This window comes from Streptomyces sp. NPDC059906, assembly GCF_042730645.1.
Lineage (GTDB): Bacteria > Actinomycetota > Actinomycetes > Streptomycetales > Streptomycetaceae > Streptomyces > Streptomyces rubrogriseus.
On record NZ_JBHWKU010000005.1, the window covers coordinates 280,924 to 335,793 of the forward strand.

Annotated in this window: 57 protein-coding genes (2 of these 57 cut by a window edge); 46 read left to right on the forward strand and 11 right to left on the reverse strand. The window is 71.5% G+C overall.

The window, feature by feature from the left end:
• The 7 genes from ACFV9J_RS11050 to ACFV9J_RS11080 form a co-directional block, all read left to right on the forward strand.
• Positions 1–240, forward strand: the 3' portion of a protein-coding gene (locus tag ACFV9J_RS11050) for an alpha/beta hydrolase (RefSeq protein WP_385352729.1). The gene continues 741 nt to the left of window position 1, outside the view; the window shows 240 of its 981 coding nt (coding positions 742–981); its start codon lies off the left edge, out of view; the stop codon is at positions 238–240.
• A 158-nt stretch (positions 241–398) separates the two neighbouring features.
• The gene (locus ACFV9J_RS11055) at positions 399–1,388 is read left to right on the forward strand and encodes an alpha/beta hydrolase (RefSeq protein WP_385352731.1); all 990 of its coding nucleotides are present in this window, start codon (positions 399–401) and stop codon (positions 1,386–1,388) included.
• Positions 1,381–2,607, forward strand: coding sequence for an acyltransferase (locus ACFV9J_RS11060; RefSeq protein ID WP_385352733.1), 1,227 nt, complete (start codon positions 1,381–1,383; stop codon positions 2,605–2,607). Before ACFV9J_RS11055 ends, ACFV9J_RS11060 begins: the two co-directional genes overlap by 8 nt.
• The gene (locus ACFV9J_RS11065; protein ID WP_385352735.1) at positions 2,600–3,979 is read left to right on the forward strand and encodes a sensor histidine kinase; all 1,380 of its coding nucleotides are present in this window, start codon (positions 2,600–2,602) and stop codon (positions 3,977–3,979) included. Before ACFV9J_RS11060 ends, ACFV9J_RS11065 begins: the two co-directional genes overlap by 8 nt.
• A complete protein-coding gene (locus ACFV9J_RS11070) occupies positions 3,976–4,662 on the forward strand; it encodes a response regulator transcription factor (RefSeq protein ID WP_031085127.1) in 687 nt (228 codons plus the stop codon). The genes ACFV9J_RS11065 and ACFV9J_RS11070 overlap by 4 nt, the downstream gene beginning before the upstream one ends.
• Before the next feature lie 96 nt (positions 4,663–4,758).
• Positions 4,759–6,108, forward strand: coding sequence for a sensor histidine kinase (locus tag ACFV9J_RS11075; protein WP_385352738.1), 1,350 nt, complete (start codon positions 4,759–4,761; stop codon positions 6,106–6,108).
• Positions 6,105–6,770, forward strand: a complete 666-nt coding sequence (locus ACFV9J_RS11080) for a response regulator (protein WP_385352740.1) — start codon at positions 6,105–6,107, stop codon at positions 6,768–6,770. Before ACFV9J_RS11075 ends, ACFV9J_RS11080 begins: the two co-directional genes overlap by 4 nt.
• On the opposite strand, the gene ACFV9J_RS11085 is transcribed toward ACFV9J_RS11080, so the two are convergent.
• Positions 6,740–7,177, reverse strand: a complete 438-nt coding sequence (locus ACFV9J_RS11085; RefSeq protein WP_385352742.1) for an ATP-binding protein — start codon at positions 7,175–7,177, stop codon at positions 6,740–6,742. The genes ACFV9J_RS11080 and ACFV9J_RS11085 overlap by 31 nt on opposite strands.
• Before the next feature lie 241 nt (positions 7,178–7,418).
• Here ACFV9J_RS11085 and ACFV9J_RS11090 point away from each other — a divergent pair, with 241 nt between their 5' ends.
• From ACFV9J_RS11090 to ACFV9J_RS11100, 3 genes are read left to right on the forward strand one after another with little or no spacing between them, the layout of a single operon-like run.
• Positions 7,419–8,270, forward strand: a complete 852-nt coding sequence (locus ACFV9J_RS11090; protein ID WP_385352744.1) for a helix-turn-helix domain-containing protein — start codon at positions 7,419–7,421, stop codon at positions 8,268–8,270.
• Complete coding sequence (locus ACFV9J_RS11095) at positions 8,270–8,452, forward strand: DUF397 domain-containing protein (RefSeq protein WP_385352746.1); 183 nt, start codon at positions 8,270–8,272, stop codon at positions 8,450–8,452. Before ACFV9J_RS11090 ends, ACFV9J_RS11095 begins: the two co-directional genes overlap by 1 nt.
• Before the next feature lie 40 nt (positions 8,453–8,492).
• The gene (locus ACFV9J_RS11100; RefSeq protein WP_385352748.1) at positions 8,493–9,713 is read left to right on the forward strand and encodes a cytochrome P450; all 1,221 of its coding nucleotides are present in this window, start codon (positions 8,493–8,495) and stop codon (positions 9,711–9,713) included.
• On the opposite strand, the gene ACFV9J_RS11105 is transcribed toward ACFV9J_RS11100, so the two are convergent.
• The 4 genes from ACFV9J_RS11105 to ACFV9J_RS11120 all read right to left on the reverse strand — a co-directional run bounded on the left by ACFV9J_RS11105 (position 9,696) and on the right by ACFV9J_RS11120 (position 13,147).
• Positions 9,696–9,908: a hypothetical protein gene (locus tag ACFV9J_RS11105; protein WP_385352750.1), complete on the reverse strand. Its 213-nt coding sequence runs from the start codon at positions 9,906–9,908 to the stop codon at positions 9,696–9,698. The genes ACFV9J_RS11100 and ACFV9J_RS11105 overlap by 18 nt on opposite strands.
• Before the next feature lie 110 nt (positions 9,909–10,018).
• Positions 10,019–10,483 carry a cupin domain-containing protein gene (locus tag ACFV9J_RS11110; RefSeq protein ID WP_385352752.1) on the reverse strand — a complete coding sequence of 155 codons (465 nt, stop codon included), beginning with the start codon at positions 10,481–10,483 and terminating at the stop codon, positions 10,019–10,021.
• Positions 10,484–10,619: 136 nt separating this feature from the next.
• On the reverse strand, positions 10,620–12,233 hold the full coding sequence (locus tag ACFV9J_RS11115) for an ABC transporter permease (protein ID WP_385352754.1): 1,614 nt from the start codon (positions 12,231–12,233) through the stop codon (positions 10,620–10,622).
• Complete coding sequence (locus tag ACFV9J_RS11120; protein WP_385352756.1) at positions 12,230–13,147, reverse strand: ATP-binding cassette domain-containing protein; 918 nt, start codon at positions 13,145–13,147, stop codon at positions 12,230–12,232. The genes ACFV9J_RS11115 and ACFV9J_RS11120 overlap by 4 nt, the downstream gene beginning before the upstream one ends.
• Positions 13,148–13,221: 74 nt before the next feature.
• Between ACFV9J_RS11120 and ACFV9J_RS11125 the strand changes: the two genes are divergently transcribed.
• Both ACFV9J_RS11125 and ACFV9J_RS11130 read left to right on the forward strand, forming a co-directional pair.
• Positions 13,222–13,728 carry a GbsR/MarR family transcriptional regulator gene (locus tag ACFV9J_RS11125; RefSeq protein ID WP_385352758.1) on the forward strand — a complete coding sequence of 169 codons (507 nt, stop codon included), beginning with the start codon at positions 13,222–13,224 and terminating at the stop codon, positions 13,726–13,728.
• A gap of 85 nt (positions 13,729–13,813) precedes the next feature.
• Positions 13,814–14,404, forward strand: a complete 591-nt coding sequence (locus tag ACFV9J_RS11130) for a Uma2 family endonuclease (protein ID WP_385352760.1) — start codon at positions 13,814–13,816, stop codon at positions 14,402–14,404.
• 18 nt (positions 14,405–14,422) lie between these two features.
• On the opposite strand, the gene ACFV9J_RS11135 is transcribed toward ACFV9J_RS11130, so the two are convergent.
• Complete coding sequence (locus tag ACFV9J_RS11135; protein ID WP_385352762.1) at positions 14,423–15,328, reverse strand: diacylglycerol kinase family protein; 906 nt, start codon at positions 15,326–15,328, stop codon at positions 14,423–14,425.
• 185 nt (positions 15,329–15,513) lie between these two features.
• Between ACFV9J_RS11135 and ACFV9J_RS11140 the strand changes: the two genes are divergently transcribed.
• The 5 genes from ACFV9J_RS11140 to ACFV9J_RS11160 all read left to right on the forward strand — a co-directional run bounded on the left by ACFV9J_RS11140 (position 15,514) and on the right by ACFV9J_RS11160 (position 19,065).
• Positions 15,514–16,797, forward strand: coding sequence for an adenylosuccinate synthase (locus ACFV9J_RS11140; protein ID WP_385352764.1), 1,284 nt, complete (start codon positions 15,514–15,516; stop codon positions 16,795–16,797).
• Between the two features lie 170 nt (positions 16,798–16,967).
• Entirely contained in the window at positions 16,968–17,459 is a 492-nt protein-coding gene (locus ACFV9J_RS11145) for a DUF3515 family protein (RefSeq protein WP_385352766.1), read from the forward strand.
• 76 nt (positions 17,460–17,535) lie between these two features.
• Complete coding sequence (locus ACFV9J_RS11150; protein WP_385352768.1) at positions 17,536–17,736, forward strand: hypothetical protein; 201 nt, start codon at positions 17,536–17,538, stop codon at positions 17,734–17,736.
• Between the two features lie 115 nt (positions 17,737–17,851).
• The gene (locus ACFV9J_RS11155) at positions 17,852–18,736 is read left to right on the forward strand and encodes a sigma-70 family RNA polymerase sigma factor (protein WP_385352770.1); all 885 of its coding nucleotides are present in this window, start codon (positions 17,852–17,854) and stop codon (positions 18,734–18,736) included.
• Between the two features lie 38 nt (positions 18,737–18,774).
• The gene (locus ACFV9J_RS11160; protein ID WP_385352772.1) at positions 18,775–19,065 is read left to right on the forward strand and encodes a hypothetical protein; all 291 of its coding nucleotides are present in this window, start codon (positions 18,775–18,777) and stop codon (positions 19,063–19,065) included.
• 15 nt (positions 19,066–19,080) lie between these two features.
• Here ACFV9J_RS11160 and ACFV9J_RS11165 read toward each other — a convergent pair whose 3' ends face one another.
• The 3 genes from ACFV9J_RS11165 to ACFV9J_RS11175 form a co-directional block, all read right to left on the reverse strand.
• On the reverse strand, positions 19,081–19,731 hold the full coding sequence (locus ACFV9J_RS11165; RefSeq protein WP_385352774.1) for a hypothetical protein: 651 nt from the start codon (positions 19,729–19,731) through the stop codon (positions 19,081–19,083).
• 116 nt (positions 19,732–19,847) lie between these two features.
• Complete coding sequence (locus ACFV9J_RS11170; RefSeq protein ID WP_385352776.1) at positions 19,848–20,549, reverse strand: GntR family transcriptional regulator; 702 nt, start codon at positions 20,547–20,549, stop codon at positions 19,848–19,850.
• 144 nt (positions 20,550–20,693) lie between these two features.
• Entirely contained in the window at positions 20,694–22,049 is a 1,356-nt protein-coding gene (locus ACFV9J_RS11175) for an aspartate aminotransferase family protein (RefSeq protein WP_385352778.1), read from the reverse strand.
• 231 nt (positions 22,050–22,280) lie between these two features.
• Between ACFV9J_RS11175 and ACFV9J_RS11180 the strand changes: the two genes are divergently transcribed.
• Entirely contained in the window at positions 22,281–24,842 is a 2,562-nt protein-coding gene (locus tag ACFV9J_RS11180) for a serine/threonine-protein kinase (protein ID WP_385352780.1), read from the forward strand.
• A 169-nt stretch (positions 24,843–25,011) separates the two neighbouring features.
• Here the strand turns inward: ACFV9J_RS11180 and ACFV9J_RS11185 are convergent, their stop codons facing one another.
• The gene (locus ACFV9J_RS11185; protein WP_030867879.1) at positions 25,012–25,776 is read right to left on the reverse strand and encodes an SLATT domain-containing protein; all 765 of its coding nucleotides are present in this window, start codon (positions 25,774–25,776) and stop codon (positions 25,012–25,014) included.
• 281 nt (positions 25,777–26,057) lie between these two features.
• Between ACFV9J_RS11185 and ACFV9J_RS11190 the strand changes: the two genes are divergently transcribed.
• From ACFV9J_RS11190 to metF, 15 genes are all read left to right on the forward strand, one after another.
• Positions 26,058–26,405 carry a YbaB/EbfC family nucleoid-associated protein gene (locus tag ACFV9J_RS11190; protein WP_356867232.1) on the forward strand — a complete coding sequence of 116 codons (348 nt, stop codon included), beginning with the start codon at positions 26,058–26,060 and terminating at the stop codon, positions 26,403–26,405.
• Between the two features lie 98 nt (positions 26,406–26,503).
• On the forward strand, positions 26,504–27,103 hold the full coding sequence (recR, locus tag ACFV9J_RS11195) for a recombination mediator RecR (protein WP_121709891.1): 600 nt from the start codon (positions 26,504–26,506) through the stop codon (positions 27,101–27,103).
• Positions 27,096–27,755 (forward strand): DUF5063 domain-containing protein, encoded by a 660-nt coding sequence (locus ACFV9J_RS11200; protein WP_385352783.1) that lies wholly within the window; start codon positions 27,096–27,098, stop codon positions 27,753–27,755. The genes recR and ACFV9J_RS11200 overlap by 8 nt, the downstream gene beginning before the upstream one ends.
• Positions 27,756–28,544: 789 nt before the next feature.
• Entirely contained in the window at positions 28,545–29,324 is a 780-nt protein-coding gene (locus ACFV9J_RS11205) for an alpha/beta fold hydrolase (protein ID WP_385352785.1), read from the forward strand.
• Positions 29,325–29,415: 91 nt separating this feature from the next.
• Complete coding sequence (locus ACFV9J_RS11210; protein ID WP_385352787.1) at positions 29,416–30,114, forward strand: type 1 glutamine amidotransferase domain-containing protein; 699 nt, start codon at positions 29,416–29,418, stop codon at positions 30,112–30,114.
• A 96-nt stretch (positions 30,115–30,210) separates the two neighbouring features.
• Positions 30,211–30,903, forward strand: coding sequence for a phosphoribosylanthranilate isomerase (locus tag ACFV9J_RS11215; protein ID WP_385352789.1), 693 nt, complete (start codon positions 30,211–30,213; stop codon positions 30,901–30,903).
• Between the two features lie 5 nt (positions 30,904–30,908).
• Positions 30,909–31,583, forward strand: a complete 675-nt coding sequence (upp, locus tag ACFV9J_RS11220; protein WP_385352791.1) for a uracil phosphoribosyltransferase — start codon at positions 30,909–30,911, stop codon at positions 31,581–31,583.
• Positions 31,584–31,684: 101 nt separating this feature from the next.
• A complete protein-coding gene (locus ACFV9J_RS11225) occupies positions 31,685–32,365 on the forward strand; it encodes an NAD(P)H-dependent oxidoreductase (protein WP_385352793.1) in 681 nt (226 codons plus the stop codon).
• A gap of 62 nt (positions 32,366–32,427) precedes the next feature.
• Complete coding sequence (locus ACFV9J_RS11230) at positions 32,428–36,489, forward strand: amino acid adenylation domain-containing protein (RefSeq protein ID WP_385352914.1); 4,062 nt, start codon at positions 32,428–32,430, stop codon at positions 36,487–36,489.
• Between the two features lie 10 nt (positions 36,490–36,499).
• Positions 36,500–37,447 carry a pseudouridine-5'-phosphate glycosidase gene (locus ACFV9J_RS11235; RefSeq protein WP_385352795.1) on the forward strand — a complete coding sequence of 316 codons (948 nt, stop codon included), beginning with the start codon at positions 36,500–36,502 and terminating at the stop codon, positions 37,445–37,447.
• Positions 37,447–38,409, forward strand: a complete 963-nt coding sequence (locus ACFV9J_RS11240) for a ribose-phosphate diphosphokinase (RefSeq protein ID WP_385352797.1) — start codon at positions 37,447–37,449, stop codon at positions 38,407–38,409. The genes ACFV9J_RS11235 and ACFV9J_RS11240 overlap by 1 nt, the downstream gene beginning before the upstream one ends.
• 44 nt (positions 38,410–38,453) lie before the next feature.
• Entirely contained in the window at positions 38,454–39,176 is a 723-nt protein-coding gene (locus ACFV9J_RS11245; RefSeq protein WP_385352799.1) for a HemK2/MTQ2 family protein methyltransferase, read from the forward strand.
• A gap of 122 nt (positions 39,177–39,298) precedes the next feature.
• Positions 39,299–40,510 carry a methionine adenosyltransferase gene (gene metK / locus ACFV9J_RS11250; protein ID WP_385352801.1) on the forward strand — a complete coding sequence of 404 codons (1,212 nt, stop codon included), beginning with the start codon at positions 39,299–39,301 and terminating at the stop codon, positions 40,508–40,510.
• 48 nt (positions 40,511–40,558) lie between these two features.
• A complete protein-coding gene (locus tag ACFV9J_RS11255) occupies positions 40,559–41,542 on the forward strand; it encodes a carbohydrate kinase family protein (protein WP_385352803.1) in 984 nt (327 codons plus the stop codon).
• Positions 41,539–42,468 (forward strand): methylenetetrahydrofolate reductase [NAD(P)H], encoded by a 930-nt coding sequence (gene metF, locus ACFV9J_RS11260; protein ID WP_385352805.1) that lies wholly within the window; start codon positions 41,539–41,541, stop codon positions 42,466–42,468. The genes ACFV9J_RS11255 and metF overlap by 4 nt, the downstream gene beginning before the upstream one ends.
• 32 nt (positions 42,469–42,500) lie before the next feature.
• Here metF and ACFV9J_RS11265 read toward each other — a convergent pair whose 3' ends face one another.
• Positions 42,501–43,388 carry a LysR family transcriptional regulator gene (locus ACFV9J_RS11265; RefSeq protein ID WP_385352916.1) on the reverse strand — a complete coding sequence of 296 codons (888 nt, stop codon included), beginning with the start codon at positions 43,386–43,388 and terminating at the stop codon, positions 42,501–42,503.
• Between the two features lie 227 nt (positions 43,389–43,615).
• On the opposite strand from ACFV9J_RS11265, the gene ACFV9J_RS11270 reads away from it, so the two are divergent.
• The 13 genes from ACFV9J_RS11270 to ACFV9J_RS11330 all read left to right on the forward strand — a co-directional run.
• Positions 43,616–44,260 (forward strand): disulfide bond formation protein DsbA, encoded by a 645-nt coding sequence (locus ACFV9J_RS11270; protein ID WP_385352807.1) that lies wholly within the window; start codon positions 43,616–43,618, stop codon positions 44,258–44,260.
• A 66-nt stretch (positions 44,261–44,326) separates the two neighbouring features.
• Positions 44,327–45,283: an EamA family transporter gene (locus ACFV9J_RS11275; RefSeq protein ID WP_385352809.1), complete on the forward strand. Its 957-nt coding sequence runs from the start codon at positions 44,327–44,329 to the stop codon at positions 45,281–45,283.
• A gap of 119 nt (positions 45,284–45,402) precedes the next feature.
• A complete protein-coding gene (locus tag ACFV9J_RS11280) occupies positions 45,403–46,635 on the forward strand; it encodes an MFS transporter (protein ID WP_385352811.1) in 1,233 nt (410 codons plus the stop codon).
• Positions 46,636–46,802: 167 nt separating this feature from the next.
• The gene (locus ACFV9J_RS11285; RefSeq protein ID WP_385352813.1) at positions 46,803–47,888 is read left to right on the forward strand and encodes an XdhC family protein; all 1,086 of its coding nucleotides are present in this window, start codon (positions 46,803–46,805) and stop codon (positions 47,886–47,888) included.
• Positions 47,889–47,983: 95 nt separating this feature from the next.
• On the forward strand, positions 47,984–48,445 hold the full coding sequence (locus ACFV9J_RS11290) for a GNAT family N-acetyltransferase (protein WP_385352815.1): 462 nt from the start codon (positions 47,984–47,986) through the stop codon (positions 48,443–48,445).
• Positions 48,446–48,566: 121 nt separating this feature from the next.
• Positions 48,567–49,382, forward strand: coding sequence for an SDR family oxidoreductase (locus tag ACFV9J_RS11295; RefSeq protein WP_385352817.1), 816 nt, complete (start codon positions 48,567–48,569; stop codon positions 49,380–49,382).
• Positions 49,383–49,408: 26 nt separating this feature from the next.
• The gene (locus tag ACFV9J_RS11300; RefSeq protein ID WP_385352819.1) at positions 49,409–50,305 is read left to right on the forward strand and encodes a helix-turn-helix transcriptional regulator; all 897 of its coding nucleotides are present in this window, start codon (positions 49,409–49,411) and stop codon (positions 50,303–50,305) included.
• 262 nt (positions 50,306–50,567) lie between these two features.
• Positions 50,568–51,638, forward strand: a complete 1,071-nt coding sequence (locus ACFV9J_RS11305) for a hypothetical protein (RefSeq protein ID WP_385352821.1) — start codon at positions 50,568–50,570, stop codon at positions 51,636–51,638.
• Between the two features lie 189 nt (positions 51,639–51,827).
• Complete coding sequence (locus tag ACFV9J_RS11310; RefSeq protein WP_385352823.1) at positions 51,828–51,959, forward strand: hypothetical protein; 132 nt, start codon at positions 51,828–51,830, stop codon at positions 51,957–51,959.
• Positions 51,946–52,548: an NADPH-dependent FMN reductase gene (locus ACFV9J_RS11315; RefSeq protein ID WP_385352825.1), complete on the forward strand. Its 603-nt coding sequence runs from the start codon at positions 51,946–51,948 to the stop codon at positions 52,546–52,548. The genes ACFV9J_RS11310 and ACFV9J_RS11315 overlap by 14 nt, the downstream gene beginning before the upstream one ends.
• A complete protein-coding gene (locus ACFV9J_RS11320) occupies positions 52,545–53,312 on the forward strand; it encodes an insulinase family protein (RefSeq protein WP_385352827.1) in 768 nt (255 codons plus the stop codon). Before ACFV9J_RS11315 ends, ACFV9J_RS11320 begins: the two co-directional genes overlap by 4 nt.
• Positions 53,213–53,806, forward strand: coding sequence for a hypothetical protein (locus tag ACFV9J_RS11325; RefSeq protein WP_385352918.1), 594 nt, complete (start codon positions 53,213–53,215; stop codon positions 53,804–53,806). The genes ACFV9J_RS11320 and ACFV9J_RS11325 overlap by 100 nt, the downstream gene beginning before the upstream one ends.
• Positions 53,803–54,870 carry the 5' portion of an MFS transporter gene (locus ACFV9J_RS11330; protein ID WP_385352829.1) on the forward strand. The gene runs 234 nt beyond the window's last position, so the window shows 1,068 of its 1,302 coding nt (coding positions 1–1,068); its start codon is at positions 53,803–53,805; its stop codon lies off the right edge, out of view. Before ACFV9J_RS11325 ends, ACFV9J_RS11330 begins: the two co-directional genes overlap by 4 nt.

Here is a 54,870-nt window from a genome sequence, read left to right on the forward strand (position 1 = left end):
CGTCCGTACGCGGACCCCGCCCTGCTACTGCCCACGGGGATCGCGACGACCCTCGTGCAGGGCCGCGCCGACGTGGACGTCCCGCAGGCGGTCGCCGAGGCGTACGCGGACGCGGCGGCGAAGGCCGGGGAGGTGGTCGGGGTGACGCTGCTGGAGGACGTCGGCCACTACCCGCTGATCGACCCGGCGGCGGACGCGTGTGCGGTGGTGGCGGAGGAGATCGCCCAGTTGGCCTGGTGAGCGGAGCGGAGCGGAGCGGACGGCCGGTGCCGTCGTACCCGTAGTACCTGAGAGCTACCCCGCAGGTGAGTTCCCTGGCGGGACGCGGGTTACCCGGCCCGATCCATAACTTCCCTTGCAGACGCGCCCGGTGGGCGGGCGTGCTGGAGGGGGCGGCCATGGGGCCCGGGACGACGGTACGTTGGCGGCGGCGGGTGGGCGGATGGCGCCGCGCCGGTTGTGCCGCCCTCATCGCGGGTGCCGTGGCGCTTCCCCTCTCCGGGGCCGCGCGGCCCGAGATCCCCGCCCCGCCGCCCGCCGCGCTCGCGGCCCCGACGGCCGCCACGCTGGACAAGGCGTACGCCGCCAACCGGGCCAACGCGGCCGAGGCCTCCCGGATGGCCGCCGACCACGGCGACCGCCACCGCGCGGCGGCGGACCGCGCGATGGCCGACCGGTCCCGCCACCTCCTCGCCTTCGACGGCCGGGGCGCCGGGCTGGTCACCGAGGTCTTCGGCGACCTGGCGCAGGCCGACCGCGTCGCCGTCCTGGTCCCCGGCTCCGACACCGGCCTCGACACCTACGGCCGCTTCCGCGCCGCCGCCCTGGCCCTGCACCGGCAGCTCGTCGCCGAGGCTCCCGCGGGGACCCGCACCGCCGTCGTGGCCTGGCTGGGCTACGAGACGCCGGGCACCGTCAGCACCACCGTCGCCACGACCGGCCGCGCCGACCGGGCCGCCCCCGAGCTGCGCGACCTGGTCGGCGACCTGCGCCGGATCACCGGCCCCGGCACCCGCCTCGCCCTCCTCTGCCACTCCTACGGCTCGGTGGTCTGCGCCCGCGCCGCCGACGGCCTGGACGTGGCCGACATCGCCCTGGTCGGCAGCCCCGGCACCGGCGCCGGCACCGCCGCCGGTCTGCACTCCGACGCCCGGATATGGGCGGGACGGGGCGCCGACGACTGGGTGGAGCACGTTCCGCACGTCAGCGCCGACCTCTTCGGCACCACCGTCGGCTTCGGCACGGACCCGGTCTCCCCGGCCTTCGGCGCCCGGGTCTTCGACGCCGGGGACGGCGGCCACAGCGACTACTTCGACCCCGGCTCCCGCTCCCTGACGAACCTGGCCCGGATCGCCCTGGGCGAGACCACGGAGGTGACCCATGCCTGACCTCACCCCGACCCCGACCGTCATACCGTCGTTCGCGCGCGGCGCCCTGCGCGATGCCGCCGCCCGTATCGACGCGGCCACGCCCGAGGACCGGGACCGGGCCGTGGACGCCCTGCGCGCCCTCGCCATCCTCGGCGTGGTCCTGGGGCACTGGCTGGTGACGGCCCTGGTCGCCGACGGCAGCAGCCTGCACGCGGCCAGCCCGCTGGGGGAGATGCCCTGGCTGGCCCCGGTCTCCTGGGCCTTCCAGACCCTCGCCGTGTTCTTCCTGGTCGGCGGTCATGTCGCCACGCGTGGATACGCGTCGGCCCGTGCCCGAGGCGAGAGCTACGGCCGCTGGCTGATCGCCCGCCTGTCCCGGCTCTTCCGGCCGGTCCTGGCGGTTCTCGCCCTGTGGACGGTGACGGCGGCGCTGCTCCTGCTCACGGGCGCGGACTTCGCGACCGTGCACACGCTGGTGAAGCTGGCGCTGTCCCCGATGTGGTTCCTGCTGGTCTTCGCCGCGCTGACCGCGGCGACGCCGCTGCTGACCCGGCTGCATCCGCTGTGGCCGCTGGTCGTCGTCCTCCACATCGACCTGCTGCGCTTCGGTCTCGGCGCCCCGTCCTGGCTCGGCTGGATCAACCTCGCGGCCGGCTGGCTGGTCCCGTACACCCTGGGCGCCGCCTGGTCCCGCGGTGAACTGGACCACCGCCGACCGGGCTGGATCCTGCTGACCGGCGGCACGGCTGCGACCGCGGCGCTCGTCGCCTGGGCGGGCTACCCGGCGTCGATGGTCGGGGTCCCCGGCGCGTCCGTGTCGAACCTCAACCCGCCGACCCTGGCCGCCGTCACCTTCGGCCTGGCCCAGTGCGGGCTCGCCCTGCTGCTGCGCGAGCGGCTGCGCCGTGCGCTGCGGCGTCCCGTGGCCTGGGCCGCGGTCGCGCTGGTCAACCTGTCCGCGATGACGATCTTCCTCTGGCACCAGACGGCCCTGATGGCGACCACGGCCACCGGTCTCCTCGCGGGCCGTCTGCCCGGCCTGCACACGCGTCCCGACGGCCTGGACTGGGTCGCCGCCCGGCTCGCCTGGCTCCCGGTGTTCGCGCTGGTCCTGGCCGGCTGCTGGGCCACCTTCCGCTCCTGCGAGCAGCACGGCCGGGGACGGCGCCGTACCCGGGTCGTGCGCGCGCACCGCCCGCGGCGCCGGGCGACCACGACGGATGCACGTCATGTCTAGGGTGGACCCTGTGACGCGATGGGGGAAACGGCAACGGGCCTGGTCCCGGACCCGGGCCGAGCGTGTACTGAGGGTGCTGCACGACGACCTGTGGACCTGGCGGGCCGATCCGCTGCCGCCGTCGGTGTGGCTGCGCTGGGTCCCGCACGGGGTCGTCCTCCTGGCCGCATTCGGTGTGCTGGTCGGGGACGCCGCCCAGCTCGGGGACAACGGCGGGATCGAACCGGGGTTCGCCTTCCTCATCGCCGTCGCCCAGGCCGGCGCGATGGCGCTCGCGCTGTGGCGACCGGCCGCGGCGTGGTGGCTGTCGATGGCGGGCATGCTGGTCGGGGCCTTCGCCGTGCGGGCCGAGATGGTCCCGGGCGGCTACGAGTTCACCTGGCCGTGGACGGCCGCGGGGCTCATCGGGCACCTGTTCGTGATGCTGCTGCTCGCCCTGCGGGTGCGTACGCGCGTGTCCCTGGAGGCGCTGGCCCTGACCGCGCTCACCACCTACCTGGTGCAGGGCGTGATGGGCGCCTCGAACTACCTGCCGACCGGTCAGCTCGCCGTCATCCTGTTCACGGTCGTCGTCGTCCTCGGCACCGCCCTGCGAGGCCGCCGTGAAGCACGCAACCAGCTGGCCGAGCAGACCACGCTCACCGCCGAGGAGCGGGCCCGGCGCACCCTGCTGGAGGAGCGCGGCCGCATCGCCCGCGAGCTGCACGACGTGGTCGCCCACCACATGTCGGTGATCTCCATCCAGGCCCAGGTAGCGCCCCTCCTCGTCGAGAACCCGCCGGACGAGCTGAAGGAGAACCTCGCCGGCATCCGGCAGAACGCCCTGGAGGCGCTCACCGAGCTGCGCCGGGTGCTGGGCGTGCTGCGTGCCGAGCACCCGGACGCGCCGGTGGCCCCCGAGGCGGGCGACGGTGCCGCGCCGCACGCCCCGCAGCCCACCCTCGACCGGCTCGACGCGCTGGTGGAGAACATCCGGGCGGCCGGTCTGGCCGTCACCACGGACAGCAGCGGGACACGCAGACCACTGCCGCCCGGGGTGGAGCTGTCGGCGTACCGGATCGTGCAGGAGGCGCTCAGCAACGTGCTGCGGCATGCGCCGGGTGCGAGCGCCGAGGTCCACCTCGTCCACCTCCCCATCGGGCTGCGTGTGGTGGTCTCCAACACCCGGCCGTTGCGCACCCCGGCGCCGTCGCAGGGTGCCGGGCACGGGCTGCTCGGCATGCGGGAGCGGGTGGCGATGCTCGACGGCACGCTGACGGCGCAGGCGCTGCCGGACGGCGGCTACCAGGTGGCGGCGTTCCTGCCGGTCGATGCCCCCGACCTGCCCACGGATCTCATCCCTGACCCTTCCACCGAGGACGACTCCCCATGACGACCAGCAGCAACGGCCGCGTGATCCGCGTGCTGATCGCCGACGACCAGCAGATGGTCCGGCAGGGTTTCACCGTGCTGCTCAACACCCAGCCCGACATCGAGGTGATCGGGCAGGCGGTGGACGGCCTGGACGCGGTGGCCAAGGTCGCCGAGCTGGCCCCGGAGGTCGTCCTGATGGACATCCGGATGCCCGAGTTGGGCGGGATCGAGGCCACCCGGCGCATCACCGGGGCGACCCCGGAGATCAGAGTGCTGGTGCTGACCACCTTCGACCTCGACGAGTACGTGTACGAGGCACTGCGGGCGGGCGCCTCCGGGTTCCTGCTGAAGGACGCCTCCGCCGACCAGCTCGCCGAGGCGGTCCGGGTGGTGGCCGCCGGTGACGCCCTGCTCGCGCCGGGGATCACGCGGCGGCTGATCGCCGAGTTCTCCCGGCTGGACGACCGCCCGCGCGCCCCGCTGAAGGCCCGCGTCGGCGAGCTGACCGAGCGGGAGACGGAGGTGCTCGCCCTCATCGCGCAGGGCCTGTCGAACGCGGAGATCGCCCAGCGTCTGGTGGTCGCCGAGCAGACGGTGAAGACCCATGTGGGCAGGATCCTGGTGAAGCTGGGCCTCCGGGACCGCACGCAGGCGGCGGTGTTCGCGTACGAGTCGGGGCTGGTCCGCCCTGCGGGATACTGAGCCCCGTCGTTGCCTCCGTAGTACCTGAGACGGATGCCGCAGGACCCCTCTCACTGGTGACGACGTCGTACCTCGGCTGCGCCTACCGTTGCCAACGTGACCGAGACGACCCAGATGCGGACCGCGCCTCCCGGAGGCGGAAGCGGATCGCGCAGCCCCGAGTACCGGCTGGCGATGAATGTCCTGAGCGGGCTGCGCGAGGACCTGTTCCACGACGCCTTCGCCTACCGACCGCTGCCGCGCATGGGCACGGACGGCCCGGTGGCCCGCCGCCTGCCGGCCCGGCTGAAGCCCCATGCCGCCCGCATCCCGCACGCGGTGGTGGTGGCCCTCGCACTCCTGTGCCTCTACGCCGGGACGGTCGAAGGTGTGCCCGACGGTCCGCTCAGCCTGCTGAGCGGGCTGGTGTGCGCGGTTCCGGTGCTGACCACACTGGTCCGGCCCGTCGGTGCCTTCTGGATGTCCATGGCGGCCACCCCCGTGGTCGCCCTGCTCGGCAGCAGCTACGCGAACTGGCCGTGGCTGCCCGGCGCGTTCCTGTGCCACACCGTGGTCCTGCTGATCGTGGCGATACGCACCCGGCCCCGGACTGCCGCGTGGATGTGGGCCCTGACCGCGGCGTACGGATTCGTCAACGACTCCTTCTGGGGTGCCGGCCACTTCGGGAGCAATGCCACCCCGCTGCTGGTCCTCAACGCCTTCGGTCTGCTCCTGATATCGGTCTGGCACATCCGGCGCGACGCCCGGCAGCAGGTGACCGCCCAGCAGACGGTCATGGCGCACGAACGCTCCCGCCGCACCCTGCTCGAAGAGCGCACGACCATCGCCCGCGAGCTGCACGACGTGGTAGCGCACCACATGTCGGTGGTCGCCATCCAGGCGGAGGCCGCGCCCTACCGCGTGGAGAATCCGCCGGAGGAGCTGGAGCGCGCCTTCGCCACCATCCGGGAGAACGCGGTGGCCGCCCTCACCGAGCTGCGCCGCGTCCTCGGAGTCGTCCGCGCCGAGGACTACGAGGCCCCGGACGCCCCGCAGCCGACGCTCGCCGACCTGGACGCCCTGCTCGCCAACGTGCGCGAGGCGGGTCTGGCCGTGGACAAGGCGGTGACCGGAGCGGTGCGCGAGCTGCCGCCCGGTGTGGAGCTGTCGGCGTACCGGATCGTGCAGGAGGCGCTGAGCAACAGCCTGCGCCATGCGCCCGGCGCGACGGCCCGCGTCGAGGTCTCCTACGTCCTGGGAGGCCTGGGCCTGCGCGTGGTCAACACCGCCATCCCGCCGAACACCCTGGTCAAGGCGTCGCCCGGCGCCGGGCACGGCATCACGGGCATGCGCGAACGCGTCTCGATGCTGAACGGCGAGATGACGGCGGACCCGACGGGCGACGGAGGGTACGAGGTGACGGTGTTCCTGCCGGTCGCCGCCGCCCAGACCGAAGGTGAAGCATGACGATCCGCGTACTGATCGCCGACGACCAGATGATGGTGCGCGAGGGCTTCTCGGTCCTGCTGAACGCGATGCCGGACATCGAGGTCGCCGGAGAGGCGGTCAACGGCCGGGAGGCGGTGGCGAAGGTCCGCGAGCTGGCCCCGGACGTCGTCCTGATGGACATCCGCATGCCCGAGCTGAACGGTATCGAGGCGACGCGGGAGATCGTGGCGTCGGACACCACGTCGAAGGTGCTGGTCCTGACCACCTTCGACCTCGACGAGTACGTGTACCAGGCGTTGCGTGCGGGCGCGTCCGGCTTCCTCCTCAAGGACGCCTCGGCCCGCCAGCTCGCGGACGGCGTCCGGGTGGTCGCCGCCGGTGAGGCCCTCCTCGCCCCCTCGGTCACCAAGCGCCTGATCACCGAGTTCTCCAAGCTCTCCGACGCCCCGCGCCTGATGCCCTCGGCCCAGGCGGCCTACGGCGACCTGACCGAGCGCGAGACGGAGGTTCTGGTCCTGATCGCGCAGGGCCTGTCCAACTCGGAGATCGCCGAACGCCTCGTCGTCGCCGAGTCGACGATCAAAACCCACGTCAGCCGCATCCTGGTGAAGCTGGGCCTGCGCGACCGCACCCAGGCCGCCGTCTTCGCCTACGAGGCCCGCCTGGTCACCCCGGGCTGACCGGCACCGACCTCGCACCACACATATTTGCCCCGGTTCCCGAACCGGGACAGCGGCTGCCAGCCCCACAGGTCGGAGCAGGCTCTGACGAGGCCAAGCCCCCGGCCGCTCTCGTCCTCGGTCACATCCGCCAACCGGGCGGGAGCATCGGGCGGTTCGGGATCGGTGTCCCACGCCCCGATCCGCAGCGTCCCCGGCGGCGACCAGCGCACCCGCAGTGCGGCGGGGCCCTTGGTGTGCAGCACGGCGTTGCCGATCAGCTCCGCCGCGAGCAGCTCCGCGACATCGACGAGGCGGATCAGCCCGTGCATGGTGAGGATCAGGCGCAGGGTGCGCCGACTGACGGTGACTGCGCGCGGGTCGTTGGGGATGTACAGGGAGTACTCCCAGGGCTCGTCTTCGGGCATGCGGCAACTCCGTTCAGGTGAGGGGAGGGTGAGGTGAGAGAGGGCGCGGCCTCCGGGCGGTGTCCATGCCGCAACCGTCATGGCAGGACGGTGCGGTGCGCTTCCGGTGCCCCGGGGTTCCGCAGCGTGTGCGTCGCGTCACCGACGGTATTTCCTATACTTAGGAAAATGCAACCCGTTGAAGTATTCTGGCGCTCGAAAGAGGTAGGCCCGCAGGGAAGTTGGAGCGAGGAGGCGCCGGTTGCCGCCGAAGAGACATCTCACGGCGCGAAGGGCGAGGTTGGGCGCCGAGCTGAGAAAGTTGCGCGAAGCGACAGGCCTTACGGCTAAGGAAGCCGCACAGCTGTTGGAAGCTGACGCTGTTCAGATGAGCCAGATCGAGTCCGGCACCGTAGGGGTGAGCGCCAAGCGCCTGCGCCGCCTCGCCGCCAACTACGCCTGCACGGACTCGGCATTGATCGAGTCACTCGTCGCGGTGGCAACCGACCGTACCCGCGGCTGGTGGGAGGAGTACCGAGGCGTGCTTCCTTCAGTGTTCCTGGATGGCGCCGAAGCCGAGCACCACGCGGCGTTCTTGCGCGAGGTTGTGATCCACTACGTTCCAGGACTGCTGCAGACCGCCGACTATGCCCGCTCGGTGTTCACGTACACGCGCCCCGAGCTGACCGAGGACGATGTGGCGCTGCGCGTGCGGCACCGGATGGAGCGTCGGGCCGTCATCGAGCGGGAAACTCCGACTCCGTACGAGACGATCGTGCATGAGTTCGCCCTGCGTGTGATGGTGGCCGACCGTCGGGCATCGCTCACTCAACTGAGCTTCATTCTCGACAAGATCGAGGCAGGGCAGGCCGCGGTGCGCGTCATCCCGATCGAGCGCGAAGGCTTCGCCGGTGCCGGAGCCTCCATGCTGTACTTGGGGGGTCCGGTGCCTCAGTTGGACACAGCGCTTCGGGACGCTCCCACGGGCGCCGCGTACATCGATGCGCAGCCTCAGCTGGAACAGCTTCGGACGCTGCTCCGGAGAGTGCAGGCGGCGTCGTTGGACGCCGCCGCGTCGCGCGACTTCATTCACCGTCTGACGAAGGAGCTGTAATGCACTGGCGAAAGTCCAGCCACTCCGGCGGCGGCGACGGCGACGCCTGCGTCGAGATTGCCGAACTCCCCGCGGGGGTCGCCATCCGCGACTCCAAGGCCCCCGCCCGCGCCGCCCTCTCCGTCCCCGTCCCCGTCTTCGCCGCCTTCGTCGAGGGCATCAAGCGGCACTCCCGGGGATGAGGGCTTCCGCTCGGGGCTCCTCTTTTCCTATGGTCCCTCCATGACGGCTGAGTCCGACCTCGCGTTCGACCCCTGGAACCCGGCGTTCGTCGCCGACCCCTACCTCGCCTTCGCCGAGCTGCGGGCCCAGGGGCGCGTGCTCTACTACGAGCCCAGCGACCAGTGGCTGGTCCCGCACCACGCGGACGTGGCGGCGCTGCTGCGCGACCGCCGGCTCGGCCGGACGTACCAGCACCGTTTCAGCCACGAGGACTTCGGCCGCACCCCGCCCCCGCCGGAGCAGGAGCCCTTCCACACCCTCAACGACCACGGCATGCTCGACCTGGAGCCGCCGGACCACACCCGTATCCGGCGCCTGGTGTCGAAGGCGTTCACGCCGCGCACCGTGGAGCGGCTGAAGCCGTACGTGAACGGGCTGGCGGACGACCTGGTGGCCCGGCTGGTCGCGGCGGGCGGCGGCGATCTGCTCACCGACGTGGCCGAGCCGCTGCCGGTCGCCGTGATCGCCGAGATGCTGGGCATCCCGGAGTCCGACCGCGCCCCGCTGCGCCCCTGGTCGGCGGAGATCTGCGGGATGTACGAGCTGAACCCGTCCGAGGAGACGGCGGCGAAGGCGGTCCGGGCGTCCCTCGACTTCTCGGAGTACCTGCGCACACTCATCGCGGCCCGCCGCAAGGACCCCGGCGACGACCTGATCTCCGGTCTGATCGCGGCGCACGACGAGGACGACGACCGCCTCACCGAGCAGGAGATGATCTCGACCTGCGTCCTGCTCCTGAACGCCGGTCACGAGGCCACGGTGAACGCCACGACCAACGGCTGGCTGGCCCTCTTCCGCCACCCCGACCAGCTGGCGGCCCTGCGCGCCGACCACTCCCTCGTCCCGTCCGCCGTGGAGGAGCTGATGCGCTACGACACCCCGCTCCAGCTCTTCGAACGCTGGGTCCTGGACGAGATCGAGGTCGACGGGACGACGCTGCCACGCGGCGCCGAGGTGGCGATGCTGTTCGGCTCGGCCAACCACGACCCGGCGGTCTTCACCGACCCGGAACGCCTCGACCTCACCCGCCGCGACAACCCCCACATCTCCTTCAGCGCCGGCATCCACTACTGCATCGGCGCCCCGCTGGCCCGCATCGAACTGGCGGCGTCCATGACGTCCCTGCTGGAGCGGGCCCCGGGCCTGCGCCTGGCGGCGGAACCGGAACGCAGGCCGAACTTCGTGATGCGCGGCCTGACGGAGCTACGCGTGGAACTGTGACGACTGAGGGCGCCGACGCCGCCTCAGCAGCCAGGCCCCGAGCCCCCACACCACGGCGGGCACGACGGCCCCGGCGAGGAAGACGAACGGCAGCTCGGTGAGGACGGCGCCGAAGTCCTGCCCGTTGTTCTCGAACTCGTTGCCCAGGTGCCGCTGGGTCCGCGAGGTCTGCCACCACACGACCACCGCACCCACGGCCCCGACGAACGAGACCGCACAGCCACCACCCGTCACCGCATCCCGACTCATACCTGCCCTGACGCTCACAGCCGGACGATCGGTTTCACCGCGGGGCACGGCACGCCCTACGCGTGGGGCGGGTCGTCCAGGAGGGCCACCCCGTAGCGGGCGAGTCCGTCCACGTGGTCCAGGTCGTGCCGCGCCCCGGCGGGCCCGACCGAGCGGAAGTAGCCCTCGATCGCCCCCGGGTTGTTGATGACCAGCACCTCCGCCGTGGTGGTGAGCGGCTGGAACGTGTGCGGGACCGACCGGGGGCCGAAGACGTAGGAGCCGGGCCCGGCGTCGTGAACCTCGCACGCGTCGAGTGAGGCCGAACCGACCCAGAAGCGGACGCGCCCGGACAGCACCACCCAGCTCTCGTCCTCGCGGCTGTGCACGTGCAGGGGCGGTGCGTCCGCGCGGCGCATGGTCAGCCGCGCGACGCTGACGACTCCGTGGGTCTCGGTGTGCGAGACGACCTGTTCCTGGACGCTGTCGTAGTAGTGGTAGTGGGTGCCTTCGCCGGGGTTGCGTACGAGCGCGACGCTCATGTGGGTGCTCCCCTTCCGTTGTGGTTTAGCGTTCAACTATTTCCGTAGGGTCGCCTCCACGCAAGGGGCCGCCGTGATCCGCCGCGATCTGTCCGGATTCCGCCGCCCGGGCCGCCCCCCCCTGGCGGACGTCATGTCACGTCAGGTCCCGCCGCCGCAGCCCGACCAGCCCCGCCCCCACCAGCACCCCGGCGATCAGCACCAGCACCACCACCGGCGACCAGCTCATCTCCCCGCCCGGCAGCTTCGGCAGGTGGCCGAATGGGGACACGTCCAGGACGGTCTGCGGCACGTCCAGCGCCGGTCCGACCCACCCGAGCAGCAGCACCGCGCCCGCGACGGCCCACGCGGCCACGGCCGCCCGGGGCAGCAGACCGTGCAGCAGCACCGCCGCCCCGCCGATCACCCACACCGCCGGCAGCTGCACCAGGCAGGCGCCCAGGATCGCCCCGAAGTCCTGCCCGTACCCGGCGGCGAAGCCGAGCCCGGCGAGCAGCATGATGAGCGCCGCGCCGCCGAAGGCGATCACCAGGTGGCCCGCGGCCCACCGCAGCCGGCCCACCGCACCCGCCAGCACCGGTTCCGCGCGCCCGGACGTCTCCTCGCCGCTGAGCCGCAGCACCGACGCCACGACGTAGAGCGCGGCGATCAGCCCGAGCATGCCGACCATCGCCGACACGAACGCGTCGGTCAGCCCGGCCTGTCCGCCCATCCGCTCGATGATCTCGCGGGCCTGTTCGTTGTCCCCGACCAGATCGGCCGCGCCCTCCGTCATCCCGCCGTAGACGACCCCGGCGGCGAAGAAGCCGATGCTCCAGCCGAGGACGCCGCCCCGCTGCAGGCGCCAGGCCAGCGCACCGGCCGTACGCAGGCGCCCGGCGGCCGGTCCCGGCCGGGTCGGCAGGAAGCTCATGCCGAGGTCCCGGCGCCCGGCGAGAGCGTAGGCCACGGCCCCCTGCGCCGCCGTCGCGCCCGCGATCAGCAGCAGCACCCACCACCGTTCACCGGCGAAGGCCCGCAGGTTCTCCAGCCAGCCGAGCGGCGACACCCAGGTGAGGACGGAGGAACCGTCGTCCGTCGCCGAGTCGCCCGCCGCCCGCAGGACGAAGGCCCCGCCCAGCACCGCCGCCGTCAGGCCTCGGGCCAGCCGGGCGCTCTCGGTGAGCTGGGCGACGATCGCCGCCATGGTCGCGAAGAGCATCCCGACGCCCGCGACCCCGAGGCCGAGGGCCGCCGCACCGGCCGCACCCTGCCCGGCCAGTCCGACGGCGATCAGCAGGGCCAGTACGGCGTTGGCGACCGCCGCCGCCAGCAGTGCCGCCGTGAGCGGGGCCCGGCGGCCGACCATTCCGGAGGCGACGACCTCCTGCCGTCCGCTCTCCTCCTCGTCCCGGGTGTGCCGTACGACGATCAGCAGGCTCATCACGGCGGCGAGCGCACCGGCGTACAGGCCGACGCGCCAGGCGGTGAGCGCGCCGAGGCTGTCGTCGAAGACCGGGCCGACCAGGGCGCGCAGCGAGGCGTTGGTCTCCATCTGCCGCATCAGGTCGGCGCGTTCGGCGGCGGTGCCGTACAGGCCCTTGATGGTGCCCGGCATGGACAGCACCATGAGCGCGTTCACCGCGACCCAGACGGGGATCAGTACGCGGTCGCGGCGCAGGGCGAAGCGCAGCAGCGTGCCGGTGCCGGTCAGGTGGCGCGAGCCTCCGGTCCGGGCGGCGAGAATTGTGGCGTCGGCGGCAGCGGTCATCGCCCCGTCACCTCCGCGCCGGACTCCGCGTCCTCGGCCTGGTAGTGCCGCAGGAACAGCTCCTCCAGCGTCGGCGGCGTCGACGTCAGCGACCGCACGCCCGTCTCGCTCAGCGACCTGAGGACGGCGTCCAGCCTGTCGGTGTCGACCTGGAGCCGGACCCGGTGGCCCCGGACGTCGAGGTCGTGCACGCCGGGCAGGCGGGTGAGGCCGTTCGGGGCGCCCGCGAGTTCGGCGGTGACGCTGGTCCGGGTCAGGTGGCGCAGGTCGGCGAGCGAGCCGCTCTCGACGGTCCGGCCCTTGCGGATGATGCTGACCCGGTCGCACAGCTCCTCGACCTCGCTGAGGATGTGGGAGGAGAGCAGCACCGTCCGGCCGCGCTCGCGCTCCTCCTCCACGCAGCGCTGGAAGACCTCCTCCATCAGCGGGTCGAGTCCGGAGGTGGGTTCGTCGAGGATCAGCAGGTCCACGTCCGAGGCGAAGGCGGCCACCAGCGCCACCTTCTGGCGGTTGCCCTTGGAGTACGTGCGGCCCTTCTTGCTCGGGTCGAGTTCGAACCGCTCGACCAGCTCCGCGCGCCGCCGGGTGTCGAGTCCGCCGCGCAGCCTGCCGTAGAGGTCGATGACCTCGCCGCCGGAGAGGTTGCGCCACAGCGTCACGTCACCGGGGACGTACGCGATCCGCCGGTGCGCCTGAACCGCGTCCGCCCACGGGTCGCGGCCGAGCACCTGCGCGGCGCCCGAGTCGGCGCGCAGCAGGCCGAGCAGGACCCGGATGGTGGTGGACTTGCCGGCTCCGTTGGGCCCGAGGAATCCGTGGACCTCGCCGGTCTCGACCTCCAGGTCGAGGCCGTCCAGAGCATGCGTGCGTCCGAACGACTTGTGGAGTCCGGAGACGCTGATTGCCTTCGTCATGGTTCGGAAAGTACGCTACTTTCAGAAACTTGTGAAGTTAAGAAACCGTCAAGACGGTGAGGGATGATCGTGGGATGAGGCAACCAGCGGATCAGGCGGAAGCGGGGCGTGACCCCGAGGCGGTGTCGAAGTTCGTGGAGGGCTTCGCGGCCCAGCTCGTCGAGGCCGGGATGCAGCGCATGCCCGCCCGGGTCTTCGCCGCGCTGCTGGCCTCCGACTCGGGCACGCTGACCTCGGCGGAGCTGGGCGAGAGCCTCCGGGTCAGCCCGGCCGCCGTCTCCGGCGCCGTGCGCTACCTCTCCCAGCAGCACATGGTCGCGCGCGAGCGCGAACCCGGCTCGCGCCGGGAGCGCTACCGGGTGCACAGCAACCAGTGGTACGAGGCGCTCACCAACCGCGAGGCCGTCCTCAAACGCTGGGAGAGCGCGCTGAGCGAGGGCGTCGCCAGCCTCGGCGCCGACACCCCGGCGGGCCGCCGCATGGCAGAGACCCTCGCCTTCTTCGAGTTCGTCGACCGGGAGATCGTGGCGATGATGGAACGCTGGCGGGTGCACCGGGAGGAGCGGTTCGGGCAGGACTGACGGTGATCGGAAAAGCGGGTCACATGAGCGTAGGCACTCGACTACACTGAGTTGCCACTGGTCCGCATCTAGGGGAGGGCGCATCATGACTGTCATGGCGGAGCGACCGACGACGAGCGGCACCGAGTCCCAGACCTTCGAGGAGTTGCTGGAATGCCTCGATGGGCTGGTCGTACCCGACGGCCTCAAGGCCGAGATCATCAAGGGGAACATCGTCGTGTCGCCGTGGTCCAAGGGGTACTACACCCTCGTGATGCGCCTGGTGTGCAAGCAGTTGGAGCCGCATCTGCCAGATGGGCAGGTGATCGACCGCGCACCGAATCTCTTCGTGTTCCCGGGTGCTGAAAGGGCGTTCGGGCCGGACATCTACGCGGCGGACGCGACAGCACTGGCGACCGTCAGCAACCACCTGGACGGTGAAGCCCTCTCCTTCGTCGCGGAGCTGACCTCCTCCTCCACTAGGGACGACGACCTGACCGACAAGGTCGAGACGTACGCGAAGGAAGGCGTCCCCGTCTACCTGCTCCTCGACATGCAGGAGGAACAGGCCACGGTCCTGTGGACGCCGTCCGCCAAGGGATACGAGTCGCGCATCACCCGGCCCTTCGGTGAGAAGCTCCCGATCCCCGCCCCGTTCGACTGCCTGCTGGACACCGCCGGTTTCAAGGCGCCCTGAGTGGCCCTGCCCCCGGCCCTACCCCGCGGGCAGCGTCAGCCCCCACGCCCCCTCCCGCGCCACCCACGTCCGCGTCCCCACCGGCCCGCACACCACCGCGTCCGCCCGGTACCGGAAGTGCGCCCCCGACACGGTGACCGTCCGTCCGCTCGCCGTCAGCGGCGACGCCTGCGCGCCCATCGACAGGGGCCGCACCTCCACCACGGCCACCCCCGCCGCGCCCGGCGTCACCCACACCCCCTCGACCGGCTGGTCCAGGTCCACCAGCGTCACCCCGTCGACCTCCACCCGCAGCCGGGCCGGACCGGGCGTGCCCGGCGCCACGGCGGTCCGGGCCGTACGCGAGGAGGTCAGGGTCCGTACGAGGGACTGGCAGGTCCGCAGCCAGGGACGGGCCGGTGCCGCCCCCTCGGGACCGGAGCCCGCGTCCGCCCGCACCGGTACCGGCACGGGAGCGGGCGGAATCCCCACCGTCCCCAGCACCACCCCGTCGCTGTCGTCGACCAGCAGGTCCAGGCGCCGCTCCGCGCCGTCGAGCACGGCCCGCGCCGCCGCCACCGCCCCGGTCGGCAGGCCCAGGGACCGGGCGAGGCCGAGCGCCGGCCCCACCGGGACCACGGACAGCGCGCAGCCCGCCAGCTCCCGCCGCCGGTGCAGCAGGGCCACGGCCCGCAGCAGCGCGCTGTCGTCGCCGATCACCACCGGACGCCGCGAACCGCGCCGCCCGAGCGCCCGCGCGAACTCCTCCGGGTCGCCCGGCAGACACACCTTCGTGTGCGCCGCGCCCGCGCTGAGCACGTCTTTCGCGATCCGGACGGACTCCCCGTCCAGCCGCCGGGCGACCGGATCGACGACCACCAGAAGCTGATCGGACCTCGCGGAAGAGTTCGCGGAAGAGCTCGCGGAAGTCGCCACCTCGGCCATGCCTCGCTTCCTCGGGTAGCATCTTTGTGCAAGAGCCCCTTGCGCTGTTGCGCCAGGGGCTTCGTCTATTCCGGGGCACCCGGTCCGACGGTTGGCGGCCAACGACGGTCGCGGTGTACGTGGCGGAAACCCGTCGCATACGCCCTCGACCATGGACATGCCCCGCCCGGAAGGGGTGTACGCGCGTGCCCGCACTTGTGCTGCTCGGTGCTCAGTGGGGTGACGAAGGCAAGGGAAAGGCGACGGACCTGCTCGGTGGCTCCGTCGACTATGTGGTGCGCTACCAGGGCGGCAACAACGCCGGCCACACGGTAGTCGTGGGCGACCAGAAGTACGCCCTTCACCTGCTCCCTTCCGGGATTCTCTCCCCCGGCTGCACGCCGGTCATCGGAAACGGCGTCGTCGTCGACCCGTCGGTCCTGTTCTCCGAGCTGAGCGGGCTGAACGAGCGCGGCGTCGACACGTCCAAGCTCCTGATCAGCGGCAACGCTCACATCATCACGCCGTACAACGTCACCGTCGACAAGGTGACGGAACGCTTCCTCGGCAAGCGCAAGATCGGCACCACCGGCCGCGGCATCGGCCCGACCTACGCCGACAAGATCAACCGTGTCGGCATCCGGGTCCAGGACCTCTACGACGAGTCGATCCTCACCCAGAAGGTCGAGGCGGCGCTCGACGTCAAGAACCAGATGCTCACCAAGCTCTACAACCGCCGCGCCATCGCCACCGGCCAGGTCGTCGAGGAGCTGCTCGGCTACGCGGACAAGCTCGCCCCGTACGTCGCCGACACCGTCCTGGTCCTCAACCAGGCCCTCGACGACGACAAGGTGGTCCTCTTCGAGGGCGGCCAGGGCACGCTCCTGGACATCGACCACGGCACGTACCCCTTCGTCACCTCGTCGAACCCGACCGCGGGCGGCGCCTGCACCGGCGCCGGCGTGGGCCCGACGAAGATCAGCCGGGTCATCGGCATCCTCAAGGCGTACACCACCCGCGTCGGCGCCGGTCCCTTCCCGACCGAGCTGTTCGACGAGGACGGCGAGGCCCTGCGCCGCATCGGCGGCGAGCGCGGCGTCACCACCGGCCGCGACCGGCGCTGCGGCTGGTTCGACGCGGTGATCGCCCGCTACGCCACCCGCGTCAACGGCCTCACCGACTTCTTCCTCACCAAGCTCGACGTCCTCACCGGCTGGGAGCGGATCCCGGTCTGCGTGGCCTACGAGATCGACGGCAAGCGCGTCGAGGAGCTGCCGTACTCGCAGTCCGACTTCCACCACGCGAAGCCGGTCTACGAGACGCTGCCCGGCTGGAGCGAGGACATCACCAAGGCGAAGTCCTTCTCCGACCTGCCGAAGAACGCCCAGGCGTACGTCAAGGCGCTGGAGGAGATGTCCGGCGCCCCGATCTCCGCGATCGGCGTCGGCCCGGGCCGGGACGAGACGATCGAGATCAACTCGTTCCTGTAGGCACGGCGCACGCACCACGGCGGCCGGGACCCCCGACGGGGCCCCGGCCGCCGGCGTCGGGACGGCGGATACGCTGGCCGAACCAGCAGGGGCCGGGACAACACGGTCACCACGGTCACCACGGACAGCACAGACAGCACGGTCACACGGACAGCACGGAGCGAGCGGACATGCGGAAGCCCACCACCCGGACGTGGATCTGGCTGACCGCGGCGGTCGTCGTCGTGACCGGCGGGGCCTTCTACGTCGACGGCCACCGGGTCTCCGCCGCGCCGCACGCCGACGACCCCAAGTGCGACAAGGTGCTCTCCCGCCTCCCGGACGACATACCCGGCGCCTCGCGCGACTGGGCCCTCGGGGACGGGGTCGCGTCCTGGGGCGGCCAGAAGGCGGTGTTCCGCTGCGGCGCCGAGGAGCTGCAGCCCAACATCAACCTCTGCGTCACCGCGGACGGCGTCGACTGGGTCCTGGACGAGGCACGGCTCAAGCGCGACGGCGTGAGCGTCCTGCGGACGTACGGCCGCTCACCGGCCGTCGAGTTCACGTACTCCGGTCCGCGCGAGGAGGTGGGCGGCATCCTCGCCGCGCTGGACCCCGCCGTGCAGTGGATCCCGCAGGAGCGCAAGTGCATCGGCCTCGACGACGCCGCCACCGTCCTGTAGCCGTTCGTTCCCCGCGGCCCTTCGTTCGGCCCCCTTCGCCGGGCGTCGGCGTGCTCCGTGGTGTCGGATCGGAGACATGACCGACCGCTACAGCGCCGCTTCCTGCCGGGGCCCGTACGGCGGCGAGAACGGCCCCGAGGACTGCGGGGACCCGGCCCGCTTCGAGGTCGCCCGGCACCTGCGGGCGCCGCTGCGGGTGTGCCCCGTCCACCTCGGACCGTCCCTGCTGCTGGCCACCGGGGTGCTGTGGCCGCCGGGCATCGTCCTGGTGCGCTGAGACATGGTGTGCCGAGACATGGTGCGGTGAGACCGCCGCGGGCGCGGGCACGCCGGGGTGGTTCACTGGGGCGACGCGCCCCCGAAGGCGCCCGCAGGCGGAAGGAACCCGTACGGTGCCCGCACGATCCGACGACATGGCCCGGCAGTTCGAGCTGGACCGGCCCCGGCTGCGGGCGGTCGCGTACCGGATCCTCGGCTCGCTCGGTGAGGCGGACGACGCGCTCCAGGAGGCGTGGCTGCGGGCCGACCGGGCGGACACCTCCGAGGTGGGCAATCCCTCGGGCTGGCTCACCACGGTCGTGGCCCGGGTCTGCCTCAACCTGCTCCGTGCCCGCGACACCCGGCGCGAGGAGCCGCTGGACGACGGGGCCCGCAGGCAACCGGCCGCCACCGGCACCGCCGCGGACCCGGCCGAGGAGGTGCAGCTCGCCGACGAGGTCGGTATCGCGCTGCTGATCGTCCTGGACACCCTCGGTCCCGCCGAGCGGCTCGCGTTCGTCCTGCACGACATGTTCGACGTGCCCTTCGACGACATCGCCGCGATGCTCGACAAGACCCCCGCCGCCACCCGCCAGCTGGCCAGCCGCGCCCGCCGCCGGGTCCGGGGCGTCCCGGCGCCCGAAGCCGACCTGCCGCGCAGGCGCCGCGCCGTCGACGCCTACCTGGCGGCCACCCGCGGCGGCGACTTCGACGCGCTGGTGGCCCTGCTGCACCCGGACGTCGTCCTGAGTGCGGACGCGGCGGTCGTCCCGACCCCCGAACCCGTCACCGTCAGCGGCATGGAGCAGGTGGCCAGGGGCGCGATGGCCTCGATGGCCCGGGCCAGGGCCGCCGCCGTCGTCCTGGTCGACGGCCGGGTGGGCATGGCGATGGCCGAGAACGGCAGGCTGCGCGTCGTGCTCCGCTTCGACTTCGCCGCCGACGGCCGCATCACCGGCATCGACGTGATCGCGGAACCCGCTCGCCTGAACGAACTGGACATCACGGGCATAGGCTGAATTCATACACGTCGCGTCGGCAGAAGAAGGTGAGTGCGATGCGCGTGCTGCTCAAGGCGACGCTGGACACCGAGAAGTCGAACGAGGTGATCCGCAGCGGCAGGATGGAGGCCCTGATCAAGGAGACCGTCGACCGCATCGGGCCGGAGGCCGCCTACTTCGGCACCCTCGACGGGCGGCGGACCGCCCTGCTGGTCTTCGACATGCAGGACAGCTCGCAGATGCCGCCGCTCGGAGAACCGTTCCTCATGGAGCTGAACGCCGAGGTCGACCTCTGCCCGATCATGAACGGCGACGATCTGGCGAAGGGCCTCTCCCAGCTGGGCTGACGGCCCTTCGGCGGATCAGCTGAAGACGATCATCGACCCCTGTGCCAGGCTCCGTGTCGCCGCCGCGTGCAGGCCCAGCCACACATGGCGCTCCCGGGCGAACGGGCTGGCGTCGTGCGGCGCGGGCACCGCCGGCTCCTCCAGCTCCGTCGGGGCGAGCGGCGGCTGCGGCGCGGCCGGGGGGTTGGCCGGGTCGATGCCGAGGGCCGGGGCGACGGCCTCCAGCTCCCGCAGCAGGGTGTGCGAGGAGCCCAAGGGGCCGCCACCCGCCAGGAGTTCGTCACTGGAGAGCGGGTGCGGGAAGTCGACCGGCACGTAGGCGCCCGCGTGGTCGTAGTGCCAGACCAGGTGGGACTGCTGGGCCGTCGACTCGAACATCTCCAGCAACTGCTCGTAGTCGCCCCCGAGTTCGTCCACCGGGGTCACCGGGAGGCCGCACACCTGGAGGAGGTACGCGCGGCGCAGGAAGTGCAGCGCGTCGTAGTCGAAGCCGGCCACCGGCGCGACCTCGCCGGAGAGCCCCGGCATGTACTGGTACACCGGCACCGGCGGCAGCCCGGCCTCCGCCAGCACCTTGTCGTATTGCGCGAGTTCCTCGGCGAACGGGTTGTCCGGCGTGTGGCACAGGACGTCGACGAGCGGTACCAGCCACAGGTCACAGGCCAAAAGAGGGCTCCTCACACAGCACGGTGGTCAGGGCAGCGTAGTCGGTGTGCGCCGGGGCGCGTTGCGTGCAGATCCCATACCCATCTGGGGCCCGGCCACGACACGTCCGGCGTTGGTCATTCGCCGGCGAGCCCCTCGATCAGGGCGAGCGAGTGGCTGTTGTACGCGTCGACGAGCGCACGCGCGCCCGGGATGTCGCGCCGGGCCAGGGCGTCGACCAGCGCGGTGTGCCCGGACCACAGCGCGCCGCGCAGCTCGCTGAGCCGGCGCAGGTGCTGCACGGTGCACACCCAGCTCTGCACGCGCAGCCGGTGCAGGAAGTCGCAGAGGTAGGGGTTGCCGAAGAGGGTGGCCAGCTCGCGCCAGTAGCGCAGGTCGTAGCCGATCAGGACGGTCAGGTCCCCGGCCGCGGCGGCGCGCTGGGCCTCCTCGCCGCGCCGGCGGACCCCGGCGAGGGCGGCGGCGATGCGCGGGTCGGCCGGGTCGGGACCGCCCGGCAGGTCGGCGGCCAGCGAGAGGAACATGCCGTCGGTCACGAGACTGCGGGCCTCGATCATGCCGCGGAAGTCGTCGACCGAGTACTCGTGGACGCGGAAGCCGCGGTGGTGGTCGGCGTCGAGGAGTCCCTGCGCGGACAGGTCGACCAGGGCCTCGCGCACCGGCGTCGCGGACACGCCGTACTGCTCGGCGATCTCCTTGACCGTGAACTCCTGCCCCGGCTGGAGCCGGCCGGCCAGCACCTCGTCACGGAGCGCGTCGGCGATCTGCTGCCGCAGGGTGCTGCGCGTGACGGCACCGGTACCGCTGGGACCGGGCATGGGCGGGCGTCTCCTCGTCGCGTGCGGGGCGTCGCCGGAGGGCGCCGTCCGGGGGCGTGCTCGTACACGTGTCTACCGCTTGGCACATGTGTACCGCGTACGAGCACGCAACCCTACGCGCTCGGGGCCCGCGCCCCGCTCCGCCTACTCCGTGTACTCGTCCGCCACGGACAGTGCCGTGTCCAGGGCCGCCAGGCCCTCCTTCAGCTCCGCCTCGGAGACGTTGCACGGCGGGACCACGTGGGTCCGGTTCATGTTCACGAACGGCCACAGGCCGTGCGCCTTCGCGGAGGCGGCGAACGCGGACATGGGCGTGGCCGCCTGCCCGGTCGCGTTGTACGGCACCAGCGGCTCCCGGGTCTCCCGGTTCCGCACCAGCTCCAGCGCCCAGAACATGCCGGTCCCGCGCACCTCGCCCACGCTCGGGTGGCGCTCGGCCAGCTCCCGCAACGCCGGCTCCACGACCCCGGCGCCGAGCCGCGCGGCGTGTTCGACGACGCCCTCCTCCGCCATGACGTTGATCGTGGCGACGGCGGCGGCGCAGGCCAGCGGGTGCCCGGAGTACGTCAGTCCGCCGTGGTAGGGCCGCTCGGCGAAGGTCGCGGCGATCTCGGCGGAGATCGCGACGCCGCCGAGGGGCACATAGCCCGAGTTCACGCCCTTGGCGAAGGTCATCAGGTCGGGCACGACGTCGTACAGGTCGGCGGCGAACCAGGTGCCGGTCCGGCCGAAACCGGCCATGACCTCGTCGAGCACGAACACGATGCCGTACTTGTCGCAGATCTCGCGCACCCCGGCCAGGTAGCCGGCCGGCGGCATCATGATCCCCGCGGTGCCCGGGATCGTCTCCAGGATGATCGCGGCGATCGTCCCCGGGCCCTCGAAGGCGATCGTCGTCTCCAGGTGCTCCAGCGCACGCGCGCACTCCTGCTCCTCGGTCTCGGCGTAGAAGCGCGAGCGGTACGGGAACGGCGCCCAGAAGTGCACGACCCCGGCCGTGCCGCTGTCGGAGGCCCAGCGGCGCGGGTCGCCGGTGACGTTGACCGCCTGCTGGGTGCCGCCGTGGTACGAGCGGTAGGCGGAGAGCACCTTGGGGCGGCCGGTGTGCAGCCGGGCCATGCGCAGGGCGTGCTCGACGGCGTCGGCGCCGCCGTTGGTGAAGAAGATCTTGTCCAGGTCGCCGGGCGTGCGCTCGGCGATCAGCCGGGCCGCCTCCGAGCGCGCCTCGACGGCGAACGCGGGCGCGAACGTCGTCATCCGCGCCGCCTGCTCCTGGATCGCGGCGACGACCTTGGGGTGCTGGTAGCCGATGTTGGTGTAGACGAGTCCGCTGGAGAAGTCGAGGTAGCGCTTGCCTTCGTAGTCCCAGAAGTACGACCCCTCGGCGCCGGCGACGGCGAGCGGGTCGATCAGCTCTTGCGCTGACCAGGAGTGGAAGACGTGCGCGCGGTCCGCGGCCTTCACGGCGGCGCCGGCCTGGGGGGAGGGCTGAGGGGTCATGCGGCCGAGGGTAGATGTCCGCGATGCGGAAACGGAATCGGCGTCCTGTCTGCGGTCGGGGGCTTTCCACGACAGGTTGTCGACGACGCGGTGCCGACGCGGTGCCGATGCGTCGCGGGCGCGCGGGGCCCTCTCCGTTACGGAACCGTGGACTAGCGGCGACTCATCGCGGGGCCGCCCGCACTATCCTCGCCGTGTTGTTCATGTTCGGGGGCGGGAAGGCGGCGCGGCATGCGGGGACTGGGGGACGGGGACCCACAGCACATCGGGGTCTACCGGCTGCTGGGCCGGCTGGGCACGGGCGGCATGGGCCACGTCTACCTGGCCCGTTCGGACCGCGGGCGCACGGTCGCCGTGAAGCTGGTGCGCGAGGAACTGGCCGCGCTGGAGGAGTTCCGCGAGCGCTTCCGGCACGAGGTCGAGTCCGCGCGCCGGGTCGGCGGGTACTGGACGGCGCCCGTCCTGGACGCCGACACCGAGGCCGCCGTGCCGTGGGTGGCCACCGGGTACGTCGCCGGGCCCAGCCTCCAGCAGGTCGTCGGACACGACCACGGCGCGCTGCCGGAACGCTCGGTGCGCACCCTGGGCGCAGGTCTGGCGCACGCGCTCCAGGACATCCACGCCGCCGGGATCGTCCACCGCGACCTCAAGCCGTCCAACGTCCTGGTCACCATCGACGGCCCCCGCGTCATCGACTTCGGCATCGCGCGCGCCCTGGAGACGGTGACCGACGGCGGCGTCACCCGCACCGGCGCGCTCGTCGGCTCGCCCGGCTTCATGGCGCCCGAGCAGGTGCGCGGCGACCGGATCACGCCCGCGTGCGACGTCTTCTGCCTCGGCTCGGTCCTCGTCTACGCCGCCACCGGCAAGCTGCCCTTCGGCGCCGCGAACAGCGGTGCGCACGCCCTGATGTTCCGCATCGCACAGGAGGAGCCCGACCTGGAGGGCGTGCCCGAGGGCATCGCCGACCTCGTGCGCGACTGCCTGAGGAAGGACCCCGCGGCGCGTCCGGCCCTCGCCGACGTCCTGGAGCGCACGGGCGCGCAGGACACGGTCACCGGCGGCCGCTCCCGCGACCCCTGGCTGCCCGGCGCGCTGGTGGCCCAGCTCGGCCGCCACGCGGTACAGCTACTGGACACGGAGAACCCCGAACACCCGGCACAGCCCGCCGGCCACCCGACCCCTCCCGACACACCCGGAGCGCCCGACGCAGCGCCCGACGACGCGCTCCCCGCCGGCGCGGCGGCCGACGGGGTGGGGCCCGTGGGTCCGGGACCTGGCGGCGTGGGTCGTGGTGGCGTGGGGCCAGGAGGTGCGGGGCCTGGCGGTGCGGGATCCGGCGGTGTAGGGCCCGGTGGTGCTGGAGTCGGCGGGGTGGAACCTGGCGGCGTGGGGCCGGGAGGTGCGGGGCTTGGCGGTGCTGGAGTCGGCGGCGTAGGGCCTGGCGGTGTGGGGCCCGGCGGTGTAGGGCCTGATGGTGCTCGATTCGGCGGCGTCGGACCTGGCGGCGTGGGGCCGGGAGGTGCGGGGCCTGGCGGTGCGGGATCCGGCGGTGTGGGACCCGGCGGTGTAGGGCCTGATGGTGCTCGATCCGGCGGCGTCGGACCTGGCGGTGTGGGTCGTGGCGGTGCGGGATCCGGCGGTGTGGGGCCCGGCGGTGTAGGGCCTGGCGGCGCTGGAGCCGGCGGCGTAGGACTTGGCGGCGTGGGGCCTGATGGTGCTGGCCCCGGCGGTGTAGGGCCTGGTGGTGCTGGTCCCGGCGGCGTGGGGCCAGGCGGCGTAGGGCCTGGCGGTGCGGGACCCGGCGGCGTCGGACTTGGCGGTGTGGGGCCGGGCGGTGTGGGACCCGGCGGCATAGGGCCCGGCGGTGCAGGCCCCGGTGGTGCGTGGCCGGGCGGCGGCGGGGTCGGCCGTGGCGAGGCCGGCGGGGGCGGCCGTGGCGGGGTCGGTGGTGAGGGGGGTGGCCAGGGCGTCGGTCCGGCGTCCGGCGGGCCGCCTCCTCCGCGTGAGCCGGGCAGCGGCGGTGGCGCCCCGCTGAACCACCTCCCCACCCTGGTCGCGGGCGGGCACCCGGCCACGCCCCCGCCCGGCGACCACGGCCACCCCCGGCCACCGGCCCCGGCCTGGCACGCGTCGCAGCCCGGGCACCAGCACCCGTACGGCGGCGGGGGAGGCCTCGGCCCGACCCCGCCCCAGGGGCCCCCGCCCCCGTACGGACCGCCGCACGAGCCCGTCCGCAGCGGCCGCTCCACCGCGCTGCTGATCGTCGTCGCCCTGGTCGTCGCGCTGGGCGCGGGCGGCTCGGTCTACGCCCTGATGCGCGGGGGCGACGACGGCCGGGCGGCCGGCGATCCCACGCCCACGCGGTCCACCGGCGCGCCGCAGGACCCGGGTACGGGCGCCTCCGGTTCCACCGCCCCGGCCGACGACGGGGGCACGGTCCCGACCGGGTACGTGGGCGACTGGTCGACCAGCATCGACAACGCCTCCGGGACACACCCCCGCACGCTGAGCATCGTGCAGGGCGAGGTCGGCGACACGGTGCTGACCCTCGTGGCGGACGGGCCGACGGACACCGGCACGTACCACTGCGTGTTCGAGGCCACCCTCACGGCCGAGCCGGGCTCCGGCGGTCCGCTGCGGCTCGGCCCGTCCGAGGTCAGGACCGGTCCGTCCAGCAGCTGCACCCCGGGCGGCCCCAGCACCGTCACCCTGCGGCCGGACGGCAGCCTGGAACGCACCAACGACGACACCGGCGAGTCCCTGCTCTACACCCGCACCCAGGGGTACTGACGCCGGGGTCAGCGGGGCTCCGGCGGGCGCTGGCGGGGCATGTTCGGACGGGTGCCGTTCTGCGGGGGGAGCGGGAACCGGCCGGTGGTGCCCGTGCCCGCGCCGTCCGGGCGCGGCCCGTCGGCCGCCGCCGCGGCGTGCGGTCCCAGCGGCCCCGGTCCCGGGCGGGTCAGCGGGGCTCCGGCGGGCGCTGGCGGGGCATGTTCGGACGGGTGCCGTTCTGTGGGGGGAGTGGGAACCGGCCGGTGGCGCCCGTGCCCGCGCCGTCCGGGCGCGGCCCGTCGGCCGCCGCCGCGGCGTGCGGTCCCAGCGGCCCCGGCCCCGGGCGGAAGCACACCATCCAGTCCGCCGTCTCCGCCCGCACCAGCTCCGTCACGTCCTCCGAGAACCGCCGCAGCACCAGCAGGCACCGCTCCGCCGCCTCGCTCGCCGTCCCGTCCGCCGGGCCCAGTACCTCCCGCACGCTCTCCGACGCCCAGTCGAACTGGAGCGCCTGGAGCCGCCGCTGCACCGCCTGCGCCGTGGCCACGTCCCGCATCCAGCCGGACGTCACCCCGAAGTACCGGTCGCCCGCCACACACGCCACCGCCCACAGCAGCGCCAGATACCCCCAGGGCGCGACCCCGCCCACCGCACCCGACAGGTCGAGCAGCGGCAGCGCCGCCCCGGCCGCCGCACCCACCGCGGCCCCGCCCCGCAGCAGTACGGCACCGCGCCGCTTCCACACCCGGTCCGCGAGATACCAGGCCGCCGTGTCCAGCGCGCCCCGCTCCACCCACCGGTACAGCTCGTCCAGCCGCTCGGCGGGCAGTGCCCAGTCCCCGAGGGGAAACGTCCGCCCGGTCAGGTCGCCCGGCCGCGTCCCGGCCGCCCCGCCCTCGCCGTCCCGCCCGCGCTGCGGCGGCCCCTCGGGCTGCATCTCCGGCTGACCCACCCGGCACTCCCTACTGCTCGCCACTGCTCGCCGTACCGCTCGCCCTACCGCTCGTCGTCCGTGAGGACTCGTACGCCGGAACCCCGCGCCGGAACCCTTCCTACCGCCCAATGGGTGGCGAAGGGCCCGGTTCCATCGCTTTTCCGCCCGGAAGAGGGCGTTGATCAGGTATAGGGCTCCCAGGGCATCACTCGAAAGAGTGCTGGGGCGAGGGCCGCCCGGACCACGTAGGCTCGTGCCGAACGGCAAAACCGTATGACCGGACGCGATGGGAGCTGAACGTGATCCCCGGTGGTGGCCAGCCCAACATGCAGCAGCTGCTCCAGCAGGCCCAGAAGATGCAGCAGGACCTGGCGAAGGCCCAGGAGGAACTGGCGCAGACCGAGGTCGACGGCCAGGCGGGCGGCGGCCTGGTGAAGGCCACGGTCACCGGCTCCGGCGAGCTGCGCGGCCTCGTCATCGACCCGAAGGCGGTGGACCCGGAGGACACCGAGACCCTCGCCGACCTGGTCGTCGCCGCCGTCCAGGCGGCCAACGAGAACGCGCAGAACCTCCAGCAGCAGAAGCTCGGCCCGCTCGCCCAGGGCCTGGGCGGCGGCGGCAGCGGCATCCCCGGCCTGCCGTTCTGAGTCCCCCGGGGCCCCGGCTTTCCCGGTTCGCCTTTCTCGGACCGGCCGAAGCCATCTACCGTACGTAGTGCACGAACCTCAGGAAGGACGGCAGTCCGTTGTACGAAGGCGTGGTCCAGGACCTCATCGACGAACTCGGGCGGCTGCCCGGCGTCGGTCCCAAGAGCGCGCAGCGGATCGCCTTCCACATCCTCCAGGCGGAGCCGGCCGACGTACGGCGGCTCGCCCAGGCCCTCATGGAAGTGAAGGCCAAGGTCCGCTTCTGCGCCACCTGCGGGAACGTCGCGCAGGAGGAGCAGTGCAACATCTGCCGCGACACCCGGCGCGACCCTTCCGTCATCTGCGTGGTGGAGGAACCGAAGGACGTCGTCGCCATCGAGCGCACCCGCGAGTTCCGCGGGCGCTACCACGTGCTCGGCGGCGCGATCAGCCCGATCGACGGGGTCGGCCCGGACGACCTGCGCATCCGTGAGCTGCTGGCCCGCCTGGCGGACGGCACGGTCACGGAGCTGATCCTGGCCACGGACCCGAATCTGGAGGGCGAGGCCACGGCCACGTACCTCGCCCGCATGATCAAGCCCATGGGCCTCAAGGTCACCCGCCTGGCCAGCGGCCTCCCGGTGGGCGGCGACCTGGAATACGCGGACGAGGTGACCCTCGGCCGCGCCTTCGAGGGGAGACGACTCCTAGATGTCTGACGCCACGCTGCACGCGACCGACCAGAACCCGGACGACTTCGCGGTCCAGATCGCCGACCAGATCGAGAGCTTCCTGGTGGCCGTCACCGAGGTGGCGAAGGGCGACGAGCCCGACTCGGCCGTCCCCTTCCTCCTCCTGGAGGTCTCCCAGCTGATGCTGGCCGGCGGCCGGCTGGGCGCCCACGAGGACATCGTCCCGGACGAGCGCTACGAGCCCGACCCGGGCCCGGAACTCGACGTGGACGAGATCCGCGAGAACCTGGCCCGCATCCTCGACCCGGTCGACGTCTACTCCGAGGTCTTCGACCCCTACGAGCCGCGCAAGGCCCCGGTCCCGGCGCGCATCTCCGACGACCTCACCGACGTCATCACCGACCTCCGCCACGGCATGGTCCACTACCGGGCCGGCCGCACCACGGAGGCCCTGTGGTGGTGGCAGTTCTCCTACTTCTCCAACTGGGGCTCCACCGCCTCCGCGACCCTGCGCGCCCTTCAGTCCGTCGTCGCCCACGTCCGCCTGAACCAGCCCCTGGAGGAGCTGGACGGCCTCGACACCGACCAGGAGCTGGGCGACGAGACCCTGGAGTCGGAGGCCGGCCGGGTCATGGTCCGGGAGATCGCGGGGCCGCTGGGCCTCAGGCCGGTCAAGTAGCGGCCGTCGTCGTCGTGGGGTGCGGTCTCCTCGGAGGCCGCACCCCACGCGTAACCCCATGCGTAGTTTTCCACCATCTGGTGCGCGTCACTTTTCCCCCTTGATGGACGCAGCGCGGTCACGGACCTCAGTGCCAGACGTCCCGGAAAATATAAACCGCTACCGCTGTTTGTCAACGGAGCGAGGAAGCCTCCAATTCCGGCATAGCGCATATATCAGGGCGCAGTTGAACGCTTGGCGCCGCAGATCACGCCCGGGATCGCTGATACGGGCATGATCAAAGAGACTGCAAAGTCTGATAAGCCCGTGTGGCGGCCGCAAAACCGACGCGATGCCTTGATCTGACCGGCAGATGAACGCCCGTCGGTGGCCGCCGGTGGTGCCGGTGTGACCTTTGTGGCGTTTTGTTCACCCACAAGGGTGCACTCTTGAACGGGCGTACGAGAAACACTCGTTGACAAACAGGCTGCGCAGTCTGTTACTGTCCTTGCGCCAGCAGGACCCGCAGTGAATGCGCCATCCGGAACCTCAACGTCAAGACGCGTGAGCGGATCGCTCACCTGCACAACGAGCCGCCGCGACCTGTCCCATGCGGCTCTTCGCGCCATCCGCGCCATCGTTGAACCTCTTTGCGTGAACGCCCGGTCACCGGCCGAACGGCCGGCTCCGTGCGGGCTCGTTCCCGGCCGGCCGCGACCGTCGTGGCCAGTGAAAACACATCTGCGCACGCCAGGCACAGCTGCCCGGCCAACGCGCGTCCACCACTCGACCCGGAAGGGGTCATCAGCCATGCCTTCGATCACCGTGGGAAGCTCTCGTATCGCGTACCGAGTCGCCGGATCGGGGCCGGCCCTCATGCTGGTCCACGGCGTCGGGAAGGGCGGCGAAGCCGCTTTCGGCCACCTGGTCGACCAGTTCGCGCAGCGAAACACCGTCATCCTGCCCGACCTGTCCGGCAGCGAGGCGGCCCAGGACGACGGCAGCGACCTCACCATGGAGCAGCTGGCGGACGAGGTTGCCGCCGTGATCGAGCACGCCGGCCTCGGCCCCGTCGACCTGGTGGGATTCTCGCTCGGCGGCGCGGTCGTCGCGGCCACCGCGGCCCTGCACCCCGACAAGGTGCGGCGTCTGGTTCCGGTGGGCGGTCTGGTGCGGGCGGACCGCTACATGGAGAACCTCATCGGCCTGACGCTCAGTCAGAAGCACGACGCGGTCGCCTTCGGCCGGGTGCTGACGACCACCGCGTTCAGCCCCCGGTACATCAACTCCCTCGACAGCCTGGCCCAGGTCGACGAGATGGGTACGCACCTCAGTCCGTCGAGCGGCCGCATCCGGCAGCTGGAACTCCTGGTGCGCACCGACATCGGCGACCTCGTGGGCAAGGTCCAGGCGGAGACCCTGGTCATCGGCTGCAACCCGGACGCGGCCGTGCCCGCCCACCACTCCATGGACCTGCACACCGGGATCCAGGGCTCCACGTACCACGAGTTCGACAGCGGACACATGGTCCTCGTGGAGCAGCCCGACGCCTTCGTCCGGGTGGTCAACGACTTCATCCACCAGGCCTGACCGCAGTCGCGCCCGACGAGCCGCGCCCCCACCGGGGCGCCGGCCCGAGCGCCCGAAGTCCAGCTCGACACACGAGAGTTCAGGAGGAGAAGTGGCCAAGATACTGCTCGCCGTCAGCAGCCACGACGTTCTGGGAGACACCGGAAACCGCACGGGCTACAGCGTTTCCGAAGCGGCCCACCCGTACAACGTCTTCGTGTCCGCGGGCCACGAGGTGGACTTCGTCGCCGTACGCGGAGGTGAGCCGCCGGCCGTCGTGTTCGACGGGGAGGAGAACGACCCGGAGGTCGTGGGCTTCCTCGCCGACCGGACGGCGCAGGCGAAGCTCAGGGCGACCCGGCCCGCCTCCCAGGTGCGCTCGGACGGGTACCGGGCGATCTTCTACGTGGGTGGCCACGGCGCGATGTGGGACTTCCCCGTCTCGCCGGACCTGGCCAGGCTCGCGGTCGAGATCTACGAGCGGGGCGGCGTGGTCTCCGCGGTGTGCCACGGCCCGGCCGCGCTGACCGAGCTGCGCCTGTCGGACGGCACCCGCCTTGTCGAGGGCAAGCGCGTGACCTCCTTCAGCAACGAGGAGGAACAGTCCCTGGGCCTGGTGGACGTCATGCCGTTCCTCCTGGAGGACCGCCTCAAGGAGCGCGGCGCCCGCCACAGCAAGGCACCGAACTACGAGGCCCACACCGAGAGCGACAACCGTGTCATGACCGGGCAGAATCCCGCGTCCGCCGCCCCGCTGGCCGAACTCGTCGTGGCCGAACTGAAGAACGCGGCAGTCGACCCCGTCGGCTGATCGTCCGCAGCCCGCCCCCGTCCGGTTTCGGGACGGCGGGAACCGAACTGGTCACCAACGGCTGTCGGAACGACCGCCGGGAAAACGGAGAGCATCATGCAGAACCTGATCCAGGTCGCGGGAATCATCGACCTGGCCGAGGCCCAGATGATCGTCGACGAAGGGGCGGACTGGCTGGGGTTCGCACTGCGGCTGCCCGCCAAGAACGAGGACCTCTCCGAAGCGGACGCCGCCGCCATCGTCAAGGCGATCCAGCCGCGCAACAAGGGCGTCATCATCACCTACCTGACCGACGCCGACGAGATCAAGGCCTTCTGCGCGGAGCTGGGGGTCGGTGCCATCCAGTTGCACGGCGACGTGGCACCCGCCGAACTGCGCAGGCTGCGCGGCATCGCCCCGGACCTCTACCTCCTGAAGAGCCTGGTGGTGAAGGCGGACAACATCGACGAGCTGACCAAGCTCGTCGCGGACTCCGCCGACCACGTCGACATGTTCATCACCGACAGCTTCAATCCCGCCACCGGGGCCAAGGGAGCGACGGGCCTGGTGCACGACTGGGACGTCAGCGCCGAGCTGGTACGCGTCTCGCCCCGGCCGCTGATGCTGGCCGGGGGCCTGAACCCGGGCAACGTCGCCGCGGCCATCGAGGCGGTCCGCCCCGCCGCGGTGGACGCCCACACCGGCCTCGAGGACTCCTTTGGCCGCAAGGACCGGCTGAAGGTGCGCACGTTCGTCGCGGAGGCGCGCAAGGCGTTCGACCGGATCGCCGCCGAGGCCGAGCGGAGGTGAGCGGGATGACGGTCACGCACGTACAAGTGCCTCAGGACGCGGTGCACCTCCTGCCGCAGACCAAACACCTGCGGGCGATACACACGATCCTACGCGACCGGCACGCTAAGCGGAAGGACTTCGTCCCCAACTCCGCGCACGTCATGCGCCAGTTGATCGAGGCCGGCCTGGAGCTGTTCCCCTTCGAACCGCTCGACGTGCAGACCCCGGTGGGCAGGACCTACCACGGTCTGCGACTGGCCACGGAGATCTGCGGTGTCTCCGTCGTCCGTGCGGGAGACAGCATGGAGGCGGAGCTGCGCACGATGATGCCGGAGGTCCGGCTCGGCAAGATCCTCATACAGCGCGACCGGACGACGAAGCAGCCGCGGCTGTACTACTCGGCGCTGCCCGCCGACATCGCACAGCGCCACGTACTGCTGCTCGACCCGATGCTCGCCACCGGTGGCACCGCGCTGGCGGCGATCGACGTCCTGTGCGAGCGGGGCGTACCCGAGGAACACATCGTGTTCGTCAACCTGCTGTCCTCGCCCGAGGGGATCAGGACCGTGCACGAGCGTCGGCCGCGGGTGCGGATGGTGACGTCGTCCATCGAGGAACGGCTGGACGAGAACGCCTACATGCAACCCGGCATCGGCGACTTCGGCGACCGGTACTTCGGGACCGACCTGGCCGTGTGAGCGGGCGCCCGGCGGCGCCGCACTCTCCGGCGCGGCCGGGCGCGGCGCCCCCGCACGGCCGTCGGTACCCCATCACCCAGCACCGCAGGAAGGGCACCACCATGTCGATGACAGGCGCCGAGGGCGTGACGAGAACAGCCGTCGTCTACTACTCCGGAACCGGCAACGTCCACAAGCTCGCCACGGCCGCGGCCGAGGCCGCGGAGAAGGCGGGCGCGGAGACGCGGCTGCGCCGCGTGCCCGAGTACGTCAACGAGTCCCTGGCACCCGAGTTCACCGAATGGACACAGGCCTGGGAGGAGAACGCCGGGGCGATCGGCCAGGTGCCGGCCGCCACCGTCGACGACCTGGGCTGGGCGGACGCGATCCTGCTCGGCGGTCCCGGGCGCTTCGGTCTCGTCGCCGCTCCGCTCAAGCACTTCATCGAGCAGGCCTGGCCGCTGAACGCGGCCGGCGCGCTGGCCGGCAAGGTCATGTCGTCCTTCACGTCGACCGGCGCCCCGCACGGCGGCCAGGAGAGCACGATCCTCTCGCTGAACAACGTCTTCTACCACTGGGGCGGCGTGATCGTGCCGCCGGGCATCACCGACGAGATCCTGACGGCACCGAGCAACGGCAACCCCTACGGGGTCAGTTCGGTGTCGGGCCGGCAGGCGATCCCCGGACGGCTCGCCGAGCAGGTCACCGAGGACAACCTCGCCGCCATCGCCTACCAGGCCAGGCGGGTCGTCGAGATCGCCACCGCGCTGCGCCTGGGTCGGTCGCTCGCCCCGCGGGGGTGACCCCGGCAGCGCCGATTCCGGGCAACGGTCCGAACGCGATTCAACCAATGGGGGAACGAATGATGCAGCACAACAGCATCGGACGGGGGTCGGCCGAAGAGGCCGGTCTCCCGGAGCTGCTCCGCACGGAGGCCGAACGGCGGCCGGAGGACACAGCGGTCGTGTGCGGCGACGATCAGTTGACCTACCGTCAGCTGTGGGACGGTGCCGCCCGGCTGGCGGGATGCCTGCGCGGCCTCGGAGTGGGCGCCGACGACCGGGTCGGCCTGTTCGTGGAGCCTTCACCGGACCTGTTGACCGGAACCTGGGGCATTCTCCTCGCGGGCGGCGCCTACCTGCCGCTGTCGCCGGAGTACCCCGAAGAGCGACTGCGCTACATGGTCGAGGACTCCGGCACCCGGGTCGTCGTCACCCAGGCGGCACTGGTCGACCGGCTGGGCGCGCTGGTGCCCGAGGGCACCACGGTCGTCCCGCTGGAGGAGACCGCCCGCTTCGCCGCGGCCGTGGCCCGCCCGGCCCCGGAGCACCTGGCCTACGTCATCTACACCTCCGGCAGCACCGGCCGGCCCAAGGGCGTGATGATCGAGCACGGCAGCGTGGCCGGCCAACTGCGCTGGTTCGCCTCGGCCTTCGGGCTGGGCCCGGACCGGACCGTCCTGCAGAAGACGCCCATGAGCTTCGACGCGGCGCAGTGGGAGATCCTCGCCGTGGCCTTCGGCGCCCGGGTCGTGATGGGCGGCCCCGGCATCCACCGCGACCCCGAGTGGCTGATCCGCACCATCAAGGCGCACGGGGTCACCACGCTGCAGTGCGTTCCCACGCTCCTGCAGGCGCTGCTGGACACCGGCGACCTGAGCGGCTGCACCTCGCTCACCCAGATCTTCACCGGCGGTGAGGCGCTGTCCAGGTCGCTCGCCCTGGAGTGCCTCGACGCCCTGCCCGGCCGGGCCCTGGTCAACCTGTACGGCCCGACCGAGTGCACGATCAACTCGTCGGCGTTCGCCGTGGACCGGGACACCGTCGCCGTCGGACCCAACTCGGTCTCCATCGGCGCCCCCGTGGACCGCACCACCTATCACATCCTGAACGCCGACGGGTCCGAGACGGTCGCCGGCGAGGTGGGCGAGCTGTACATCGGCGGCATCCAGTTGGCCCGCGGCTATCTGCACCGGCCCGAGCTGACGGAGCAGCGGTTCGTCGCCAACCCCTTCGGCGAGGGACGGCTGTTCCGGACCGGTGACCTCGCCCATTGGAACAGCGACGGCACCGTCCAGTTCATCGGCCGGGCGGACAACCAGATCAAGCTGCGCGGCTTCCGCGTCGAGCTGGACGAGATCAGGCTGGCGACCGAGACCCACCACTGGGTCAAGCACGCCGCGGTGATCGTGAAGGAGGATCCCCGCACCGGGTTCCAGAACCTGATCGCCTGCGTGGAGCTGAACCCGCGGGAGGCGGCCCTGATGGACCAGGGCAACCACGGTGCGCATCACCAGTCCAAGGCGAGCAAGCTCCAGGTCAAGGCACAGCTGTCCAACCCCGGCGTCCGCGGTGCGGCGGAGCTCGAAGGCAGGCGCGGATTCGACCTGCCGGGCGGGACGGCCACCCCGGCCCAGCGGCGGCAGGCGTTCGCCCGCAAGACCTACCGCTTCTACGAGGGCGGCGGGGTGAGTGGGGCCGACATCCTCCGGCTGCTCGGACGCCGGCCCACCGGAGCGGACCCGCGGAGTGCCGAAGGGCTCGGCCTCGCCGGTCTCGGCGAACTCCTGCGGTACTTCGGCCAGTACACGAGCGAGGAGCGGCTGCTGCCGAAGTACGGCTACGCGTCCCCCGGTTCGCTGTACGCCACCCAGCTGTACGTGGAGACCGCGGCCGTGGCCGGTCTGCCCGCCGGGATCTACTACTACCACCCCGTCGAGCACCGGCTGGTGCTGATCACCGAGGCGGCGGACGGCACCGGCGCGGGAGTGAAGCTGCACTTCCTCGGCAGGAAGCGCGCCATCGAGCCGGTGTACAAGAACAACATCCAGGAAGTGCTCGAGATCGAGACCGGCCACATGGTCGGCCTGCTGGAGGAGGTCCTGCCGTCCTACGGGCTCGACGTGAGAGCCCTGGACTTCGCGCCGCGCACGAAGGACCTGCTGGACGTCGAGGAGGAGGACTACTACCTCGGCACGTTCGGTGTCGTCCCGTACGCCGGCCCGAGGACCGAGGACTCGGTCGACCTCTACGTACAGGCGCACCCCGGGAAGGTCGCGGGTCTGCCGGCCGGCCAGTACGCCTACGCGGACGGCCGGCTGGAGCCGGTCTCGTCCGACGTGGTCATGCGGCGGGAGGTCATCGCCATCAACCAGGCGGTGTACGACCGGGCGAGTGTCGGCATCTCGGTGGTCAGCCGGAGCGGCGTCCCCGACTGGCGCCGGTACATCGACCTCGGGCGCACCCTGCAACGCCTGTCGATGAACGACCTGAACCTCGGTTTCATGTCGTCCGGCTACAGCTCCAGGACCGGCCACGCGCTGCCCTCGTCCAGAAGGATCGACGGCATCCTGCGCACCCTCGGCCGGGACGCGGGGCCCTCGTACTTCTTCGTCGGCGGGCGGGTGAGCGACGAACAGCGCCTGCACGAGGGCATGAAGGAGGACAGCGTCCACATGCGCGGTCCGGCGGAGATGATCCGGGACGACCTGGTCAACCTCCTTCCGGACTACATGGTCCCGAACAAGGTCGTGGTGCTGGACAGGCTGCCGGTCACCGCCAACGGCAAGATCGACCTCAAGGCGCTCGCCGCTTCCGGGCAGACGGACGTGGGCATGGACGACGGCCGGCCCTTCGTCGCGCCGCGCACCACCGCCGAACGCCGGATCGCCGAGTTGTGGCGGAAGGCGATGAAGCGGGAGGCGGTCTCGGTGCACGAGGACTTCTTCTCGTCCGGCGGGAACTCGCTGATCGCGGTCGGACTGATCAACAGGATCAACCGAGAGTTCGGCACGTCGCTGCCCCTCCAGGTGCTCTTCGAGTCCCCGACGGTCGAGGAGCTGGCCCGGCGGGTGAACGCGGGGGACGAGCAGCACTCCTCCCGGCTCGTCCCCCTGCAGTCCCTGGGCGCGGGAAGGCCGGTCTACTGCTGGCCCGGGCTGGGCGGGTACCCGATGAACCTGCGGCTGCTGGCCGACAGGACGGGCACGGACCGGCCGTTCTACGGGGTGCAGGCCCACGGAATCAACGCCGGCGAGGTCCCGTACCCCACGATCAGGGAGATGGCCGCCGTCGACGTCGAGGCCATCACCCGGCTGCAGCCGGAGGGACCGTACACGCTGTGGGGCTACTCCTTCGGGGCCCGGGTGGCCTTCGAGGCCGCCTGCCAGCTGGAACAGGCGGGTGAGACGGTCGAGCACCTGGTCCTGATCGCGCCCGGCTCGCCCGAGGTCGGCTCGGCGCCCGGCGGGCACCGGGACGGCTCGTACACCGACGAGGCGTACGTGACCATCCTCTTCTCGGTCTTCGCCGGCACGATCGACAGCCCCCTGCTCAAGGAGTGCCTCGCGGTCGCCGACGACGACGCGAGCTTCACCGCCTTCATCACCGCGAACTTCCCGTGGCTCGACACCGAACTGGTGCTGCGGATCATCCAGGTGGTGCGGACGACGTACGAGTTCACGTACACGTTCCGCGAGCTGGCCGGCCGGAAGATCGGCGCGCCGGTGACGATCATCAAGGCGCGGGGCGACGACTACTCCTTCCTGGACGGCAGCAGCGGCTACTCGGCCGCTGAGCCCACCGTGATCGAGCTGGCCGCCGACCACTACTCCATCCTCAAGGACCCCGGTATCGACGCGCTGGTGTCCGCCGTCGGAAGGCTGCCGGACCGTCAGGGGGCGACCGTCATGCCGCACGTCAACATCAAGTACTTCCCCGTTCCGCTCAGCGACGAGCAGCAGGGCCGGCTGGTCTCGGCCGTGACCGAAGCGGTGACCACGGCCTTCGGCTGCGACGAGGACCTGGTCTCGATCGCGTTCGAGCCGATCGCCAAGGAGCTGTGGAACGAACGGGTGTACATACCCGAGATAGTCAACGGCCGACGCATGCTCGGCAAGGTACCGAACTACGTTCCGGACGCGGGCTGAGAGGACGACGATGAGTTCCCCTGCGCACGAGCAGATACCCCTCGACTTCGGAGCCGAGGTGCGAGACGCCCTGCACGAGGGGCGGCCCGTGGTGGCGCTGGAGTCCAACGTGATCACGCACGGCCTGCCCTATCCGGACAACGCCGCGACCGCCCGGAAGGTCGAGGCGGCGGTGCGGTCCGGCGGTGCCGTCCCGGCGACGATCGCCGTGGAGGGCGGCAGGATCGTGGTCGGCATGAGCGACGCCGACATCGACCGGTTCGCCTCCACCCCCGGCATCCCCAAGGTCAGCAGCAGGGACCTGCCGGTCGTCCTGGCCCAGGGCGGGATGGGCGCGCTGACCGTCGCCTCCTCCGTCGTGGCCGCCGAACTCGCGGGCATCCCGTTCTTCTCCTCGGCGGGGATCGGCGGGGTGCACCGGGGCGCGGAGCGCACGATGGACGTGTCGTCCGACCTGATCCAGTTCACCCGCTCCAAGGTCGCGGTGGTGTGCGCCGGGGCGAAGAAGATCCTCGACCTCGGGCTGACCCTGGAGTACCTGGAGACCCAGTGCGTGCCGGTCGTCTCCTACCGTTCCGACGACTTCCCCGCCTTCTACTGCGTGTCCAGCGGCTTCCGCAGCCCCCTGCGGCTGGACGACGACGAGGTGATCGCCCGGTCGATCGAGAACCACTGGGCGCTGGGGAACCACAGCGGCTTCCTGGTCACCACGCCGGTCCGGCCGCAGGACGCGATCGACGGTGACGAGGTCGACGCGGCCCTCGCCGAGGCCCTGCGCGCCGCCGAGCGGGACGGGATCCGGGGCCAGGCGATCACGAAGTACCTGATGCGCGCCGTGGACCGGGCCACGGAGGGCCGCTCGTCCAAGGCCAACATGGCGGTGCTCGTCAGCACGGCCGAGGTCGGCGGCCGGCTGGCCGCGGCGCACGCCGCGTACCGGAAGGACGGGCACCGCTGATGAACACGACGAACATGATGCTGTTCGCCGGGCGCAGCCACCCCGAGCTGGCCGAGGAGGTGGCCAAGCACGTGAACGTGCCGCTGACCCCGCAGTCGGCCTACGACTTCGCCAACGGCGAGATCTTCGTCAGGTTCGAGGAGTCGGTGCGCGGCAGCGACGCGTTCGTCCTCCAGAGCCATGCCGTGCCCATCAACAAGTGGGTCATGGAGCAGCTGATCACGGTGGACGCGCTGAAGCGGGCCAGCGCCGGGCGGATCACGGCCATCATGCCGTTCTACGGCTACTCCCGGCAGGACAAGAAGCACCGGGGCCGTGAGCCGATCTCGGCCCGGCTCGTGGCCGACCTGTTCAGGACCGCGGGCGCGGACCGGATCATGACCGTCGATCTGCACACCGCCCAGATCCAGGGGTTCTTCGACGGCCCGGTCGACCATCTGCTCGCCCAGAACCTGTTGGCCGCCCACGTCGGCGAGCGGTACGGCGACGCCGCCGTCACGGTGGTCTCACCGGATTCCGGGCGGACCCGGCTGGCCGAGAAGTGGGCCGATCAACTGGGCGGCCGGCCGATCGCGTTCGTCCACAAGACCCGTGATCCCGACGTGCCCAACCAGACCGTGGCGAAGCGGGTCGTCGGAGATGTGCGGGGCCGGCTGTGCGTGCTGGTCGACGACATGATCGACACGGGTGGGACGATCGCCAACGCCACCCGGGTGCTGCTCGCCGAGGGCGCCACCGACGTCGTCATCGCGGCCACCCACGGCATCCTCTCCGATCCGGCCGTCGAGCGGTTGTCGGACTGCGGGGCGCGCGAGGTGGTGGTGACCAACACGCTGCCGATCGGGGAGGACCGCCGTTTCCCCCGCCTCACCGTGCTGTCCATCGCTCCGCTGCTGGCCAGAGCGATCCGTGAGGTCTGCGAGGACGGATCGGTGACGAGCCTCTTCGACGGGCACTCCTGACATCCACTCCCACCACCCACTCTGACCCGAAAGGTTGTCGAACCATGGCTTCGAAGCAGCAGAACGGCACCGGGACCGTCGACGGCTACCAGCCGCTGATCCCGAAGGAGCACGTCGAGCAGGTTCTGGGTCTGCGCGAGATCCTTTCCGGCGGGGACGCCGCGGACGCGGGTGCCACGACGGTGCCCTTCCTCGGGCTGACCCTGACGGTTCCCGCCGAGGTCATGACCCCGTGCGACGTCTCCCCGATACTCGGCGGAGCGATCTTCTCCGAGGTCAACAAGGGCGACCGGGTCCTGGACATGGGCGCGGGAAGCGGATCCCTCGGACTGATCGCCGCCGGGAAGGCCTCCGAGGTGCTGTCCGTCGACATCAACCCGCACGCCGTGGAGGCCGTCCGTGCCAACGCCGCCGCCAACGGGGTGGGCGAGAGGGTCCGGGCCCGGATGAGCGACGTCTTCAGCGAGGTCGACGGCAAGTTCGATCTGATCATCTTCAATCCGCCGTTCCAGTGGTTCGCCGCCCGCGACGTGGCCGACTCGGCCACCACGGACGAGAGCTACGGCGCGCTGACGAGGTTCTTCCGCGAGGCCGGGGAGTATCTCGCCGACAACGGACGCATGATGGTCTTCTTCAGCACGATGGGCGACGTCGGGTACCTCCAGAAGCTCATCGACGACAGCGGATTCCGGCACGACATCGTGTTCCGGACCACCCGGCCCGTCGCCGACGTGCCGGTGGAGTTCACCTGCCACCGCCTGTCCTGAACACCCACTGAGCAGTACTGAGGCCTCTTCGCCCCGCCCGGCGACCGGCGGAGAGGCCTCCCCCCCCCGGCGGCCCGTCCGCCGACGAAAAGCCAGCAGCCGCTGCAACCCCAGGGAGCGTTGTGTCCCGTCGCCTGTTCACCTCGGAGTCCGTGACCGAAGGTCACCCCGACAAGATCGCTGACCAGATCAGCGACACGATTCTCGACGCGCTTCTGCGCGAGGACCCGACCTCCCGGGTCGCCGTCGAAACCCTGATCACCACCGGTCTGGTGCACGTGGCCGGCGAGGTCACCACCAAGGCCTACGCGGACATCGCCAGCCTGGTCCGCGGCAGGATCCTGGAGATCGGCTACGACTCCTCCAAGAAGGGCTTCGACGGCGCCTCCTGCGGCGTCTCGGTCTCCATCGGCGCGCAGTCCCCGGACATCGCCCAGGGTGTCGACACGGCGTACGAGAACCGCGTTGAGGGGGACGAGGACGAGCTGGACCGGCAGGGTGCCGGTGACCAGGGCCTGATGTTCGGCTACGCCTCGGACGAGACGCCGACGCTGATGCCGCTGCCGGTGTTCCTGGCGCACCGCTTGTCGAAGCGCCTGTCGGAGGTCCGCAAGAACGGCACCATTCCGTACCTGCGTCCGGACGGCAAGACCCAGGTGACGATCGAGTACGACGGTGACAAGGCCGTCCGTCTGGACACGGTCGTCGTCTCCTCGCAGCACGCGAGTGACATCGATCTGGAGTCGCTGCTGGCTCCGGACATCAAGGAGTTCGTCGTCGAGCCGGAGCTGAAGGCGCTCCTGGAGGACGGCATCAAGATCGACACGGAGAACTACCGCCTGCTGGTCAACCCGACCGGCCGCTTCGAGATCGGCGGTCCGATGGGTGACGCCGGTCTGACCGGCCGCAAGATCATCATCGACACGTACGGCGGCATGGCCCGGCACGGCGGCGGCGCCTTCTCCGGCAAGGACCCGTCGAAGGTCGACCGCTCCGCGGCGTACGCGATGCGCTGGGTCGCCAAGAACGTCGTGGCCGCGGGTCTCGCCGCGCGCTGCGAGGTCCAGGTCGCCTACGCCATCGGCAAGGCCGAGCCGGTGGGTCTGTTCGTGGAGACCTTCGGCACCGCCAAGGTCGACCCGGAGAAGATCGAGAAGGCGATCGACGAGGTCTTCGACCTGCGCCCGGCCGCCATCATCCGCGATCTCGACCTGCTGCGCCCGATCTACGCCCAGACCGCGGCGTACGGTCACTTCGGCCGTGAGCTGCCCGACTTCACCTGGGAGCGCACCGACCGCGTGGACGCGCTGCGCGAGGCCGCCGGCCTGTTCTGAGGCTGCCCCCGTCGCCCGCCGTCCCCGCCACCCTTCAGGAGGTACTCCGTGCGTATCGCCGTGTCCGGCTCCATCGCGGTCGACCATCTCATGGTCTATCCCGGCCGGTTCAGAGAACAGCTGATCAGCGAGATGGTCGACCACGTGTCCCTGTCCTTCCTCGCCGACCGTCTCGACATCCGTGAGGGAGGTGTGGCCGCCAACATCTCCTTCGGAATGGGCCGGCTGGGTCTGCGACCGGTGCTCGTGGGCGCGGCCGGTGCCGACTTCGCCGGGTACGGGGACCGGTTGCGCGAGGCCGGCGTCGACGTCGGGTCGGTCCGGGTCAGCGAAACGCTGCACACGGCGCGCTTCGTGTGCACCACGGACGCCGACCAGAACCAGATCGCGACCTTCTACGCCGGAGCCATGGCCGAGGCAGCCCGGATCGACCTCGCGGAGGTGCATCTGCGCACCGGCGGACTCGACATGATCGTGGTGGGTGCGGACGATCCGGGTGCGATGGTGCGGCACACGGCCACCGCGCACGCCCTGGGCGTCCCGGTCGCGGCCGACCCCTCCCAGCAGCTCGCCCGTCTCGACACCCGGCAGACCCGGGACCTGGTGGACGGAGCCAGGCTGCTGTTCACCAACGAGTACGAGAGCGCCCTGTTGCGGGAGCGCACCGGGTGGAGCGAGCAGGAGGTGCTCGACCGCGTGGGCACCTGGATCGTCACCAGGGGTGCCGAGGGCGCACTGATCATGACGGCCGACGGGCGGCGGACCGGGGTCCCGGCCGTGACGACGGACGCGGTGGTGGACCCGACGGGAGGGGGCGACGCCTTCCGGGCGGGCGTCCTCGCGGCCCTGGCCTGGGAGCTGCCGTTGGTCCGGGCCGTTCAACTGGGCTGCGCCATGGCCACGCTGGTGCTCGAATGCGTCGGAACGCAGGAGTACAAGGTGCTTCCCTCGGAGCTGTTGGCCCGCGTCGGCCGGACCTACGGCTCCGAGGCGGCGCAGACCCTGCGGGCCGGCCTCGGGACCGGCGTATGACCGGCGGCGTCCGGCTCGGCCGGCCGACCCTGCGGGAGGCCCTGGCCCGGGGCACCCCCTTGTTCTCCTTCGAGTTCTTCCCGCCCAGGACCCCGGCCGGCAGCCGGGGTCTGTGGCGGGCGATCCGCCGGATCGAGTCGATGGGCCCGGACTTCGTGTCGGTGACCTACGGGGCGGGCGGCTCCTCCAGGGACCGCACCGTCGAACTGACCGAGCGGATCGCGACGGAGACGACCCTGCGTCCCGTCGCCCACCTCACCGCGGTCGGGCATTCGGTGCCGGAACTGCGGCACATCGTCGGCCGGTACGCCGACGCCGGTGTACGGGACGTCCTCGCCCTGCGGGGTGACCCGCCCGGGGGCCCCGCCGCCGCGTGGACACGGCATCCCCAGGGCGTCACGCACGCGCACGAACTGGTCTCCCTCGTACGGGAGCTGGGGGACTTCGGCATCGGCGTCGCGGCGTTTCCCGAACGCCATCCGCGTTCGCCCGACTGGGACAGCGAGATCCGGCACTTCGTCGCCAAGTGCAGGGCGGGCGCGGACTACGCCATCACGCAGATGTTCTTCGACGTGGAGGACTATCTGCGGCTGCGCGACCGGGTGTCCCGGGCGGGCTGTGACATCCCGATCATTCCGGAGCTGGTGCCCGCCACCGACGCCCGGCAGATCAGCCGCTTCGCCGAACTCAGCGGCGCCGCCTTCCCCGAGGACCTGGCGCACGCTCTGGAGGCCGCGCGGGGCGATCCGGCCCTCGGGCACCGCATCGGCGTCGAACACGCCACGGCCATGGCCGAGCGGCTGCTCGCCGAGGGCGCGCCGGGACTGCACTACATCACGCTCAACCGGTCGACGGCGACGCTCGACATCCACGCCCGGATCGTGGGGGAGGGCAGCGCGCGGTACCCCCGGGCGGGGCCGCGTTGACGGGCGGACGCCGAGGACGGACGCGCCGGCGCTCAGGGCTGCTGGCCGATGCCCGGGACGTCGATCAGGCGCAGGAACGCGGTCGCCGCGGGCGTGCGGCTGTCGGGGGTCCAGACGACGTACTCGACGCGGGCGGGTGCGTCGGTGACCTGGATCGTGGTCACGCCGCTGAGCTGGGGCACGTACGCGGCGGGCAGCATCGCCACGCCGAGTCCCTGCCCGACCAGCCGGGCCAGGAAGTCCGCGTTGGTCACCTCGAACGCGACATCACGGGTGAGGCCGGCGGCGGAGAAGGCCAGGTCCGACTGGATCCGGCCCGCGGTCTTCGCCGGCAGGTCCACGAACTCCTCCGAGGAGAGCCGGCGCAGGTCGACCGGCCCCTCGTCGGCGAGGGGGTGATCGGGCGCGACGACGGCGACGAGCCGGTCGTGCCCGATCACATGGGACTTGACCCCCTCGGGCCGCACCGCGGGGGGCAGACCGAGGAAGGCGACCTCCAGGCCGCCTTCTCTGACCTGTTCGACGAGTTCGTCACTGGCGCCCACCCGCAGGCTGATGCGCACCTTCGGGTACCGGCGGCGGAAGTCGCGCAGGGTGCCGGGGATGTCGACGGCGGCGACGGACGGGATCACCCCCACGGAGAGCTGCCCGCGGACCTCACCGATGGCGGCGGCGACCTCGACGACCGCGCGTTCGGCGGCGGCCAGGCACTGGCGGGCGGCCGGGAGAAACGCCTCACCGGCCGGCGTCAGCCGCACCCGGCGGGTGGTGCGCTCGAAGAGCTTGGTGCCCAGTTCCTGCTCCAGCCGGGCGATCTGGTGGCTGAGGGCGGACTGGACGACGAGGCAGCGCTCGGCGGCACGGGTGAAGCTCAGGGTCTCGGCGACCGCGAGTACGTAGCGCATCTGCTGGAGCTCCATGAGATTCATCTTGCCCCACGATAAACAAGATGACAAACATGTGTTGGACTCATTGATGGTGGGCGGGGCAGAATCGAAGAGTGCCCCGTCCGGGCTCGCGGAATGTTCCTCCGCGGGATCGAAGGCCCGTCACTCACGCAATTTCCCTGATCTGTTCCGACGGCCTTTTCATGTCGCGAGTGCGGGCTTTTTGTTGCGAAATACCAACCGGAAAGGACCGGTCCGTCATGACCAGCACGCCGTCCAGCCAGCAGGTGAAGACCGCTGTCGACATGTGGTTCGACCCCCGCTGCCCGTGGGCCTGGATCACGTCGAGGTGGCTGCTCGAAGTGGAACAGACGAGGCCCATCGAAACGAGGTTCCACGTGATGAGCCTCTCGGTTCTCAACGAGGGCCGGGAAGTGCCGGAGAAATACCGGCAGGGCCAGATCGACGGCTGGGGCTGCGTGCGCGTCTGCATCGCCGCCGAGGAGCGGTACGGCACCGAAGTGCTGCGGCCGCTCTACAACGCGATGGGGACCCGGATCCACCACGAGAAGGCCGGTCTGGGCCGGGACATGATGCTCGGGGCGCTCGCCGACGTCGGTCTGCCGGCGGAACTCGTCGAGGTGGCGGACACCTCGGAGTACGACAAGGAGCTGCGGGCCAGCCACCACGCCGGCATGGACCCCGTCGGCTCCGAGGTCGGTACACCGGTCATCCACGTCCCCGGGGCCGACGGCGAGCTGATCGCGTTCTTCGGGCCCGTCATCACGCCCGCACCCCGGGGCGAGGCCGCCGGACGTCTCTGGGACGCCGTCCTCACCATGGCCGGGACCGACGGGTTCTTCGAGCTCAAGCGCACGCGCGACCGTGATGCCATTTTCAGCTAGCCGAGTGGTCCCGACCCGGGCAGATCCTCGTTCTCAGGGAATGATCGACGTGAATGCAGATACGCCATGAACAATGGCCGACAGCTTCTCACCTCAGCCGTGACGGCGCTCGCGCCCGCGATCTGGGGCAGCACCTATCTCGTGACGACCGAATGGCTTCCGCCGGACCGTCCGCTGCTCGCCACCACCGTGCGGGCACTTCCGTCGGGCCTCATTCTGCTGCTCATTTCCCGGGTGCTGCCGAAAGGGGAATGGCTATGGCGTTCCCTCGTGCTCGGAACACTCAACATCGGCGCTTTCAACCTGCTGCTGTTCGTCGCGGCCTACCGCCTGCCCGGCGGTATCGCGGCGATGATCATGGCGGTGCAGCCGATGATCGTGCTGGTCCTGGCGGCATTGATCATCGGCGACAGGATACGCGCCGTCCACGTGGTGGCCTGCGCCCTCGGCGCGGCAGGCGTCGTGCTGCTCGTGTTCCAGGGCTCGGCCGCACTGGACACCATCGGGGTGCTGGCCGCACTCGGCGGGGCGGCCTGCATGGCCACCGGCATCACGTTCACCAAACGCTGGGGGCGCCCGGCCGGAGTGGGCCTGCTGCCCTTCACCGGCTGGCAGCTGACGGCGGGCGGCCTGGTGTCACTGCCGTTCACCCTGTCCGTCGAAGGACTGCCCGGCTCTCTCACGGGCGAGAACGTCTTCGGGTTCGCCTACCTCATCGTGTTCGGCGCCGTGATCAGTTACGCGCTCTGGTTCCGAGGCATCGAGAAGCTGCCCGCGCTGGCGGTCTCCTTCCTCGCCCTGGGCAGTCCGGTCGTCGCGACGATCCTGGGGATCGCCTTCGAGAACGAGTCCTTCTCCCTTCTGCAGACGGTCGGGATCCTGGTGATCCTCGCGGCCGTGGTGCTCGCCCAGCCCAGGACGCCCAGGGCACGCGGCACCGAGGCCGGCAAGGCCGCCGCGACCGACGGGCCCGTGCCGGGCGGACCCAGGCACGCCGTGCGCCAGGGCGAGCCACGTCCTTGAGGCGTTGGCGCCCGGCCGAGTCCCCACCCGCTTTTCCCGCACGTCCTTCCCCGCACGTCCTTCCCCGCACGTCCCTCCCCGCACATACCCACACATGAGTACACCGCTGGAGAGTTGTCATGTCTGCACAAGTACAAGAGAGTTCACCCTCGGCCGTGAAGGGATGGCTGGGCGTTGCCGCCATCACGGCCAGTCTCTTCGTCTTCCTGACCACTGAACTGATGCCCGTGGGCCTGCTCACTCCGCTGAGCGAGGACCTGGACATCTCCGTCGGCGTCGCCGGCCTCATGGTCACCGCACAGGGCGTGGCAGCCGGCCTCGGTGTGCCGTTCATCGTCGCCTGGACCCGGCGCGTCAACCGGCGCCCGCTGCTCACCACGCTGCTCGCGGTGCTCGCCGTGGGCAACGTCATCACCGCCGTCTCGCCGAACTACGCGCTGATCCTCGTCACCCGGCTCGGCATGGGCTTCGCCAGCGGCGTCTTCTGGGCCATCGGCGTGAGCATGGCCATGCGGATCGTGCCCGAACGACAGGCCAACCGGGCCGCCGCGGTGGTGATGTCCGGCATCGCCATCGCCACGGTCGTCGGCATCCCCCTCGGCACCGTCATCGAGGCGCAGACGGACTGGCGGACCACCTTCGGCATCTGGGCCGGCCTCAGCGTGCTGGTCTTCATCGCGGTCGCGGCCCTGGTCCCGTCGATGCCGTCGCAGAACGCGGTGTCCGTCCGGGAGGTCTTCCAGCTGCCGGTCAGGAACGGGCAGCTGCGCACGGTGCTGTTCATCGTGGTCTTCTTCGTGCTCGGCCACTTCGGTGCCTACACGTTCGTGCGCCCCTACCTCGAGGACACCGCGGACGCCTCGTCCGGCTTCATCACCACCGTCCTGATCATCTTCGGTGTCGGCGGTGCGGTCGGGAACTTCATCGCCGGACACACGGTGAACAAGAGCCTGCGCGGCACCTTCGTCATCGGCCTCGTCGGGCTCCTGGTGGCCCTGCTGCTGCTGCGCGCCACGGGCAGCGGCGAGACGGGCGCCGTCATCGCGCTGGTCCTGTGGGGACTCTCCTTCGGCGCCGTGCAGCTGTCCCAGATCAACATGACGCTCGCCTCCGCGCCCGACACCTTCGAGGCCGCCATGTCGCTCAACACCATGGCGTACAACACCTGCATCGCACTCGGTGCGCTCTTCGGCGGACTGTTCGTCGACCACGTCGGCGTCACGAGCGTCATCTGGTTCGGTGTGGTGCTGGCCGCGGCCTCGCTGCTGCTGCGCCTCGCCACCGGCTGGGGGAAGGGGACCAAGACCTCGGGCGACGTGTCCGAGGACGACCTCGCCCCCACCGCCGGCTGATCATCCAGCCCTGAACCCGGGTGGCCGGTGTGCCACCGTCCACCCGGGCCTGCGAGCGTACGGCGGCGGCCACATCCGCCCCCGTACACCGGGCCGCCGCCGCTTCCGATCCCCCGTCGACGCGGCGGCGGCCCGCCACCGTGCCCAGCCCCGTCTGGAGGTCGGACATGCTGAACATCGCGCAGCCGCTGTACGACTGGTGCCGTGCGGCCCGCCCCTTCGCCCTCGCCACCGTCGTCGATGCCGGCGACCCGCCCTCGTCACCCGGCCCCGCGCTCGCCGTCGACACCGAGGGGCGTGTGGTCGGCGGCATCCCGGGCGGCTGCTGTGTCCAGAAGGCCGTCTACGAGAACTGCGTCGGGTTGCTGCGCGACGGCGACGGCCCGGTGCGCGCCCGGTTCGGCCGACGGCACCAGAACCCGTCCGCCGCCCCCGGGACGGGCGGGACAGAGGTCGACGTCCTGGTGCAGCGGGTCGACCCCGTCGCCCAGCCGCACCTCGTCGACGCCCTCGACGCGATCGTACTGGGGCGCTCCGCCGCCCTGGCCCAGGTCGTCGACGGCCCCGGCGCTCTCCTCGGCCGCACCCTGTACGTCCCCGAGCGCGGTCCGCACCGCGGCACGCTGGGCGACGGGGATGCCGACCGGGCCGTCGTGGCGCAGGCCCGAGCGCACCTGAGGGCCGGTCGCACCGGGTGCCTGAGCGCGCCCGCCGCCGGTCCCCGCCGCACCCGTCTGTCGGCCCTCGTGCACACCCAGGCGTCCTGCCCCCGCCTGCTGATCTTCGGCGCCGCCGACTGCGCGGCCGCCCTCAGCAGGGCCGGCCAGCTGCTGGGCTGCCACGTCACCGTCTGCGACGCCCTGCCCGCCTTCGCCACGCCGGCCCGCTTCCCCCACGCCGACGAGGTCGTCGCCGACCGGCCGCACCGGTACCTGGAGCGCGCCGAGGTGGACGGGCGCACCGCGATCTGCGTCCTCACCCACGACGCCGAATGCGACATCCCCCTGCTCTGCCGGGCGCTGAGCCTTCCCGTCGGCTACGTCGGGGCCACCGGTTCACGCCGGACCCACGAGCGCCGCCTGCACCTGCTGCGCGAGGCCGGGGTGCCCGAGGACCGGCTGGCCCGCCTGCACGCCCTGGCCGGTCCGGGCCCGGGCGCGAGCACCCCCGAGGAGCAGGCGATCGCCATCACGGCCGACATCATCGCCCACACCGACCGGGGCACCGGTGCCGTGCGGTTTCCTGGACCCTGACCCGGGAACGGCCGGGAACGGGGTACGAGGAGAGGAACGACGTGACATCGGAGAACGGCGTGACATCGGAGAACGGCGTGACATCGGAGAACGGCGTGACATCGAAGAACGGCGTGACATCAAAGAACCTCACCTGGGTCCACCGCCTCGACGAGGTGGACCTCGACGAGCTGTCACGGCTGTACCGGCTGGCCCCCCTGGGCAACAAACCCCCCGAGGCACTCGCCACCGTGTACGGCAACAGCCGCTACGCGTGCTTCGTCTACGCCGGTGACGTGCTCGTCGGCGCGGGCCGGGCGCTGGCCGACGGTGTCGACTGCGCCTACATCGCCGACGTGGCCGTCCACCCCGAGCACCAGGGGCGGGGCCTCGGCTCCGACATCATCCGCAAGCTCGTGGAGCTGGCGGCCGGCCACAAGAAGATCATCCTCTACGCCGCCCCCGGCACCGAGGCCTTCTACCGCGGGCTCGGCTTCCTCCACATGAACACGGCGATGGGGATCTGGTCCGATCCGCGACGGGCCGTCGACATCGGGCTGCTCAGCCCGGAGGACTGAGGGGTTCCCCCCGTACCTGTATCACCAGGCTCTCCCGGACGTCCCGAACGCCTGTCAACCTGCTGGAGCCGACGCGCGACCGTGTCGGCGTGAACTTCCACGGCAGAAGCGGCGGAGACGAATGGCGGACAACCAATTCACCACTCACTCGGATCACTCGGGGCTTTTCGATCTGAGTGGGAAGTACGCCCTTGTCACGGGCGGCACCAGTGGCATCGGAATGATGATGGCGCGCGGCCTTCTCCGGGCGGGCGCCCGCGTAGTCATCAGCTCACGCAAGGCAGACAGGTGCGCGGAGGCACAGCGTCTGCTGTCCGAATTCGGCGACGTGCGAGCCATCCCCGCCGACCTGTCCAGGCACGACGAGTGCCAGCGCCTCGCCGACCTTGTCGAAGTCGACTCGGAACGCCTGGACATCCTTGTCAACAACGCGGGAGCGATGTGGCGCGAGCCGCTGGCGACGTTCCCGGACGAGGCCTGGGACGCGGTGCTCGACCTCAACCTCAAGTCGCCGTTCTGGCTGGTCCAGGCGCTGCTCCCGGCACTTCGCAGGGCGGGCACCGCCGATGATCCCGCGCGGATCATCAACATCGGCAGTATCGCCGCCATCCACGTCGCCCAGTCGCCCAACTACTCGTACGCCAGCAGCAAAGCGGCACTCCATCAACTCACCAGAGTGCTTGCCAGGGAGCTGGGTCCACAGCACGTCACGGTGAACGCGATAGCACCGGGAGTGTTCCCGTCGCGGATGATGACGTCCACGCTCGATGCCATCGGCGACACGATCGCGGCGGCGACCCCGCTGCGCCGGCTCGGCCGCGACGACGACATGGCCGGTGTCGCCGTGTTTCTCGCCGGCCGGGCCGGCTCCTACCTCACGGGCACCGTCATCCCGGTGGACGGCGGCATCGCGACGACCGCCTCGGGTACCCCTTAAACGCGCGACGGGCCTACGGTGAGGGAATGGCCAGGATGGATCTACGCACCGAGATCCGGGAGTTTCTCGGCTCGCGCCGCGCCCGCATCGCACCCGAGGAGGCGGGCCTGCCCGCCTACGGCGGCAACCGCCGGGTCAAGGGTCTGCGCCGCGAGGAGGTGGCGCTGCTGGCCGGGGTGTCGGTCGACTACTACGTGCGCATGGAGCGCGGCAGCCTCGCCGGTGTCTCCGACGGCGTGCTCGACGCGTTGGCCTCCGCCTTGCGACTGGACGAGGCCGAGCGCGACCACCTGCTCCACCTCGCGCGCCGGTCCAGAGCGCCCGGCGCCCCACGCCGGCGTAGGCCCGCCGTGCCGGTGCGCTCGACGCTGCAGCAGGTGCTCGACGCGATCTCCGGTGCGCCGGCCTGGATCGGTAACGCCCGCTATGACGTGCTCGCCATGAACCAACTCGCTCGCGCGCTGTATTCACCGGTGCTGGCCGACCCCCGACGGCCCGCGAACACGGCGCGGTTCGTCTATCTGAACCCCGAGGCGGCCAGAGATTTCTTCGTCGACTACGACCAGGTGTCCGGTGACGCGGCCGCGAAGCTACGCATGGCAGCCGGCCGCAATCCCCACGACGAGGGTCTGATCGCCCTGGTCGGCGAACTGTCCACGCGCAGTGAGCTGTTCCGGCAGCGGTGGGCGTCTCAGGACGTGCGGCTGCACCGCTCCGGCCGCAAGCGGGTGCGCCATCCGGTCGTGGGCCGGCTCGACCTGGACGTCGAGTCCCTGGAGCTGCCCGCCGAACCCGGCCTGCACCTCAACGTCTACACCGCGGCCGCGGGCACACCGGCCGCCGACAACTTGGCGCTCCTGGCGTCGTGGGCGGCCACCCAACAGACGCCGGCGACGGAGCTCGAAGCACACGACGACGCGTGACCACGAGCAGTTCGGCCCGGAGCTTGAGCCCCGGGACCCGAGCTCTTTCCTTGGGTTTCTGGTCTGGTTGAAATACCCAACCAACCAAGTCTGAACGTGAGTTGAGGCGGCGTACCTCGTAAGAGTGACGTTCTGTGATCGGCTTGCGTCACTGTGTCAAGCCGCTCTAAGTTCGCGGCATATGACCGACAAATGAGTCGGTCCCGGGGGTGCGCCAACACCAATCCGGGACCTGACCGACGCATCGAAGGAAAGAGCTCCGATGGTGGCTTGCGCCAACCTTAGTCCCGCCCTCCCCTCCCCGTCCCACCCCATGGCCAATCCGGGCTATGGAAAACGCCCCGCGGGCGACGAAGACCCGCACGCCGACCCGGACTTCGCACATCTGCCCCCGCGTGAGGCCGAGATCGCCGTCTTCGTCGACCACCTAGACGACGGCCACGCGATGGGCCACAAGGCGATCGCGGCGGAGCACCCGCGCTACGGCCAGCAGGCGACCCGTACGTCCCTCAACCGCATCAGCCAGGCCGGCCACCTGCGCTGGATCAGGGAGCACCTCACCGTCGAGGACAACACCATGCGGTGGGTCACGCGGACGTACTGGTCGCGTACGCGCAGGTCGGAGGGCTGGTGGGAGGAGTTCGCGCGGCAGCGCAACGGCCGCATCGTGCCCGGCGGGCTCCACCCGGGCCTGGCCCGCACCGACGAGCCCGAGCTGCCCGAACCCGAGACCGAACCCGAGACCGGACCCGAGACCGAGCCACAGCCCGAGCCGCAGCCCGAGTCCGGCACGGACCGGGAGTCGAGCACCTCGTATCTCACCCTCGCCGCGATCCGCGACACGGAACCCCGCATGCGCCTGTCCGAAGCCGACTGCCGGTCCCTGGCCGCGCTGGCCGAGGAGTGGCTGACGCGCGGTGCGACGCCCCGGGAGATCACCCGCGCGGTGACCGACGGCCTTCCCGCAACCGTGAACAACCCGGGCGGACTCGCCCGCAACCGACTGGAGAACAAGATGCCCCCGAAGAAGGCGAAGATCCGCCAGAAGGCCGCTCCGCGCCGGGCCCGCGTGACCCGCGCGGTCATGGCCTGCATGGACTGCGACGCGGACGAGCGGACGACGGAGATCAAGGGCGGCATGTGCCCCGACTGCCGCGCCGAGTTCGAGGCGGCCGTGGCCGCCGAGGAGGCCGGCCTGCTGGACGCCGGGTACGTGCCGGACACGTTCCTGGCCAACCCGGGCGCGGTGTACGAGGTCGTGGACGTGCCCCGCCGCGCGGCCGAGGTGCGCGCGGCGGCCGGCCTGCGACCAGCGCCTGAGCGGGCGCTGTGAGCGGACCTCCATGAACCGGGCGCCGCCCCGGTACCTCCGTGGTACCGCGAGGGGACGGCGGTGAGACGGCGACGGTATCCGGCGGCTGCACCGTACTGGCCGTGGCGGTTGCCGGGCGGGCGGCCGGGAGCCGGGCGGGGGACCGAGCGGCACGAGCCCTCACCGGCCACGAGTACCTGCACGTCCGGTGTGTGGAACATCGGCTCGGGCGTCGTGCCGGGCGTGGCGTGGGCCAAGGCGCGCGAAGAGCTGGGCTACGAACCGCAGTACCGCGACTTCTTCTCGATTGTGGAAAGCGTTGTGAAGCATGACGACATATGACGGAACGGGCGCGGACACGGGTTACACCCTGGTCCTCTCGGGGAGCAACCGCGTCGCATCGCACAGCAGGGCCCTCGGCGACCACGTGGCCCGACAGCTGGAACAGGCCGGGGAACGCGCCGTGGTGGTCGACCTCGCGGAACAGCGTCTGCCCTTTCACGATCCCGCCGACCACCACGCTCTGGAGCAGTCCCCCGACGCGCGGGTCCGCGCCTTCACCAGGCTCGCCGCCGACGCGCACGCGTTGGTCTGGGTCACCCCCGTCTACCACGGCACCCTCAGCGGGGTGCTGAAGAACGCGCTCGACAACCTCAGCATCAAGCAACTGGCGGGCAAACCCGTCCTGCTCATGGCCAACGGCGGCGGTCGCTTCGGCGGCGCGGTCTTCGACCACATGCGCACGATGGCCGTCAACCTGCACGCGGTGGCCGTCACCTGCCAGGTCCTGGCGCTCGGCGAGGACTTCGCCCCCATACCCGACGGCGGCTACCAGCCCGTGGACGCTCAGCTGCTCTCGCGGATCGAGCGCGGTACCGGTGAACTGCTGTCGCTGACCGGCGCACTGGTCCGGGAACGGGTGCGGGTATGACACCGTTCACCGCGGCGCCCACCGGGCACCGCCGCACGGTGCACGCGCGGACCCCCGCCAGAACCCCCGTCCGGCTGCGGCCGGACCCGCGCGCCGCACTGACCGGGCTCGCCCTCGCCGTCCCCGCCGGACGAGGCGTCGACCCCGACGGCCGCACCGGCCTGGCACACATGGTGGAGCACCTGGTGCTCAAGGAACCGCGTCCCGGTGCGCGGCCGTTCCCGTTCGTGCTCAACGCGTTCACCACCCGCGACCTCACCGTCTACGAGACCGTGTGCGCCCCGGAGCAGTCGGTCGGCGCGGTCCAGCGCCTGCTGTGCGTCCTGAGCGCGAATCCGGGGGCCAGTCAGACCCTGCTGGACACCGAGCGGAGGATCGTCGACGTCGAGTCCGGCGGTGCGGGGGGTCCGCTGGACCGCGCCGACTCGGTCATGGGCGCGCACCGGGACCGCGACGCGATCACCCCGGCGGACCTCACCGCCTTCCACGCCGTTCACTACCGGCCCGAGCGAGCGGTACTGGCGGTCGCCGGTGCCGTGGAGTCCGACGCGCTCGTGGCCGCGTCCGGTCTGCGGCCGTGCGAGGGCCGTCCGTCCGGCGAACGCACCGCCCGGCGAGGCGCTCCCGTACGTACCGGGTACCGGACACCGGCCCGAACGGCTGGATCGCGACGGCTTGGCCCTCGGTTCCCCGGAGCGACCCCCGGCACCGGGTGGCAGCCCTGCTCGCCACCCTGCTCTCGGCGGGTGACGGCCCGCTGCTGACGCGGCTGCGGCACGTCAGGGGAGACACCTATCGGATGGAGGCGAGGACCGTCGCGCTGCTCACCACGGGCCGGCTGGTGGTGCAGGGCGCCGTGCGCGCCGAGGCCGCCGAGAGCTGCGTACGGGCCGTGCACCACGCCCTGGCGGAAGTCGCGCGGGCAGACGTGGACCCGCGTCTGGTGGACCTGTCCAGAAGACGCCTCCTCACCCGGATCGGCCATGCCGTCAGCACCGACCGAGGGCGCGCCGCCGACCTCGTCTCCGCGCACCTGCACGGGTTGCCGCGCGACCACCACCACGGCATCGAGGCCGGAATCCTCGGTGTCCCGGACGAGGCGCTGCACCGGTTCGCGCGCGAACTGGCCGAGGCCGGTGCGGCCGACGTCGTCATCGGGGGCGCCGGCCACCACCGGGCCCCCGGCCCACCCGCCTCGACGGCCGTACACGTCAGCACCGGAGCCGGCCGGTGCCCCACGCCCAGGAGTGCTGGATGACCTACCGCCAGGTGCTGCGCAATCGTCCCTTCACCCTGCTCGCCACGGCCTCCTTGATGTCCAGCCTGGGTGATGTCCTGGCAGGCATCGGATTCCTGTTCGCGGCGTACGCGGCGACCGGGTCCACGTCGCTCACGACCGGGGTGGCGGTGGCACAGGTACTGCCCTACCTCCTGTTCGGACTCGTGGGCGGTGCGCTGAGTGACGCCCTGCCGCGGATGCCTCTCATGGTCGGGGCCGACGTGGTCCGGGCGGCCGTCCAGCTGATCACCGCCGGCGCCTGTGCCGGAGGGATGGTTCCCTACCCGGTGCTGCTCGTCGTCGTGTTCGTCCTCCAACTGGGCGGCTGCCTGTTCAATCCGAGCTCCAGGGCCTGCGTCGTGGAGTTCGTCGGTCCCGAGAACCGTGTCGCGGCCAACTCCACGCTGTCCCTCATCAGCAGCCTCACGCTGATCGTGGGTCCGCTGCTAGCCACCGCGCTGCTCCGGGTCACGAGTGTCGCCGCGTTCATGGCGCTGGACGGCCTCAGCTACGTCCTCAGCGCCGTCCTCCTGGCGACGGCGGCCCGGTCGACGCGGGGCACGGCCGCCCATCCCGCCCCGGCGAAGGCGTCGGACGTGGTGGACGCCGTGCGGAACGTCCCCGCACGCATGCGGATGTTCTTCGGCGAGGTGCGGCGACGTCCCCAGCTGGGCGGGCTGCTCCTGTCCACGCTCGTGACGATCGTGTGCTCGACGTGGGCGTGGCGCGTAGGGTTCCTCTTCAAGACGAGCCCCGCACCGGACTCCGGCAAAGACACGTACATGCAGATGCTCACCCTCTTCTCCGCCACCGGGCTGGTGGTCGGTCTGCTCCTGCCCGTCCTGTTCTCCTCGTTCACCCTGTGGCACTACCGGGGAGCCGTCGGGTGCTGGGCCGCGGGCCTGACGGTGCTCGGCCTCACCGACGGCTACCTGCTCACCGCCGTGGGTGTCCTCCTGCTGGGCGTGGGCATCACCACGGCCGCGCAGGCCCGGATGTTCATGCTGCAGAGTTCGCTGCCGCCCCATGTCATGGGCCAGGGC

What these genes read in the sequence shown, in the direction of transcription:
- ACFV9J_RS11150 (WP_385352768.1), top strand. Translation starts at nt 17,536, where the DNA reads ATGACCGACCGCTACAGCGCCGCTTCCTGCCGGGGCCCGTACGGCGGC.
- ACFV9J_RS11130 (WP_385352760.1), top strand. Translation starts at nt 13,814, where the DNA reads ATGACTGTCATGGCGGAGCGACCGACGACGAGCGGCACCGAGTCCCAG.
- ACFV9J_RS11285 (WP_385352813.1), top strand. Translation starts at nt 46,803, where the DNA reads ATGCTGAACATCGCGCAGCCGCTGTACGACTGGTGCCGTGCGGCCCGC.
- ACFV9J_RS11065 (WP_385352735.1), top strand. Translation starts at nt 2,600, where the DNA reads ATGTCTAGGGTGGACCCTGTGACGCGATGGGGGAAACGGCAACGGGCC.
- ACFV9J_RS11170 (WP_385352776.1), bottom strand. Translation starts at nt 20,549, where the DNA reads ATGCCCGGTCCCAGCGGTACCGGTGCCGTCACGCGCAGCACCCTGCGG.
- ACFV9J_RS11240 (WP_385352797.1), top strand. Translation starts at nt 37,447, where the DNA reads ATGAACACGACGAACATGATGCTGTTCGCCGGGCGCAGCCACCCCGAG.
- metF (WP_385352805.1), top strand. Translation starts at nt 41,539, where the DNA reads ATGACCGGCGGCGTCCGGCTCGGCCGGCCGACCCTGCGGGAGGCCCTG.
- ACFV9J_RS11275 (WP_385352809.1), top strand. Translation starts at nt 44,327, where the DNA reads ATGAACAATGGCCGACAGCTTCTCACCTCAGCCGTGACGGCGCTCGCG.
- ACFV9J_RS11135 (WP_385352762.1), bottom strand. Translation starts at nt 15,328, where the DNA reads ATGGCCGAGGTGGCGACTTCCGCGAGCTCTTCCGCGAACTCTTCCGCG.
- ACFV9J_RS11200 (WP_385352783.1), top strand. Translation starts at nt 27,096, where the DNA reads ATGTCTGACGCCACGCTGCACGCGACCGACCAGAACCCGGACGACTTC.
- ACFV9J_RS11295 (WP_385352817.1), top strand. Translation starts at nt 48,567, where the DNA reads ATGGCGGACAACCAATTCACCACTCACTCGGATCACTCGGGGCTTTTC.
- ACFV9J_RS11070 (WP_031085127.1), top strand. Translation starts at nt 3,976, where the DNA reads ATGACGACCAGCAGCAACGGCCGCGTGATCCGCGTGCTGATCGCCGAC.
- ACFV9J_RS11060 (WP_385352733.1), top strand. Translation starts at nt 1,381, where the DNA reads ATGCCTGACCTCACCCCGACCCCGACCGTCATACCGTCGTTCGCGCGC.
- ACFV9J_RS11085 (WP_385352742.1), bottom strand. Translation starts at nt 7,177, where the DNA reads ATGCCCGAAGACGAGCCCTGGGAGTACTCCCTGTACATCCCCAACGAC.
- ACFV9J_RS11320 (WP_385352827.1), top strand. Translation starts at nt 52,545, where the DNA reads ATGACACCGTTCACCGCGGCGCCCACCGGGCACCGCCGCACGGTGCAC.
- ACFV9J_RS11055 (WP_385352731.1), top strand. Translation starts at nt 399, where the DNA reads ATGGGGCCCGGGACGACGGTACGTTGGCGGCGGCGGGTGGGCGGATGG.
- ACFV9J_RS11265 (WP_385352916.1), bottom strand. Translation starts at nt 43,388, where the DNA reads ATGGAGCTCCAGCAGATGCGCTACGTACTCGCGGTCGCCGAGACCCTG.
- ACFV9J_RS11235 (WP_385352795.1), top strand. Translation starts at nt 36,500, where the DNA reads ATGAGTTCCCCTGCGCACGAGCAGATACCCCTCGACTTCGGAGCCGAG.
- ACFV9J_RS11160 (WP_385352772.1), top strand. Translation starts at nt 18,775, where the DNA reads ATGCGCGTGCTGCTCAAGGCGACGCTGGACACCGAGAAGTCGAACGAG.
- ACFV9J_RS11280 (WP_385352811.1), top strand. Translation starts at nt 45,403, where the DNA reads ATGTCTGCACAAGTACAAGAGAGTTCACCCTCGGCCGTGAAGGGATGG.
- ACFV9J_RS11205 (WP_385352785.1), top strand. Translation starts at nt 28,545, where the DNA reads ATGCCTTCGATCACCGTGGGAAGCTCTCGTATCGCGTACCGAGTCGCC.
- ACFV9J_RS11245 (WP_385352799.1), top strand. Translation starts at nt 38,454, where the DNA reads ATGGCTTCGAAGCAGCAGAACGGCACCGGGACCGTCGACGGCTACCAG.
- ACFV9J_RS11300 (WP_385352819.1), top strand. Translation starts at nt 49,409, where the DNA reads ATGGCCAGGATGGATCTACGCACCGAGATCCGGGAGTTTCTCGGCTCG.
- ACFV9J_RS11215 (WP_385352789.1), top strand. Translation starts at nt 30,211, where the DNA reads ATGCAGAACCTGATCCAGGTCGCGGGAATCATCGACCTGGCCGAGGCC.
- ACFV9J_RS11095 (WP_385352746.1), top strand. Translation starts at nt 8,270, where the DNA reads ATGCACTGGCGAAAGTCCAGCCACTCCGGCGGCGGCGACGGCGACGCC.
- ACFV9J_RS11305 (WP_385352821.1), top strand. Translation starts at nt 50,568, where the DNA reads ATGGTGGCTTGCGCCAACCTTAGTCCCGCCCTCCCCTCCCCGTCCCAC.
- ACFV9J_RS11175 (WP_385352778.1), bottom strand. Translation starts at nt 22,049, where the DNA reads ATGACCCCTCAGCCCTCCCCCCAGGCCGGCGCCGCCGTGAAGGCCGCG.
- ACFV9J_RS11125 (WP_385352758.1), top strand. Translation starts at nt 13,222, where the DNA reads ATGAGGCAACCAGCGGATCAGGCGGAAGCGGGGCGTGACCCCGAGGCG.
- ACFV9J_RS11115 (WP_385352754.1), bottom strand. Translation starts at nt 12,233, where the DNA reads ATGACCGCTGCCGCCGACGCCACAATTCTCGCCGCCCGGACCGGAGGC.
- ACFV9J_RS11180 (WP_385352780.1), top strand. Translation starts at nt 22,281, where the DNA reads ATGCGGGGACTGGGGGACGGGGACCCACAGCACATCGGGGTCTACCGG.
- ACFV9J_RS11270 (WP_385352807.1), top strand. Translation starts at nt 43,616, where the DNA reads ATGACCAGCACGCCGTCCAGCCAGCAGGTGAAGACCGCTGTCGACATG.
- ACFV9J_RS11145 (WP_385352766.1), top strand. Translation starts at nt 16,968, where the DNA reads ATGCGGAAGCCCACCACCCGGACGTGGATCTGGCTGACCGCGGCGGTC.
- ACFV9J_RS11110 (WP_385352752.1), bottom strand. Translation starts at nt 10,483, where the DNA reads ATGAGCGTCGCGCTCGTACGCAACCCCGGCGAAGGCACCCACTACCAC.
- ACFV9J_RS11080 (WP_385352740.1), top strand. Translation starts at nt 6,105, where the DNA reads ATGACGATCCGCGTACTGATCGCCGACGACCAGATGATGGTGCGCGAG.
- ACFV9J_RS11315 (WP_385352825.1), top strand. Translation starts at nt 51,946, where the DNA reads ATGACGACATATGACGGAACGGGCGCGGACACGGGTTACACCCTGGTC.
- ACFV9J_RS11100 (WP_385352748.1), top strand. Translation starts at nt 8,493, where the DNA reads ATGACGGCTGAGTCCGACCTCGCGTTCGACCCCTGGAACCCGGCGTTC.
- ACFV9J_RS11225 (WP_385352793.1), top strand. Translation starts at nt 31,685, where the DNA reads ATGTCGATGACAGGCGCCGAGGGCGTGACGAGAACAGCCGTCGTCTAC.
- upp (WP_385352791.1), top strand. Translation starts at nt 30,909, where the DNA reads ATGACGGTCACGCACGTACAAGTGCCTCAGGACGCGGTGCACCTCCTG.
- ACFV9J_RS11230 (WP_385352914.1), top strand. Translation starts at nt 32,428, where the DNA reads ATGCAGCACAACAGCATCGGACGGGGGTCGGCCGAAGAGGCCGGTCTC.
- ACFV9J_RS11120 (WP_385352756.1), bottom strand. Translation starts at nt 13,147, where the DNA reads ATGACGAAGGCAATCAGCGTCTCCGGACTCCACAAGTCGTTCGGACGC.